The sequence below is a fragment of the Streptomyces sp. NRRL B-24484 genome (assembly GCF_000717715.1).
Taxonomy (GTDB): Bacteria; Actinomycetota; Actinomycetes; order Streptomycetales; family Streptomycetaceae; genus Kitasatospora.
In genome coordinates, this window is the sequence record NZ_JOAI01000018.1 from 114,290 (window position 1) to 163,919 (window position 49,630).

A 49,630-nucleotide genomic window follows, 5' to 3' on the forward strand; every position below is an offset into this window, starting at 1 on the left:
GTCGACCCCCGGCGGCGGCGTCTCGCTCATGGCGCGGCTCTCCCTCGTCGCGGCAACGCTGAGCCTTCCAGGGTACGCACCGGGCCTCCCGACGCGGCGCCCCCGGTGGCACGCCCGCACCGACGGCCCGGCCGCGCGCCCCGCGGCTACGGATCGAGCCGGGCCACCGCGCCCTCGGAGACCGCGTAGCGCGCACCCGTGAGGGCCTTCGGAACGTCCTCGGGCACCGCCGCGGTCACCAGCACCTGCTCGCCGTCGGCCACCAGCTCCGCCAGCCGGTCGCGCCGCCGCGCGTCCAGCTCGGCGAACACGTCGTCCAGGATCAGCACCGGCTCGCCGCCGTCCGCCTTCAACAGCTCGTACGAGGCCAGCCGCAGGGCCAGCGCGAAGGACCAGGACTCCCCGTGGCTGGCGTACCCCTTCGCCGGCAGCGGGCCGAGCCGCAGCACCAGTTCGTCCCGGTGCGGGCCGACCAGGGTCAGCCCGCGGTCGACCTCCTGCTTGCGCACCTCCTGCAGCGCGGCCAGCAACTGCTCCTCGGCCTGCTCGCGGCTGGTGGGCAGCTCCCCCTCGAAGGAGCTCCGGTACTCCAGCACCGTCTCGCCGCCGCCCGACGCGAGCTGCTGGTACGCCCGGGCCACCAGCGGCTGCAGGGCGCCGACCAGCTGCAGCCGGAAGGCGGTCAGCTCGGCGCCGGCCCGCGCCAGGTGGCCGTCCCAGATCTCCAGGGTCGAGAGGTCGGCCCCCTTGCCGCCGCCGGCCCGGCGGGCCATCGCCGCCGTCTTCAGCAGGGCGTTGCGCTGCTTCAGCACCCGCTCGTAGTCCTGCCGGACACCGGCGAGCCGAGGCGCCCTGGCGGTCAGCAGCTCGTCCAGGAAGCGCCGGCGCTCGCCCGGGTCGCCCTTCACCAGGGCGAGGTCCTCGGGGGCGAACAGCACCGTCCGCAGCAGCCCAAGGACGTCGCGCGGCCGGACGTTGTCCGAGCGGTTGATCCGCGCCCGGTTGGCCTTGCCCGGGGTGATCTCCAGTTCGACGAGGGTGGGCCGCTGGTCCCGCACGATCGAGCAGCGGACCACCGCCCGCTCGGCCCCGAGCCGGATCAGCGGGGCGTCGGTGGCCACCCGGTGGCTGCCCAGCGTCGCCACGTAGCCGACCGCCTCGACCAGGTTGGTCTTGCCCTGGCCGTTGGGCCCCACGAACGCGGTGACGCCCGGATCGAGGGGCACCTCGACCCGGGCGTAGGAACGGAAGTCGGCGAGCGACAGATGCGCGACATGCATGGTGGTGGACTGCGCCCGCCTTCCGGGGACTACTTCGACTCGACCGCGTGGCCGCCGAACTGGTTGCGCAGGGCGGCGATCATCTTCATCTGCGGCGAGTCCTCCTGCCGCGAGGCGAAGCGGGCGAACAGCGAGGCGGTGATCGCCGGCAGCGGCACCGCGTGGTCGATCGCGGCCTCGACCGTCCAGCGGCCCTCGCCGGAGTCCGCCGCCCAGCCCTTGAGCTTGGCCAGGTGCTCGTCGTCGTCCAGCGCACGGACGGCGAGGTCGAGCAGCCAGGAGCGGATGACCGTGCCCTCCTGCCAGGAGCGGAAGACCTCGCGCACGTCGGTGACCTCGGGGGCCGCCTCCAGCAGCTCCCAGCCCTCGGCGAAGGCCTGCATCATCGCGTACTCGATGCCGTTGTGGACCATCTTCGCGAAGTGGCCGGCGCCGACCTTGCCCGCGTGGACCGAGCCGAAGTCGCCCTCGGGCTTCAGCGCGTCGAAGATCGGCTTGACCTTCTCGACGTGCTCGGCGTCGCCGCCGTACATCAGCGCGTAGCCGTTCTCCAGGCCCCAGACACCGCCGGAGACACCGCAGTCGACGAAGCCGATGCCCTTGGCGGCCAGCACCTCGGCGTGCGCGATGTCGTCCGTCCAGCGGGAGTTGCCGCCGTCGACCACGACGTCGCCGGGCGACAGCAGCTCGGCGAGCTGCTCGACGGTCTCCTGGGTCGGGCCGCCGGCCGGCACCATCACCCACACCACGCGCGGGCCGTGCAGCTTCTCGATGAGCTCCTGGAGGCTGTCGACGTCCGCGAGGTCCGGGTTCCGGTCGAAGCCGATGACGGTGTGGCCGGCGCGGCGGATGCGCTCGCGCATGTTGCCGCCCATCTTGCCGAGACCGATGAGGCCGAGCTCCATGACAAGTCCTTCACTGTGGTTTCGTGCCGAGACGGCGGCGCCGTTGCCGCGCTGCCCTGAGCCTACGCCGCCCAGGAGCGAGGCCCCGCCGGTCGCAGCCGACCGGGCGAGGCCTCGTCGCCCACAGGATGTGGACCGGGTGCGCCCGCCTGTGGACGGCGGGCGGCCCGGTCAGCCGGAGAGCCGGACCGGCATGATCAGGTACTGGTACGCCTCGTCCGCCTCGGCGTCCACCGCGGGCTTGCCGCTGAGCAGTGCCGGCTTGGTCGGCGTGGTGAAGCTCAGCTGGGCGAAGGCGGAGTCGATGGCCTTGAGGCCCTCCTCCAGGTAGCCCGGGTTGAACGCGATCGAGATGTCGTCGCCCTCGAGGTCGGCGTCGATCCGCTCGGTGGCCTGCGCGTCGTCGCCGGAGCCGGCCTCCAGGGTCAGCACGCCCTGCTCGAAGCTGAGCCGGACGGGGGTGTTGCGCTCGGCCACCAGGGAGACGCGCTTGAGGGCCTCCAGGAACGGCTGGGTCTGGATCGCGGCGACGGCCGAGAACTCCGTCGGGAAGAGGCTGCGGAACTTCGGGAACTCGCCCTCCAGCAGCCGGGTGGTGGTCCGGCGGCCGGCGCCCTCGAAGCCGATCAGACCCTCGCCCGCGCCGCCCGAGGCCAGCGCGATGGAGACCGTGTCGCCGCTGCCCAGGGACTTCGCGATGTCCTGCAGGGTCTTGGCGGGCACCAGGGCGACCGCGCTGATGTCCGGCTGCTCGGGCTTCCAGAGCAGCTCGCGGACGGCGAAGCGGTAGCGGTCGGTGGCGGCCAGGGTGATCCGGTCGCCCTCGATCTCGACCCGGACGCCGGTGAGCACCGGCAGGGTGTCGTCCCGCCCGGCGGCGACCGCGGCCTGGCTGACGGCGGACGCGAAGACGTCGCCGGAGACCGTGCCGGTGGCGGTCGGCATCGCCGGCAGGGCCGGGTACTCGTCGACCGGGAGGGTCGGCAGGGTGAACCGCGAGCTGCCGCAGACCACGCTGACCCGCATGCCGTCGGTGGAGATCTCCACCGGCCGGTTCGGCAGGTTGCGGGAGATGTCGTTGAGCAGGCGGCCGGAGACCAGGACGGTGCCGGCCTCCTCGACGTCCGCCTCCAGCTCGACCCTGGCCGAGACCTCGTAGTCGAAGCCGGAGAGCGCCAGGGAGCCCTCCTGTGCCGTCAGCAGCAGGCCGGCCAGCACCGGCACCGGCGGCCGCGCCGGGAGGCTGCGAGCCGCCCAGGCCACCGCCTCCGCGAGGACATCACGCTCCACCCGGAACTTCACCGGTAACCGCCTCCTGGCTCACTGCTCTGCGCTGCGCGCTCGATCGTCTCGGTGCACTGGGCCGCCCGGCGCAACCGCCCGGCTTCCAGTTGCCGAGAACAGTCTGACGTACTCCACCGACAGACGGAGCAGATGGGCGGAAGCAACCCGAACAGGTGTCGGGACCCGGTTGTCCACAGATTTCGGCCCGCCCCCCTGTTGATCAAGCTCAGGGGTCTCTATGTGTAGTGGTAGTAGTAGGGCCTGTGGAAACCGTGGATAACCCCGTTCCCGCAGGTCAGGCCCACTATTTTGTCCACAGTCGCTGTGGACGGCCGGTGTGGACAACCGGGCCCGGCTGTGGACGACCGAGAGTTACCCACAGGGCACGCTGAGTATCCACAGGTTATCCCCAGGACTGTCCCCAGATGATGCCCCGGTTATCCACGGGCGTCGAGCAACATCACGTGACGCCTTTCACACCTGGGGGTGAACATCTGTGCCGAGTTGTCGAACTGTGGATACGGCTGTGGAGAACCTGGGGAAAACTCTCGGTTCCCTGGGGACAACCGGTGGACAACTCGATCGGCCGGCTGGCGGAACGTCAACTTTCCACACCCTGTGGATAACTGTTGTGCACAAGTCCACAGCCACCTGACCTGCGGGGAAGAGCGTAACCCGGCCGGCCCTGTGGACGGATTCTGGATAACTCCGCCCCGGCGCACCTGTGGACGAAGGAAACCCCCGTCGTCCTGTGGATCGAGCCGCCCCGCGACAGGCTCGTTCGAATTGCTGAACGCCCGTCCCATTCGGCGCATTTCCCGCCCCTCGCGCCCTCGACCGGATGCTGCCCCGGCGCGGCGGCGTCCACACCTGCCGCACGGGCCGGCCCGGCGCCCGCGCCGGCCCGTGCCGAGGGCCTCCCGGGGCGGGTGGACGGCCCCGGTGCGGCGGGCGGCGAGGCCCCGGGAGGGAGACGGCGAGGGCCCCGCCGACGGTGCGTCGGCGGGGCCCGGAACGTCCGATCGCCGCCCCCGCGGGGCGACGTGACGGGTCAGCTCTTGATGCGGTTGGTCAGCTCGGTGACCTGGTTGTAGATGGACCGGCGCTCGGCCATCAGCGAGCGGATCTTCCGGTCGGCGTGCATCACCGTGGTGTGGTCGCGCCCGCCGAACTGCGCACCGATCTTCGGCAGCGAAAGGTCCGTCAGCTCGCGGCAGAGGTACATGGCGATCTGACGTGCCGTCACCAGGACGCGGCTGCGGGAGGATCCGCAGAGGTCGTCGACGCCGAGGCCGAAGTAGGCGGCCGTCTGCTGCATGATCACCTGCGCGGTGATCTCCGGCCCGGCGTCCTCGTCCCCGCCCGGGATCAGGTCCTTGAGGACGATCCCGGCCAGCTCCAGGTCGACCGGCGCCCGGTTGAGGTTGGCGAAGGCCGTGACCCGGATCAGCGCGCCCTCCAGCTCGCGGATGTTCCGGGTGATCCGGGAGGCGATGAACTCCAGCACGTCGGCCGGCGCGTTCAGCTGCTCCTGGATCGCCTTCTTGCGCAGGATCGCGATCCGGGTCTCCAGCTCCGGCGGGGTGACGTCGGTGATCAGACCCCACTCGAAGCGGTTGCGCAGCCGGTCCTCCAGCGTGATCAGCTGCTTGGGCGGCCGGTCCGAGGACAGCACGATCTGCTTGTTGGCGTTGTGCAGGGTGTTGAAGGTGTGGAAGAACTCCTCCTGCGTGGACTCCTTGCTCGCCAGGAACTGGACGTCGTCCACCAGCAGGATGTCCATGTCCCGGTACCGCTTGCGGAACGCGTCCGCCTTGCCGTCGCGGATCGAGTTGATGAACTCGTTGGTGAACTCCTCGGAGCTCACGTACCGGACCCGGGTACCGGGGAAGAGGCTGCGCGAGTAGTGGCCGATGGCGTGCAGCAGGTGCGTCTTGCCGAGGCCGGACTCGCCGTAGATGAAGAGCGGGTTGTACGCCTTCGCCGGGGCCTCGGCCACGGCGACCGCCGCCGCGTGCGCGAAGCGGTTGCTCGCGCCGATGACGAAGGTGTCGAAGAGGTACTTGGGGTTCAGCCGGGCCGGCTCGTCCTTGCGGGCGCCGCCCGCCGGGGGAGCGCCGGGCGGCGCGGGCACCCCGGGTGCCGGGGTGCGCTCGGGCAGCGCCGGGGGAGCCGCGGCCGCCGGCGGGCCGACGGGCGGCCGGGTGGCACCGCGGCGCGAGCCGCCGCCCGCCCGCGGCCGGGCCTCGGACGGATCGGGACCGAGCACACCGCCGAACAGGTCGCCCTGCGCCGGGGTCGCCGTCGGCAGCCCCTTCGGCCGCGGCGGCTCCGGCTGACGCTCGGCGGCGGACGGCGAGGGCCGGTCGTACTCGGGACGGTCCCACTCGGCCGGCCCGGCGGGGTGCTCGCCCCAGGGCCGCTGCTCCTCGGCGTACGGAGCCGGGGCCTGCTCGTAGCGCGGCGCGTCGTACCGTTCCTGGCGCTCGGGCCGGCGCTCCGGCTGCTGCTCGTACGGCTGCGGGTGCTCGTAGGACGGGGGTGCGTAGCGGTCCGGCTCGCCGTGGTACGGCCGCTCCGACCAGTCCTGGCCGGCCTGCGGGCGCGGCGGCTCGGCCGGCTGCGGCTCGGCGGCCGGGGTGGGCAGCGCGTTGGCGTCCACCATCACGGCGATCCGGACGGGCCGGGCGAACTCGTAGGTGAGCGCCTCGGTGAGCTGGGGGAGGAGACGCCCCTCCAGCACCTGCTTGGCCCGCTCGTTGGGGGCCGCCAGCAGGGCGGTGTCGTGCATCATCCACATCGGCTGCGTGCGCCGCAGCCACATCTTGTCGCTGTCCCCGACCCCGGCGTCGTTGACCAGCCGCTCGACGACCTTCGCCCAGAGCGGGACGAGATCGCTGTTGACATCAGCCACTGGTGCACGCTTTCTCGTTCCCCGCGGTGGGGGGCTCAGGGGGACTCGGGGCGCCGGTCCGATCGATGAACAAACCCGACAAGTCCTGCAACGGTAGTCAGCGGGCAGAGCTGATTCAAGTTGTTGTCCACAGGCTGTGGGCGACGGGCCGCGGGGCTGCCGGTTTGACCCTCCGGGGCCGTCGCGCGTACCGTAACCAGGTCGAGTTGTCGATGGCCGCTGCCGCATGCCCGCGGGTCCACCCGCTTCCACAAGGCGCGCAGCACGGGCGCCGTGGATGGCCCCAACCCCAGCAGACCTGGGCCGTTGGGGTGGATTTCCCGTCGAAGGGGAGATCGCGCGGACGCACGGTGACGGCCAAGCGACGTCCCGTCATCCTACGATTCACCTCAGGAGCCCCCGAGTGAGCAAGCGCACCTTCCAGCCGAACAACCGCCGTCGTGCCAAGACCCACGGCTTCCGGCTCCGGATGCGTACCCGCGCCGGCCGCGCCATCCTGGCCGCCCGCCGTGGCAAGGGCCGCGCCAGCCTGTCCGCCTGATCCGGCGCACGGGTTCTGATCGTGCTGCCCTCCGAGAATCGGCTGCGGCGGCGCCAGGACTTCTCGACCGCGGTGAAACGCGGTCGCCGGGCCGGCAAGCCCCTGCTGGTCGTCCACCTCGACAGAGAGGGCGGCCGGCCGGGGCCGACGGACCGGGAAAGCGACAGCGGCCCGCACGCCGCCGAGGGGCTCCCTTCGGCGCGTGCGGGTTTCGTCGTGAGCAAGGCCGTGGGATCCGCGGTCGTGCGGAATCTCGTGAAGCGTCGCCTTCGTCACCTTGTCCGTGAGCGTCTGCCCCGGCTGCCCGCAGGTAGCCTGATAGTGGTACGCGCGCTGCCCCAGGCCGGGTCGGCTTCGTACCTCGATCTCGAACACGACCTGGATGCGGCGCTGCGGCGGTTGCTCCGGGCGGAGCCGACCGGCAGTGCGCCGACGGGAGCAGGGCGATGAAGTACCTGCTGATGGGGCTGATCAGGCTCTACCAGTGGACGATCAGTCCGCTGCTCGGGCCGGTGTGCCGCTACTACCCCTCGTGCTCGCACTACGGGTACGAGGCGGTGCGCACGCACGGCGCGGTCAAGGGGAGCGGTCTGACCGCATGGCGCATCCTGCGCTGCAACCCCTGGTCGCCGGGTGGGGTCGACCATGTGCCACCGCGCACGCACCCGGTGTGGCACCGCCGGCTGCGCAATCTGCTGAGCCCGAAGAGTGGGACCGCCGGGCCGTCGCCGGTGGCCAGCTCTATCTCCAAGGAGTCTGACCGGTGACCTTCGGTTTTCTGAGTCCCCTCTACACAGCGGTGTCCTGGATCATCGTCCAGTTCCACTCGCTGTACAGCCACGTCTTCGATCCCGATGGCGGCTGGGCCTGGGGCCTGTCGATCGTGTCGATGGTGATCGTCATCCGGATCTGCCTGATTCCGCTCTTCGTGAAGCAGATCAAGGCGACCCGGGCCATGCAGGCGATCCAGCCGAAGATGAAGGCCATCCAGGAGCGCTACAAGAACGACCGGCAGCGCCAGTCCGAAGAGATGATGAAGCTCTACAAGGAGGCGGGCACCAACCCCTTCTCGAGCTGTCTCCCGATCCTGGTCCAGGCCCCGTTCTTCACCGCCCTCTACGGCGTGCTGGCCTCGGTGGCCAACGACAAGACGATCGGCGTGATCAACGCCGACCTGCTGGACAGTGCCAAGCAGGCGCACATCTTCGGTGCCCCGCTCTCGGCGACCTTCCTGGGCAGCACCGAGCTGAGCGTCAAGATCGTCGTCGCGGTGATGATCGTCCTGATGTCGCTGTCGCAGTTCATCACCCAGCGCCAGCTGATGACCAAGAACGTCGACCTGACGATCAAGACGCCGTTCATGCAGCAGCAGAAGATGCTCATGTACGTCTTCCCGATCATCTTCGCCGTGATGGGCATCAACTTCCCCGTCGGTGTCCTGGTCTACTGGCTGACCACCAACGTGTGGTCGATGGGCCAGCAGCTGATCGTCATCCGCAACAACCCGACGCCGGGCTCCAAGGCCTTCGCCGAGCGCCAGGACCGCCTGAAGAAGGCCGGCCGGCTGAACCCGGACGGTTCCGTCCGCAAGGCCCCGTGGCTGGCCGCGCTCACCGGTGGCGACAAGCAGTCCGCGGCGACCGCCGAGGCCGTGGTGGCGGAGACCGTCCAGGTCCGTCGCCAGCAGCCCCGCAAGCAGAGCAAGGCCCAGCGCCAGCACACCGCCGGCCACCAGGCGCAGACGACGAGCGGCGAGCACGCCGAGGAGCACGTCGCCGACGAGCCGGTGGCCCTGTCCAAGCAGGACGCCGCGGTCCCGGCCGGCCGCTCCGCGGACAAGCAGCCCGCGGGCAAGACCGGTCAGCGCCAGCAGCCGAAGCGCGGCGGCCAGGGCGGCGGCCAGCGGCCGAAGAAGAAGTCCTGACCGGCTGCGGCCGGTCGACGCGGACCCAGATCTTCCCTCTCGGCCCCACCCGAGGGCCCATCCCCGAAGGAGTCCATCAGTGACGGAAGGCACCACCTCCGCCGTCGAGGTCGAGGCAGGCGCGGAGTCCGGCGAGAGCGTCGTCGCGCGGCTGGAGCGCGAGGGCGACATCGCCGCCGACTACCTGGAGGGTCTGCTGGACATCGCGGACCTGGACGGCGACATCGACATGGACGTCGAGGGCGACCGGGCGCTGGTCTCGATCGTCAGCGACGGCAGCGACCGGACGCTGCAGCGGCTGGTCGGCCAGGACGGCGAGGTGCTGGAGGCGCTGCAGGAGCTGACCCGCCTGGCGGTCCACCGGGAGACCGGCGAGCGCAGCCGCCTGATGCTGGACATCGCCGGCTTCCGGGCGCGCAAGCGGTCCGAGCTGGCCGCGCTCGGCGCCGAGGCGGCCGAGAAGGCGAAGTCCACCGGCGAGCAGGTCAAGCTCCGCCCGATGACCCCCTTCGAGCGCAAGGTGGTGCACGACGCGGTGGCGGCCGCGGGCCTGCGCAGCGAGTCGGAGGGCGAGGAGCCCCAGCGGTGCGTGGTCGTGCTTCCGAGCTGACCCCGTGCTTCGTCGAGCGACCCCGTCCGCCGCGTGCGGGCGGGGTCGTCGTTCCTTCGAGGGCGGTTCGTGCGGCCCGGATTGCGCGCGGGGCGGGTGTCCGCGTGAGGATGGTGCCTGATGTGGGGTGGATACGGTGAGCGGAGAGGCTGACATGGAGACGGACGGCGTGGCGACCGAGGGCGGGCCGTCGGAGGGCGGACCCGACCGGGGCACCCCGGCGGAGGGCGCTCCCACGAGTGCCCGGACCCCGGCCGAGGGGCCCGGTGAGCCGCCGGCGGCCGCGGCCGGCATCTTCGGCGAGCGGCTCCCGGTCGCGGTGCGGTACACCGAGCTGCTGGCGACGGCCGGGGTGCAGCGCGGGCTGATCGGCCCGCGCGAGGTGCCGCGGCTCTGGGACCGCCACGTGCTGAACTGCGCCGTGCTGGCGGAGCTGCTGCCGGCCAACGCCTCGCTGTGCGACGTCGGCTCCGGTGCCGGCCTGCCGGGCATCCCGGTGGCCATGGCCCGGCCGGACGTCTCGGTCACGCTGCTGGAGCCGCTGCTGCGGCGCACCACCTTCCTGGAGGAGGTGGTCCGGGAGCTCGGCCTGGACAACGTGACGGTGCTGAGGGGCCGGGCCGAGGAGATGGTCGGCAAGGTCGCGGTGGACATCGTCACGGCCCGCGCGGTGGCCCCGCTGGACCGGCTGGCCGGCTGGGGGATGCCGCTGCTTCGGCCGTACGGCCAGATGCTGGCGCTGAAGGGCGACACCGCGGAGCAGGAGATCGAGGAGTCGCGGTCCGCGCTCACCAAGCTGGGAGCGGAGCGCTGGTCGGTGATCTCGGTCGGCGAGGGGACGCTGGAGACCTCGACCCGGGTGGTCCGGGTGGAGGCGGGGGAGAGCCCCGGCGGTGTGAGGGCCGCCACGCGCCGGGCGAAGGCGGCCCGGGCGGGGCGCGGTGCCAAGGACGCCGGCCGCGGGGGTCCGCGCCGGCGGCGCTGACCGGAGACGGTCCGGAGGTGTCGGGAGCGGGTGGCCGTCGGGCCGCCCGCTCCCGGCGTTTCCGCAGGCCGGGGCCCATCCGGTGGGTGGCGGTGTCGCCGGGAGGGTGGTGTTGGATCGCGGTCGGAGTGTCGCACCGTCAGATTTGTGACATTCCGGTCATGGTGTTTCACGTGAAACGACGCTCACTGCTCCCCGGAATCCTCGACCGCGCCCTGGCGGTGACTGTTGACGCTCCGGTTTCACGTGAAACACTGACCCCCATGCAGGACTCGGAGACCATCCACCAGATCGACGACACGCCGATCGCGCGCGCCGCCCAGGCCGCGGTTCAGGCCATCGGGCGGACCGGGGAGGGGCTGCCCAGGCCCGCGAGCACCCGGGTGATCGTGGTGGCCAACCAGAAGGGCGGGGTGGGCAAGACCACCACGACCGTCAACCTGGCCGCCGGCCTCGCGATGCACGGGCTGCGGGTGCTGGTCGTCGACCTCGACCCGCAGGGCAACGCCTCCACCGCGCTGGGCATCGACCACCACGCCGAGGTGCCGTCGATCTACGACGTCCTGGTCGAGGGCAAGCCGCTCGCCGACGTCGTCCAGCCCGTGGTGGACGTGGAGGGGCTGTTCTGCTGCCCGGCCACCATCGACCTGGCCGGTGCCGAGATCGAGCTCGTCTCGCTGGTGGCCCGCGAGAGCCGCCTGCAGCGGGCCATCGCCGCGTACGAGCAGCCGCTGGACTACGTCCTGATCGACTGCCCGCCCTCGCTCGGCCTGCTGACCGTCAACGCCCTGGTCGCCGGCCAGGAGGTGCTGATCCCGATCCAGTGCGAGTACTACGCGCTGGAGGGTCTCGGTCAGCTGCTGCGCAACGTCGAGCTGGTGCGCGCCCACCTCAACCCGGCGCTGCACGTCTCCACGATCCTGCTCACCATGTACGACGCCCGCACCCGGCTGGCGGCCCAGGTCGCGGAGGAGGTCCGCACGCACTTCGAGCGCGAGGTGCTGCGGACGGCCATCCCGCGCTCGGTCCGGATCTCCGAGGCGCCCAGCTACGGGCAGACCGTGCTCACCTATGACCCCGGTTCCACCGGCGCGCTCTCCTACCTGGAGGCCGCCCGGGAGATCGCGCTGCGGTCGGCGGAGCCCGGTTTCGCGGCCGGCGCCCCGGCCGGTTACGGTGCGGTCGGGCAGCAGCGGACCGCGGCCGCGGCGGCGACCGCCGCGACGGCACAGCACGGCACGATGGAGGGCAACCGGTGAGTGGTGGGCGCAGAGGACTGGGACGGGGTCTGGGGGCGCTGATCCCGGCCGCCACCCCGGCGGCAGGGGCGCCGGCGGCCGTCCCGGCCGCGACCGCGGGGTCGGCGACCCCGGTGGCCGTGCCGGTCCTGCCGACCGGCCGCGGCACGGTGGCGGCGAAGGCCGCCGCGGAGAGCCTGCGGGAGCTGGCGGGCGAGGCCCATGCGCGGAGCGTCGCGGACTCGGCGCTCGTCCCGGTGGACGGTGCCCGCTTCGCCGAGGTCCCGCTGGACGCGATCACGCCCAACCCCCGGCAGCCGCGCGAGGTCTTCGACGAGGAGAAGCTCGCCGAGCTCGTCACCTCCATCAAGGAGGTGGGCCTGCTGCAGCCGGTGGTCGTCCGCCAGGTCGGTCACGAGCGCTACGAGCTCATCATGGGCGAGCGCCGTTGGCGGGCCTCCCGGGAGGCCGGTCTGGAGGTGATCCCGGCCATCGTCCGGGCCACGGAGGACGACAAGCTGCTGCTGGACGCGCTGCTGGAGAACCTCCACCGGGCGGAGCTCAACCCGCTGGAGGAGGCTGCCGCCTACGACCAGCTGATGCGGGACTTCTCCTGCACCCACGAGGCGCTGGCCGACCGGATCGGCCGTTCCCGCCCGCACGTCTCCAACACCCTGCGGCTGCTGAAGCTGTCGCCGGCACTGCAGCGGCGGGTTGCCGCCGGGGTGGTGAGCGCCGGCCACGCCCGGGCGCTGCTGCGGGTGCCGGACGCCGAGCGGCAGGACGCCCTGGCGCAGCGGATCGTCGCGGAGGGTCTCTCGGTGCGGACCACCGAGGAGATCGTGTCGCTGATGGAGCGCGACGAGAAGCCGAAGAAGGCGGCCGCGCCCAAGGCTGGCCGGATCCTCTCGCCGGCCTTCGACGACCTCGCCGGGCGGCTCTCCGACCGGTTCGAGACCCGGGTGAAGGTCGAGGTCTCGCAGCGGGGCGGCAAGCTCGGCAAGGGCAAGGTGGTGCTGGAGTTCGGTTCGGTCGAGGACCTGAACCGGATCCTCGACAGCCTCGCCCCGGGCGAGGAGGGGCTGCGGCTCTCCCAGGGCTGACCGGAGTCTCACCGAGAAGCGGACGAGCGGGTGCATGTTTCACGTGAAACGTGCACCCCTCGCGTTTTTCGGAGCAAGCTCGTGGTGTGGGACCGAGCCGGAGGAGGTGTGGGGCGTGGGTCGCAGGCTCGCTCCGCTGACGCTGGACAACCTGGCCGACCTGCCGGACGGCTGCCGCTCGTGCGTGTTCTGGGAACTCGACCCGGTCAGCGGACGGGCAGCGGTGGACGGGGGCAAGGGGGAGTTGGAGAAGGAGGGGTGGATCTCGGCGGTGCTGCTGGAGTGGGGCTCCTGCGGGCGCATCGTCTACGTGGACGACGTCCCGGCGGGTTTCGTGCTCTACGCGCCGTCGGCGTACGTGCCGCGCTCGCAGTCGTTCCCGACCAGCCCGGTGTCCTCGGACGCCGTGCAGCTGATGGTGAGCCGGGTGGTGCCCGGCTACCAGCGCCAGGGGCTGGGCCGGGTGCTCGTCCAGGCCGTCGCCAAGGACGTGCTCCGGCGGGGCTTCCGGGCGATCGAGGCGTTCGGTGCGGTGGGCCGTCCGACGCCGAGCTGCGTGCTGCCGGCCGACCACCTGCTGGCGGTGGGCTTCAAGACGGTGCGGCCGCACCCCCGCTACCCGCGGCTGCGGCTGGAGGCCAGGAGCACGCTGTCCTGGCGCAGCGACGTCGAGGGGGCGCTGGAGCGGCTGCTGGGCGGGGCGCGGAAGGAGCCGGCGCTGCGGCCGTTCTGAGCCGCTCCGGCGGGTGCCGAGCGGGCCCGGGAACGCCGGAGGGCCCCCGGATCGTCCGGGGGCCCTCCACGGCCGGCGGGCGGCGACTAGATGAAGTCGGCCAGCTCGCGCAGCAGTGCGGCCTTCGGGCGGGCGCCGGTGATGGTCTTCACCAGCTCGCCGTTCTGGTACACGTTGAGCGTCGGGATCGAGATGACGTTGTAGGTGGCAGCGGTCTGCTGGTTGTTGTCGACGTCGAGCTTGGCGATGGTCAGCTTGTCGCTGTGCTCGGCGGCGATCTCTTCCAGGATCGGGGCGACCTGGCGGCACGGGCCGCACCAGGTGGCCCAGAAGTCGACCAGGACGGGCTTGTCGCTCTTGAGCACCTCGGCGTCGAAGGTCGCGTCGGTCACGGTGATGGTGGCGCCGGCCACGGAACTCTCCTTGGGGTCACGGACGAGGCGGTGCCTCGCCGCCTGCACGGCGGCTCGGCACCTTCGGAGGGGATAACAACCGCGGGGGCTGTTCTGTTTCTGGGGGTGGGGATCAGACCGCGACGGTGGCGGCCTGGGCCTCCAGGTCGGCGAGCGAGGCCAGGTAGCGCTCGGCGTCCAGGGCGGAGGAGCAGCCGGTGCCGGCCGCGGTGATCGCCTGGCGGTAGGTGTGGTCGACCACGTCGCCGGCGGCGAAGACGCCCGGGATGTTGGTCCGGGTGGAGGGGGACTCCACCTTGAGGTAGCCCTCGGCGTCCAGGTCCAGCTGGCCGGTGAAGAGCTCGGTGCGCGGGTCGTGGCCGATCGCGATGAACAGGCCGGTGACCGGGAGCTCGCGGGTCTCGCCGGTGGTGGTGTCGCGCAGGGTGAGGCCGGTCAGCTTCGGGTCGCCGTGGATCTCCTGGACGGCGCTGTCCCAGGCGAAGGTGATCTTCGGGTCGGCGAAGGCCCGCTCCTGCATCGCCTTGGAGGCGCGCAGGCTGTCGCGGCGGTGCACGACGGTGACGCTGCGGGCGAAGCGCGAGAGGAAGGTGGCCTCCTCCAGGGCGGTGTCGCCGCCGCCGACCACGGCGATGTCCTGGTCGCGGAAGAAGAAGCCGTCGCAGGTGGCGCACCAGGAGACACCGCGGCCGGACAGGACGTCCTCGCGGGGGAGGCCGAGCTTGCGGTGCTGGGAGCCGGTGGCGACGATCACGGCGCGGGCGCGGTGGACGGTGCCCTCGGAGTCGGTGACGGTCTTGACGTCGCCGGTGAGGTCGACGGCGACGATGTCGTCCGGGACGAGCTCGGCGCCGAACTTCTCGGCCTGCGCGCGCATGTTGTCCATGAGCTCGGGGCCCATGATGCCGTCGCGGTGGCCGGGGAAGTTCTCGACCTCGGTGGTGTTCATCAGCGCGCCGCCCGCGGTGACCGCGCCCTCGAAGACCAGCGGCTTCAGGGAGGCGCGCGCGGTGTACAGCGCAGCGGTGTATCCGGCGGGGCCGGAACCGATGATGATCACGTTACGGACGTCGCTCACTGCATCTCCTGGTTCGCTTCGCGACCCGCGCTGGGGCGGGGAGGGCGGTCCTGCTCCGCCGCCCGGGACAACGACTGACCAGTCTCCCGCATTCCCGGGCGTTGCTGTGTCACGTGCCCGCACTGTGGGAGCGGATGTTCCGATGGATGGGCGTTCTCCGCGGGGTCGCCGGGCGGTCCGCGCGCCCGGTTCAGCCCGTCGGGACGGTGCGGTGGAGCACGATGCCGGGGGCCGAGCAGTCCGGGGTGATCAGGTAGACGTCCAGCCGGTCCGAGCCGTCCGGGTACACCAGGGCGGTGACGGCCGCGGAGTGGTACCGGCCGGGGGCTGCGGCGAGCGGTGCCCGGTCGCCCCGTCCGGTGAGGGCGGCGGCGCAGGCCGGTGCGGCGTTGCCCGCGGTGGTGCCGGGGGACTCGCTGCGGTCCGGCTGGGCGAGCCCCTCCGGGGCCCTGGAGGTGGGGGCGGCCGCGGCGGCGCGGACCAGTTGCCGGGCCTGGGCGGCCAGGGTGTCGTCCTCGAAGGCGGTGCCGCCTGTGAGGGCGGGCTTCTGGGCGGCGCCGGCTGCGGGCCGGGCGGCGCTGTCGGCCGGGGCCTGCGCGGAGCTGCCGCCGCCGGTGCCGGACAGGGGGAGCAGCAGGGCGCCGAAGCCGACGGCCGCCGCGGCCGTGACGGTGGCCAGCAGGAGGCGGACGCGGCGGCGGCGCGCACGGCCCGGCCCGGTGCCGCCGGGGGCGCTCCCGCCGGGCCTGCCGGCGGTCGGGGCGGAGGGCGGGGCGGAGGCGCCGCGCGGTGCACCGGTGCGGTCGGGGGCCTGCCCGGCGGGCGGGGCGGCGGCGGTGCGGGGCGTGCTGCCGGCGGCCGCCAGGGCGGAGTCGATCCGCTCGGCGACGTCCGCCGGCATCGGCGGCACCTCGGCCTCGCCCAGCAGCGCGCGCACCTCGGCGAGGGCCGCGAAGGTGTCGGCGCACTCGGCGCAGTCGTCGAGGTGGCGGCGCAGGGCGGGTTCGTCGGCCGGGTCGGTCAGCTGCTCGGCGAGGTCGGCCAGCGCCTCGATGTCCGGGTGCTCGGGCTCGGGTGCGGACGGCGTGGAAGGCGGGTGCGGCGTCATCGCTTGGTCGCATCTCCTTCCACCATGGTGCGGCGCCCGGCGGCGTCCGTACCTGGGACGGTGCGGGTGCCGGACGGGTTCCCACGGAGCGGCGTTTCACGTGAAACATCCGTGCGGGTGCCGCGGGCCGGTCCGTCCTCCGCCGCCGTTTCACGGGAAACGCCGCTGCCGTGCAGATGGCGGACGAGCGGCAGCAGGCGGGCCCGGCCGCGGGCGCAGCGGCTCTTCACGGTGCCCACCGGTACCCCGAGCACCTCGGCCGCCTCGGCGACCGAGTACCCCTGCATGTCGACCAGGACGAGGGCGGCGCGCTGCTCGACCGGCAGCGCGGTCAGCGCCTCGGTGACCTCGCGGCGCAGTTCGGCGCGGACCACCACGCTGTCGGTGGCCTCGGCACTGCCCAGGGCGGCGTCGAGGCGCTGAGGGTCCTCGTCAAGCGAGCCGGCCCGGCGGGAGGCGGCCCGGCGGGCCCGGTCGAGGCAGGCGTTGACCACGATCCGGTGCAGCCAGGTGGTGACCTGGGAGCGGCCCTGGAAGGTGTGGGCGGCGCGCAGCGCGGAGACCAGGGCGTCCTGGAGGGCGTCGGCGGCCTCCTCGCGGTCGCCGAGGGTGCGCAGCGCGACCGCCCAGAGGCGGTCCCGGTGGCGCCGGACGAGGAGGCCGAAGGCGTCCGGGTCCCCGGCGACGTGCCGGGCCAGGAGATCGGCGTCGGACGGCTCGTCCGCCATGTCCGTCACCCCCTGCCCGTCCTCGTTCAGCCGTTGACCGTGATCTCGGCCACCTGGCCCTTGTACCCGCCCCCATCGTTGGGGATGGCGGTCAGCCAGATCAAGAGGAAGCGGGTGGTGATCGGCTTCTTGGGCTTCAGCTGGAGTTCGGTGCTGCTGGTGCCGGAGGCGATCGCGTCGCCGAAGCTCTCGAAGCCGGACTTGCTGTTCTCCGGGGCGGAGGCGGCGCCGGGCAGGGCCTTCAGCTCGACGGTGTGCGCGCCGCCGGCGAGCTTGACGTCGACCGAGCCGACGGCGCGGGCCGAGCCGAGGTCGAGCAGCACGCCGGTACCGGGCCGGTAGCCGCCGCCGAAGGGGTCGTTGTAGCTCTGGGTCGTCCAGGCGGTGTCGGCCTTGCCGTCCTTGAGGAGGGAGAGCGCCGAGGCGTGCTCGTCCTTGCGGTCGCCGAACGCGTTGAACGAGGAGGGCGTGTAGTCGAGGGCGGCGCCGGACAGCGGCGCGTCGGACTGCGCGGTGGTCGGAGCGCTGGGCTGCTCGGCGGGCGGGGCGCTCGACTGCCCGTCCTTCGACTTGTTGAGGTACTCGACGCCCTGCCAGGAGCCGACCACGATCGCGGCCAGCGCCACCAGGGAGGCGGTGGTCCGCAGCGCCGTGCGCACCAGCCGGCGGCGGCGCCGGGGCCGTGGCGGGACCGGGACGGGGCCCTGGTGGGCGTTGTGCTGCGGCCGGGGGTGCGGGGCCGGCCGGGCGGCGGTGTGCGCGGACGCGGTGTGCGGGGCGGGCGGGGGCTTCGGCTTGGCGGTGAAGGCCGGTGCGGGCTGCTCGGGCTGGCGGATCTTCGGCATGAGCGCGATCGCCTTGGCGAGCTGCTCGGGCGTGGTGATCGGGTCCTGGTGGTGCGGCGGGTGCTCGCCCAGCGCCCGGGCGGCCAGCTCGGACAGGCCCTTGTGCACGCCGGCCCGGACCTGGTCCGGCGGCACGCAGCCGATGCTCTTGGGCATGCCGCGCAGGTCGTAGCGGTCCTCGGGGTACGGCCAGCGGTGGGTCAGCGCGGCGAACAGCAGGGCGCCGATCGCGCGGGTGTCGGTGCGCTCGGCCTCCTCGGTGGGCAGGCCGCGCAGGGCGGCGTCCACCGCGATGCCGTTGATCCGGTACTGCCCGGTGTCGGTGCGCAGCACGCAGCGCGGGGTGAGCCGCAGGTGGGCCTGGCCGCGGCGGTGGGCCGCGGCGACCGCGTCGGTGACCTGACGGACCATCTGGTAGGCGTCGTACGGCTCCATCGGGCCGTCGGCCAGCAGGTGGGCCAGGTCGGAGGCGTCCGGCAGCCACTCGCGGACGACGTAGACGAGCTCGCCCTCCTGGACGGCGTCGAGGACCTGGACGAAGCGCGGGTCGTTGAGCAGGGCGGCGGCCCGGGCGGCGGTCAGCACGGCCTTGGCGCGCCGGTGGCCGGCCGCCATCAGGTGCACGCCGACCGCGCGGCGGAGCTTCTCGTCGACCGCGCGCCAGCTGCTGAAGGTCTCCGACTGGGTGATGCACTCCTCCAGCCGGTAGCGGCCGCCGATCTTGTCGCCGCTGTGCCGCAGCGGGGCCGGCTTGGCGGCGGGGAGGGTGCCGGTGTCGGCGTCCAGGGTCTCGGTGCTGACGACGGGTCGGGGCTCGCTGGCGGGGGCCTCCGGGGCGGGGCGGCCGGAGCGGGAGGGGCGGCGGGCCGGGGCGGCGGCCCCCCGGGCGGTGAGTTCGGCGGCGAGCTCGGCGGCGGAGAGCTGGGCGGTGGACTCCCCGGCGTCGGCGCCCGCGGAGGGGGCGGTGCGGCCGGTGCCGGCCTCGTCGGCGGGGGCGTCGTCGGAGTCGGGCTCACGGGCCGTCACGGCCGCTGCGACGGCGGCGGAGGCGGCCTCGCCGACCTCCTCGGCGTCGTCGGGGTCGTCCTCGGAGTCGTCGGCGTCGTCGGCGTCGTCGGCGTCGCCAGGGGCCGTGGAGGGCTGCTGGGCGGCCTCGGAGGAGCCCTCGGGGTCCTTGCCGCCGGTGGTGGCTGCAGCGGGGTCGGAGGCGGCGTCAGGGGCGTCCGGGGCGATGTCGGGGGCCTCGTCCGCAGGGTCCTGCCCGGCGGCCGAGGGGCCGTCCTCGGGCCCGAGGTCCTCGATTGCCATGGCCAGCGCCGCCTCGTCCGCTACGGACGTGTCGACGACCGCCTTGGTGCCGTCAGCCACCGTGGTCCTGCCTCCCCTTAGTTCCGGCCCGGTCGTGGGAATCCGGGCCGCCCGTCCGCCCGGCCGCCGCTGCGCCGGGCCCGCCAGGACAATTGTGCCCACTGATTCTCCCCTGGTACGACCGCTGGGCCGCCCGACCGGTTGCGCAATCATCCGCGATCCGGTGGACGGCCCGTCATCGGGGTCCCCCCTCGGCGCGGCCGCTCGGGCCGCGCCGGGTTGACGTCATGTCATGCTCAGCGGCCGAGTCGACTGCGCACCATGCCGAGCAGCGCGTTCAGCTCCTCGATCCGCATCCGTCGGGCGACCAGCAGGAAGGTGCCGATCTGCACGGCCCCGGCGACCAGCAGGGTCAGCACCCCGGCCACCCAGCCGTCCAGCAGGTCCAGCATCACGAGCTCGACGGCGAGGCCGAAGGCGGCGGCCGGCAGCGAGGCGATCGCGAGGCGGACGTACGTCCGGCCGATCCGTCCGGTGTCCAGGCCGCCGACCCGGGCCTTCAGGCGGGGCACCGCGACGGCGACGCCGACCGCGTACGAGGCGCCGTAGCAGAGCGCCATGCCGGTGACCGCCCACTGGGCGGGGAGCACCAGCCAGCAGAGCACCGCGGTCGCCGCCTGGCAGGCGGCCACCCAGACGGTGTTGGAGAACGGGGTCCGGGTGTCCTCGTAGGCGTAGAAGCCGCGCAGCAGCACGTACTGCACGGAGTACGGGATCAGGCCGAGCGCGAACGCCGACAGCATGTAGCCGATCGACAGGGCGCCGTGCGCCGCCGAGCCCCCGTTGCCGAGGCCGTACACGGCGTAGCCGATCACCGGGCCGAGGGAGAGGAACAGGAAGGCCGCCGGGACGATCGCCACCGCGGAGGTGCGCAGCCCGTACGACAGGTCGTCGCGGACGGCGCCGGCGTCGTGGTCGGCGGCCGCCCGGGAGAGCCGGGGCAGCACCGCGCTCATCACCGAGACCGTCACCACCGCCATCGGCAGCTGCCAGATCAGCAGGGCGTTGGAGTACGCGGCGAGGCCGACGCCCAGGTGGCCGTCCTCCTCGGCCGCGGCGCCGGCGGCGGTGGCGAGCTGGGTGACGACCAGGAAGCCGGCCTGGTTGGCCAGGACGAACAGGAAGGTCCACTTGGCCAGCCGGGCGGCCTTGCCCAGGCCGTGTCCGCGCCAGTCGAAGCGCGGCCGGAAGGAGAACCCGGCGGCCCGCAGGTACGGGATCATCGACAGCGCCTGGACGGCCAGGCCCAGCAGGGTCCCGATGCCGAGCAGCCGGACGCCCTCGGGGGCGATCGTCTGCGGGGTCACCTGGCTGTGCTGGAAGGTGCCGTAGACCCAGATGTAGGCACCGAAGGTGAAGATCACCACCAGGTTGTTGAGCACCGGCGTCCACATCATCGCCCCGAACCGGCCCCGGGCGTTGAGGATCTGGCCCATCACCACGTGCACACCCATGAAGAACATGGTCGGCAGGCAGTACCTGGCCAGCGCGACCGTGGTCTCCGCACTGGCGGGGTCGCGCATCAGCGAGTGCGAGATCAGCTGGACGAGCAGCGGCGCGGCGACGACGGCCACCGCCGCCACGCCCGCCAGGCCGCAGACCACCAGGGTGAGCAGCCGGTTGGCGTACGCGGTGCCGCCGTCCTCGTCGTTCTTCATGCTGCGGACGAGCTGCGGCACGAAGACGGCGTTCAGCGCGCCGCCGCCGATCAGGATGTAGAGCAGCGTCGGCAGGGTGTTGGCGGCGTTGTACGAGTCGCCCATGGTGCCGACGCCGATCGCGGCGGCGATCACCATCGTCCGCAGGAAGCCGGTGCCGCGGGAGACGAGCGTGCCGGCGGCCATCACCGCACTGGAGTTGACCAGTCCGGCGACCCGGCCGGCGGCCTGACCGGCGGACGGTGCGGGGGGTGCCGCGGGCGGGGGAGCGGTCGGCGGGCCCGGGGCGCGCGGGGGGCCTGCGGCGGGCGGCGCCTGCGGGCCGGTGCCCTCGGCGAGCGCCTCGTGCAGGCTCGCCTCCTCCGCCGTGAGCGGCGGGTCGAACTCGATCGTCGGGACGAAGGGCTGCGGCTCCGGGGCACTGTGGTCGCCGCTCAGCAGCGCGTCGACGCCCAGGTAGTCGGCGGCCTCCGCCTCCGCCTCTGCTTCGGCCTTCGCCTCGGCTTCTGCATCGGTGTCGGCTTCCGCCTCGGCGTCCGTCCCGGCCCCGGAGGTCTCGGGTTCTCCGGCGGGCTCGTCCTCGCCGTGCGGGGCGGGGGGCTCCGCCGCGGTCAGCACCGGGGTGCCCGCCCAGTGCGGGACGGGGGCGCCGAGGACCGCCGGCTGCGTCTCCGGGGGCTGGGGGCCGGGCTGCGGCGGCAGGGCCGCGGCCTCGGCGGCGGCCAGCCCGTACGGATCGTGCTCCGCGGCGCTGCCGAAGGCGTCGCCCGTGTGCGGATCACGGGCGTAGGTGTCGTCCACGTACCAGTCGGTGGCAGGTTCGGCGGCTTTCGGTCCGCCCGTGCCGCCGGGGCTTCCCCGGCCCTGTGCTCGCTCCTCGCGCGGACCGCTGCTCATGCCACCTCTTCGCTGGTCGGTGGAGCCCGGACGGGGTTCCCTCAGTGACCAACCTTCTCATCACCGGTGGCCCGATCCCGGGCATCTGAGGCGCTCTCCGGCGTGGAGTCGGACGGCTCCGCGGAGCCCTTCCGGCCCGCCTCCGCGGGGCCCTCGCCGGCCGTGCCCCCGGCGGCCGCGCCGTCCTCCGCGTCCTCCGCGTCCTCCGCGGTCGCGGGCTCCTCGGGCTCCAGCAGCCGCTCCGGGTCGAGGTCGACCTCGCCGGCCGCGGAGCGCTTCTTGCGCTGCAGGTAGAACCGGACGCCGGCCAGTGCCATCAGCACCACGCCGCCGCCGATGACGTACATGACGCCGCTCGCCACCGAGGTGACCTCGACGGTGAAGGACACCGCCTTGCCGTACGGCTGCGCGTTCGGCCCGGTCGTCCAGAGCTGGGCGGTCATCTGCACCGGGCCGTTGACCTGCGCCTCGGCGGGGAACCGGAAGGTGCGGCTGGTGGTGCCGTCCAGCACCACGGTCGCCGGCTGGCCCACGTTGAGCCGGTTCACCTGCGAGGAGGTGACCCGCAGTTCGAGGTTGCCGACCGCCTGGTTGAGGTCGTTCTTGACGCTGATGAGCAGGATGGCGTTGTCGCCCGGCAGCGTGATCGCGCTCTTGGCGGGCACCTTCACCGCGGTGGTGAGGTTGGCCAGGTAGCTCTGCACGCCGTCCCGGTAGGCCGCGGACGTCTCGGCGTGGTCGCGCCACTGGGTGGACATCGAGCGGACCATGGCGGCGTTGAACGGGCCGCGCACCCGCTGCGGCTGGGTGAGGATCTGCAGCAGCAGGTCCAGCCCGGTCTGCACGCCCATCACCGAGTTCAGCGCGGCGGAGGAGAGCTCCGAGCCGCGCAGCTCGCCCGGGTAGTCGCCCGGCACGGAACCGTTGGCGTCCGGGTCGGCCGGGGCCGTGGACACCGCGTCGAGGCGGGCGGGCGCCACCCAGCCGTTCGGCTGCGCGGCCGCGTGCAGGGCGTCGGCCAGGGCCTGCGCGGTGCCCACCGTCAGCGTCCGGGACGGCATCACCAGCAGGTTGCGCTGGTCGTCCGGCCGCTGCTGGGTGATCGTCATCGTCTCGGCCAGGAAGCGCTGCTCGGCGAGGCTCTGCGCCTGGTCGGAGTCGAGGTCGCCGGAGAACAGCGAGGAGAGCACCGGGTCGGCGACCACGCCGGTCTGCCCGTTGCCGATCGGCCGCGCCGCGTTCGGCGTGTAGGAGAGCGAGCGGGACTCCGGCATGCCCGCCCCGTTCACCAGCACAAGGTCGGCACCGGTGGTGCGGGCCACCGCGGCGGTCGGCTGGTCGAGACGGCCCTGGTACGGCCAGGCGACGCCGCCGGTCACGTCCACCGACAGCCGGCCCTCGGCGGTCACCTTGCCCGCGGTGGCGGCCTTGCGCAGCGCGGTGTCCATGCCTGGCAGCCCGTTGCCGTTGTGCGCGATCGAGGCCAGGTCCGGGTCGGCGTACGGCAGCGCCACGACCTGCGAGCCGTTGGCGGCCACCGCGGTGCGCAGCTGGGCCAGCCAGGCGGTGGCGACGTTCTGGCCGGCGCCGGCGACGGTGTTGTCGTCCTTGGCGGACTCACCCCCCGTGCCGGGCTTCTGCACCCGGTACGGCTTGGTCATCGCGTAGACGGTGTCCAGCAGGTCCGGGTCGATCACCCAGGTCAGGTTGGGCAGCGTCTGCCCGATGGTCACCAGCTTGCCGAGCCGGCCGTTCGGCGCGAGCTCGGTCGTCAGGCTGTCGTCCCGCAGCACCGGCATCTGGTCGTTGTCCGGCATGGTCTGGGCGACCAGCTCGGGGGCGTGGGTGAGGGGCCACAGCGTGGCGATCCGGGTCTGCTTGCCGTTCGGCGACGCGTTGTACGGCAGGAAGCTGCGCGCGACGCCCAGCGGGCGGTCCTCGTCGGCGTCGCGGACGTCCACCGCCAGCTCGTACACGCCGGCCGTCTTCAGCCCGAGGTCCGCGGTCGACACCTGCAGGGTGTACGGGCGGGACTGGCCGGGGGCGAGGTCGCCGAGGTCCGCCTTGTGGCCCGGCAGCACCGCCCCGTCCTTGCTGCTCGGACCGGTGCGCCCGGCGACCAGGTTGATCGCGCTGCGGGTGTCCAGCTCCTCCTTCGGGGAGCGCAGCACCACGTGCGCCGCCTTCACCGTGGAGGAGCCCGCGTTGGTGACCCGGCCGGTGACGGTCACCGTGGCGTTCTCGCCGGCCACCGGGGCGGAGACCGAGTCGATCTGCACGGTCGCCGGGTAGTCCGGGGAGGCGGCCGGGAAGCCCGTGCGTGCGGGGGCCGCGGCGGTGGCGTACGGCGCCGCGGACAGCAGGACGGTGCCGCCGGCCAGCACCGCCGCCAGGCGGCGGGCCGCCCGTCCCACACGTCCGTACGCTGTCAGGCCGTGCCGCGCCTCGCCCACGTGCTGTGCCCTCGCCGTTTCTCGATCGAATGAGTGGATGACCATGACCACCGCGGACCCGGCCGGAGGCCCCGTCCGGCGCCGGGCAGCCCCGACCGACCGGAGCACCCGCGGGCGCCGCCCGTACCGGGCTCTCCCGGCATGGTAACGACGTGTCCGAGCCACCGGTGGTGCGGGCCGCCGGCTGCCCGGCGGGGGCACCCGGCGCACCCCGGCGACGAGCGCCGCACACGGGGGAGGACGAGCGCCGCACGCGGGGGAAACGGACAGGCGGCGGGGCCTGCCGGGCACGTACCCTAGGGAGCCGTGTCCACTGCCAATGACTCCAGCGTCCATCATTCCAGTTCCACCGAGCCGGGCGTCCTGCCCGGGCTGAGCGAGGCGCAGACCCTCGGTCTGCAGGAACTGCTCCGGGTCTCGCCGGTCGCCGACGAGATCGCCCGCCGCTTCCAGGCGGCCGGCTTCCGGTTGGCGCTGGTCGGCGGATCCGTCCGGGACGCGCTGCTCGGCCGGCTGGGCAACGACCTGGACTTCACCACCGACGCCCGCCCGCACCAGGTGCTCAAGCTGGTCAAGGGCTGGGCCGACGCGGTCTGGGACGTCGGCATCGCCTTCGGCACGGTGGGCGCCCGCAAGGACACCGCCGACGGCTCCTTCCTGATCGAGATCACCACCTACCGCTCCGAGGCGTACGACCGCACCTCGCGCAAGCCCGAGGTCACCTACGGCGACACCATCGAGCAGGACCTCGTCCGCCGGGACTTCACCGTCAACGCGATGGCCGTCGACCTGCCCGGCCGGGGCTTCGTCGACCCGCACCGCGGCCTGGAGGACCTGGAGGCCCGGGTGCTGCGCACCCCGGCGACCCCGGAGGAGTCCTTCTCCGACGACCCGCTGCGGATGATGCGCGCGGCCCGGTTCGCCGCCCAGCTGGACTTCGCGCCCGCGCCCGAGGTCGTGGCGGCGATGACCGCGATGGCCGAGCGGATCACCATCGTCTCCGCCGAGCGCGTCCAGGCCGAACTCAACAAGCTGCTGCTCGCCGCCCACCCGGTCAAGGGCCTGCGGCTGCTGGTCGACACCGGCCTCGCCGAGCACGTGCTGCCGGAGCTGCCCGCGCTGCGGCTGGAGAGCGACGAGCACCACCGCCACAAGGACGTCTACGAGCACTCGCTCACCGTCCTGGAGCAGGCGATCGCGCTGGAGCAGGACGGTCCGGACCTCACCCTGCGGCTGGCCGCGCTGCTGCACGACATCGGCAAGCCGCGCACCCGCCGCTTCGAGTCGGACGGCCGGGTCTCCTTCCACCACCACGAGGTGGTCGGCGCGAAGATGACCCGCAAGCGGATGCGCGCCCTCAAGTACTCCAACGAGCTGGTGGACGAGGTCTCCCGGCTGGTCGAGCTGCACCTGCGCTTCCACGGCTACGGCGGCGGCGAGTGGACGGACTCGGCGGTGCGCCGCTACGTCACCGACGCCGGCCCGCTGCTGGAACGCCTGCACAAGCTCACCCGCTCCGACTGCACCACCCGCAACCGCAAGAAGGCCACCGCCCTCGCCCGCACCTACGACTCGCTGGAGGAGCGGATCACCCAGCTCAAGGAGCAGGAGGAGCTCGACGCGATCCGGCCGGCGCTGGACGGCAACCAGATCATGGAGCTGCTCGGCCTCAGGCCCGGCCCGGAGGTCGGCAAGGCCTACAAGTTCCTGATGGAACTCCGTCTGGAGCACGGCCCGATGGAGCACGAGGACGCCGTCGCCGCGCTGCGGGAGTGGTGGGCCGGCCAGCAGTGAGCACCCCGGCCGCGGCCGGGGATCCCGCATTCGAGCATCGCCGAGCGTAACCATCCCTTCGGCGAAGCGTTGCTCCGTCCGAGGGAGGGGAACCGCCCCTCCCCGGACGGAAGGACACGGCCATGGCTGTGGATGCAGTCCTCCTGGAGTCGCCGACCATGCGGGCGACCGTCGCGGGCCGGGTCGAGGCGCTCGACCGGGTGCGGGCGCTGGAACTGCTGCCGGACGGCGTGCACGTCACCACCGAGGGAGTGGCGGCGTACTTCGGGGTGGGGCTCAAGGCGATCTACTCCCTGGTGACCGACCACCGGTCCGAACTCGCCTCCAACGGGTACGTCGTGGTGGCCGGTGCGCGACTGACCTCCTTCAAGGAGGTCTGTGGAATTCAGTCACGAGCCCGCTCCCTCGCCCTGTTCACCAGGCGCGCCGTCCTCAACGTCGCCATGCTGCTGCGGGACAGCGAGACCGCCCGGCAGGTGCGCTGCCACCTGCTGGACGCCGAGCGGGCGGCACGGACCTCGGCCGTGGAGAGCACCGAACCGCCTGTGGACAACGCTCCGCGGTGGCCGGAGGGCTCACTGCAGGCGGCGGTCGCGGGCGTGGCCGAGCAGGTGGTCCGGGAGGTCGTCGGGACGGCGGTGGTGCCGCTGCTCAACGCACTGGCGGTCGAGGTCGGCCGGAACAGCAGCAAGATCGACGCGATGGCCGACCGGGTCGACCGGCTGGAGCGGGTCGTCCTCGACGACGGCGAGCGGGCGGTCGCCCGGCGCCGGCGCGTGCTGCTGCAGGCGGTCGAGGAGGGTGCGGAGGGTGACGAACTGGCCGCCCTGCTGAGCTGACGGCGCAGGGCCCGGGAGCGGGGACGTCCGCCGCCGGGCCCTGCGGTGCGCCGGGACTCAGAACTTCTTCGGCGAGGCGGTCGAGCCCGGGGTCTTCACCGAGCCGGAGGTCAGCGGGCCCAGGCAGAGCACGTAGTGCTTCTTCCGCCAGCGGCGGCCGGTGCTGCCGCTGAAGGTGGCCGTCGTCCCGGGGGTGCCGTCGCAGGCGGCCGCGCTGCCGCCGCTGATGTTGTTCAGCACCTTGTAGGTGGCCTTCGGGTCGGTGCACGCCACCTTGGAGACGCTCTTGTAGCCGGTCTTCTCCACGCAGTCGCCCGCCTTGGCGGCCGAGGGCGAGGAGTCGGCGACGAAGAAGCCGATGACGATCACGACCAGGCCGGCCGCGGCCACGGCGCCCCGCAGCCAGAACTTCAGCGGGCGCTTCGGCTTCGGCGGAGCGGGCACGGCCGCGGGGCCGGGCGGCGGCGGGTACGCGGGAGCCTGGTGGCCGGGGCCCGCGCCGTACGGGGGCTGCGGGCCGCCCGGCGGTGCGGGCGGCGGCTGCCCGGGGCCGGGGTAGCCGTACGCCGGCGGCTGCTGCCCGTACGCGGGAGGCGCACCGTAGGCGGGCGGTTGGCCGTAGGCCGGCGGCTGCCCGTACGCCGGTTGCTGGCCGTACGGCGGAGGCGGCGGCGGTGCGCCGTAGGGCGGCTGACTCTGGTGCGGTGCGCCGTACTGCGGCTGGCCGTACGGATTCTGCGGTGTGCTCATCGATCCCCCCGTGGGCTGCTGAGGCTGCGCCGGTACGCGGACGTACCTTAGCGACTCCCGGCGGGCCGACGGGACGTCAGTCCTCGGCGGCGGCGGTCGGAACGGGCCGCCCTGGCGTAGTACAGCGCGCCCAGCGCGTAGGTCAGGGAGACCCCGACGACGACCGCGACGGACCGTCCGTCGAGCGGCAGCACGACCGCGGTGACACCGGCCGCGGCGACGAAGGAGACGTTGAAGAGGACGTCGTAGACGGCGAACACGCGGCCCCGGTAGTCGTCCTCGACGGACTCCTGGACGAGCGTGTCGGCGCAGATCTTGGTGCCCTGGGTGACGACGCCGAGCAGCAGGGCGGCGATCAGGCTCGGCCACTCGCGGAATGACAGGCCGAGCGCGGGGACGAAGACCGCCGCGGCGGCGAGGCAGGTCACCATCCATCCGGTGAGGCCGAGCCGGCGGGTGCACCACGGGCTGATCAGCGCCGCCAGGAAGAAGCCGACCGCGGAGAAGCCGACCGCCCGGCCCAGGCTGGTCAGGCCGCCGGCGGCGTTGTCAGGGGAGTTGAAGGTGTAGCGGGAGAGCATGAGCACCACGACGATCAGCACGCCGTAGCAGAACCGGGCCAGGGTGACCGCGGCCAGCGCGTGGGTGGCCGGACGGCAGTCGTGGACCAGGTGCCGCAGCGCGCTGCCGAGGTCGCGGGCGGCGGTGGTGAGCGCCCGGCTCAGCGGGGGCCGGCCGGGGTGGTGCTCCGGGCCGAGCAGGTCGCGGTCGATCCGCAGCGCGGCGAGGGCGGCGGCGAGGTAGAGCAGGGCGGCGACGCCCACCAGGGTCGCGTCGGCCCGCGGGCTGGGCGGCAGCACCTGGTGGACGAGGAAGCCGAGCCCGCCGCCGAGGGTGGCGGCCACCGTGCCCAGGGTGGGGGAGACGGCGTTCGCGGTGACCAGCTGCCCTGGCCCGACCACCCGGGGCAGCGCGGCGGACAGGCCCGCCAGGATGAACCGGTTGAGCGCGGTGACCAGCAGCGCGGAGGCGAAGAACATCCACTCCGGGGCACGGCCGAGCAGCAGGCCCGCGGTGACCAGGCCCAGCCCGAACCGGGCGAGGTTGCCGTGGTGGAGGACCTGCCGGCGGCGCCAGCGGTCGAGCAGCACGCCGGCGAACGGCCCGACCACCGAGAACGGCAGCAGCATGACGGCCAGCACCGCGGCGATGTCGGCGGGGGAGGACTGCCGCTCGGGGGAGAAGATCACGTACGCGGCGAGCGCGACCTGGAAGGTGCCGTCGGAGAGCTGGCTGAGCATCCGGACCACGAGCAGCCGGCGGAAGTCGCGCCCGCGCATCAGCCCGCGGAGGGTGGCGCGGTGGGGTGCCTGCCGGTCGTCGTTCTGGATGATCGCCACTCCGACAGGTTGCCATGCCGGGCGGCGGGGTTTCACGTGAAACATCCCTCGGACCCGGGAACGGCCGAGGGGCCCCGGTCGTCGACCGGGGCCCCTCGGGGAGGCGTGCTCAGCGGATCTGCGCCCGTCGCCGGGTGCGGCGCCGCTGGTTCAGCGCTCGACCTCGCCACGGATGAACTTCTCGACGTTCTCCTTGGCCTCGTCGTCGAAGTACTGCACCGGCGGCGACTTCATGAAGTAGGAGGACGCGGAGAGGATCGGGCCGCCGATGCCGCGGTCCTTGGCGATCTTCGCGGCGCGCACGGCGTCGATGATGACACCGGCCGAGTTCGGGGAGTCCCAGACCTCGAGCTTGTACTCCAGGTTCAGCGGGACGTCGCCGAACGCGCGGCCCTCGAGGCGGACGTACGCCCACTTGCGGTCGTCGAGCCACGCGACGTAGTCGGACGGGCCGATGTGGACGTTCTTCGAGCCCAGCTCGCGGTCGCGGATCTGCGAGGTGACGGCCTGGGTCTTGGAGATCTTCTTGGACTCCAGGCGCTCGCGCTCGAGCATGTTCTTGAAGTCCATGTTGCCGCCGACGTTGAGCTGCATGGTGCGCTCGAGGATGACACCGCGGTCCTCGAAGAGCTTCGCCATCACGCGGTGCGTGATGGTGGCGCCGACCTGGGACTTGATGTCGTCACCGACGATCGGCACGCCGGCCTCGGTGAACTTGTCCGCCCACTCCTTGGTGCCGGCGATGAACACCGGGAGGGCGTTCACGAAGGCGACCTTGGCGTCGATGGCGCACTGGGCGTAGAACTTGGCGGCCGCCTCGGAACCGACGGGCAGGTAGCAGACCAGGACGTCGACCTGCTTGTCCTTGAGGATCTGGACGACGTCGACCGGGGTCTCGTCCGACTCCTCGATGGTCTCGCGGTAGTACTTGCCCAGGCCGTCCAGGGTGTGGCCGCGCTGCACGGTGACGCCGGACGGCGGCACGTCGCAGATCTTGATGGTGTTGTTCTCGCTGTTGCCGATGGCGTCGGCCAGGTCGAAGCCGACCTTCTTGGCGTCGACGTCGAACGCGGCGACGAACTCCACGTCACGGACGTGGTAGTCGCCGAACTGCACGTGCATCAGCCCGGGGACCTTGCCGGCCGGGTCGGCGTCCTTGTAGTACTCGACACCCTGCACCAGCGACGCGGCGCAGTTGCCCACGCCCACGATGGCTACGCGAACCGAACCCATTCCGGTTGCTCCCTGTGTTCTCATGAGGCCCGCCGGGAAGGCGGTTCTCGTCCCTACTGGTATGACTGTCTGACGGGCGCGCGGCGCCCACTCCTCCCGTGGATCCGGTGCCGCGAAGGCACCGGGCCGCGGGTCTCAGCGCTCCTGTGCGGAGCGCCCCGGGCGGTCGTGCGGTGGCCCCGGCGGGTCCGAGGACCCGGCCTCCTGGCCACGGCCGTCCGAAGTCTGTGATGCACCGGTCGACGCGCCGTTGCGCCCGGTGCGGTTGGCCCGCTCGGTCTCGATGAGCTCGTTGAGCCAGCGGACCTCGCGCTCCACCGATTCGAGTCCGTGCCGCTGGAGTTCGAGCGTGTAGTCGTCGAACCGCTCGCGGGTGCGGGCGATCGAGGTGCGCATCCGCTCCAGCCGCTCCTCCAGCCGGCTGCGGCGGCCCTCCAGGACGCGCATCCGCACGGCCTTGTCGGTCCGGGCGAAGAACGCGAAGTGGACGCCGAAGTGCTCGTCCTCCCAGGCGTCCGGGCCGGAGTCGGCGAGCAGCTCCTCGAAGCGCTGCTTGCCCTCGGCCGAGAGCCGGTAGACGATCTTCGACCGCTTGCCGTTGAGCGCCGTGGCGGGAACGTACTCGACGTCCGGGTTGTCCTCGACCAGGAAGCCCTGGGCGACCAGGTTCTTCAGGCAGGGGTACAGCGTGCCGTACGAGAACGCGCGGAACGAGCCGAGCAGGACGTTGAGGCGCTTGCGCAGCTCGTAGCCGTGCATCGGGGCGTCGTGCAGCAGGCCGAGAACGGCGAACTCCAGCACTCCGGAACGCCTGCTCATCCCCTGCCGCCTCCTCTCCCCGTGGCCGTCCGGTCCGGTGCATGGCGCGGCTATGCCGCTCCGATGTATCGGCTCGATATATCGAGAACAGTAAACCGGGGTCACGATGCGAGCAAGGGGGGCACGCGTGAACGTGATCACAAGGCGGCCGCGGGGTGTGCCGCGGGGGTGCGGACGGCTCCGCGTCAAGCCCGACGCGGTCTGCTAGGCAACGGCACTGTAATGATCTGCCGAAGATATGCGGCTTTTGTCCTTCGATGTCCGAATGTTGACGTTTGAAGGATGCGTACGCTGTCGCGTGTGCACGAGGACCACCTCCGGGGATCAGGCGGTTGCGGGCATCGGATGTGAACCCTGCCTTCGGGCCCGGACAGCCCGACCGAGGAGCTGCTGAGAGATGAGCGAACACCGGCGAAGGTCGCCCAACGGAGGAGGCCAGCCCCCGGGCGGCCACGGCGACGGTCGTCGCCCGTACCCGCCGGGCAACCCCCCGCAGGGTGCGCCCTCCCGCGGCCGGCCCGGGCAGGACGAGCTCCGCGCCGACGGGATCCGCCGTTCCCGTGCGACCGCTCGCGAGACCGCCCAGCAACCGCGGCTCACCCGTGCCGAGATGCGCCGCCAGGCCCAGAAGGGCGGCGGCGGCGGAGGAGCGGGCGGCCGTCGCGGCGGCCCGCCGGTCGGCGGGCCGGGCAAGAAGCGCTTCGTCGACTACCCGCGCTGGGGCAAGAGCGGCTTCCGCCGCTGGATCCCCTCGTGGAAGCAGGTCCTCACGCTCTTCCTGGTCTTCTTCGGCGGCACCGTCGCGGCCGTCGGCGTGGCCTTCGCGCTGACCCCCGTCCCGGACGCGAACAAGCAGTTCGACGAGCAGAACAACATCTACTTCTGGGCCGACGGCAGTGAGATGACCCGCAAGGGCACCACCAACCGCCAGGTCGTCCCGCTGTCCGACATCAGCCGGGCGGCACAGGACACCACGATCGCGGCCGAGAACGAGACCTTCCGCACCGACAAGGGCATCGACCCCAAGGGCATCGCCCGCGCCGTCTACAAGATGGCCACCGGCGGCGAGACCCAGGGCGGTTCGACGATCACCCAGCAGTACGTCAAGAACTACTACCTGAGCAAGGACCAGACCGTGACCCGCAAGGTCAAGGAGCTGTTCATCACGCTCAAGATCGCCGACCAGAAGGACGAGGTCCTCAAGGGGTACCTCAACACCAGCTGGTACGGCCGCAACTCCATCGGGGTCCAGGCCGCGGCCCAGGCCTACTACGGCAAGGACGCCTCGCAGATCGACATCTGCCAGGGCGCCATGCTGGCTGGCCTGCTCAAGGGCGCCGGCCTCTACGACCCGTCGCTGACCCCCGAGAACCACAAGCGCATGCAGGAGCGCTGGGAGTACGTCCTCAACCGCATGGTCGTCGCCAACCTGGCCTCCCAGGCGGACGTCGACAAGTGCGGGAAGGCCTTCCCGGAGCCGATCAAGCCCAAGGCCCAGTCGAACATGACGGGTGAGATCAGCTACCTGGTGGAGACGGCCAACAAGTACCTGATGGCCAAGGACCCGACCATCAGCGACAACGACCTCCAGCGCGGCGGCTACAAGATCTACACCACCTTCGAGAAGACCAAGGTGGACGCGCTGAAGAACGCCGTGGACGGCTTCCAGAAGGACAACCTCCACCCGGACAAGCGCGACAAGGACAAGTTCGTGCAGATGGGTGCGGCCTCGGTGGTGCCCAACGACGGCGCCATCGTCGCCATCTACGGCGGCGAGGGCATCGAGAACGGCCACTACACCAACAACGCCGACGCCCCGGGCATCCCGGTCGGCTCGACCTTCAAGCCCTTCGTCCTGGCCACCGCCATGCAGACCGGCGTGCTGACCAAGATGGACGACGACGGCAAGCCGACCAGGATCAGCACCGACAGCCGGTACATGGCCAACAACCTGACCGAGATCTTCAAGCCGGACGGCAGCCCCGCCATCGGCGACAACGGCCAGCCCTACCGCCAGCGCAACGACAGCACCTCCGCCCCGGGGTACGTGACGCTGAAGGAGGCCATGAAGAACTCCTACAACGTGCCCTTCGTGCAGCTCAACCAGGACGTCGGCGGCAAGAACGTCGAGGCCATGGTGCTGCGGATGGGCCTGCGCCCGACCAGCCTGGCGCCGTCCAGCACCATCACCTTCCCGCTGGGCACCTCGACCCCGAGCGCGATCCGGATGGCCTCGGCCTACTCGGTGTTCGCGGCCCACGGCCAGCAGACCGACCCGTACTCGGTGAAGCGGGTGACCAAGGACGGCGTCGAGCAGCCGCTGTTCACCAAGCCGACCGCGAAGAAGGTGCTCGACCCGGCCGTCGCCGACAACATCACCGACGTGCTGGAGAACGTGGCCAAGAACGGCACCGGCAAGAAGACCAACGAGCTGGGCTTCCCGGTGGCGGGCAAGACCGGTACCACCGACGCCGGCACCTCGGCCTGGTGGGTCGGCTACACCAACAGCCTGGTGACCTCGGTCGGCATGTGGCGCGAGGAGCCGGGCAAGCCCGGTCTGCTCTCGCTCGACGGCACCGCCGGCAAGACCGAGATCCACGGTGGTGACTTCCCGACCGACGTCTTCACCCGCTACATGAAGGTCATCGGCCCGGGCAACCCGCGCAACTTCCCGGACCCGGAGGACGCCGGTGTGAAGGTGGACGCCTCGGGCGCCCCGTCCACCGCGTCGCCCTCGGCCTCCGCCTCGGCCTCGACCAGCGCCTCGCCGACCGAGAGCCCGTCGACCACGCCGAGCCCGACCAGCGGCCCGACCGGCAGCCCGTCGCCGTCCGCCTCGGCGAGCTGCTTCCTCCTCTGCCCGACCCGGACGCCCCCGACCAGGCCCGGCAAGCCGTCGCCGACCGCGACCGACACCTCCACCCAGGGCGGCGGCCCCGGCGGCGGAGGACTGCCAGGACAGTGACCGAGCACCGGCGCCGGTCCACCCCCGAGGGGGCGGACCGGCGCCGGTGTCTTTGCCGGGGTCTCCTCGTCGTGCGGGCAGTGGTGCGGCAGTATGTCCGCCATGACGTCCAGCACCCACGAGACCGCCGGGCCCGGGCCCGCCCCGGCGGCCGGTCCGCTGCCCAACACCGTCGTCGTGCCGGCCGACGAGGACCCGGTCGCGGCGGCCGGCAGCGAGGTGTTCGGCGGCCCGCCCGGACGTCGCGCGCTGCTCGGCGTCTCCTGGTGGACCCCGGCCCGCTTCCTCGCCCTGGTCGTCATCGTCACCTACGTGCTCGGCCTGGTGCAGAAGATCCCGTGCTACGACGGCGGCTGGTTCCAGGGCGCGACCACCCAGTACACGCACGCCTGTTACAGCGACATCCCGCACCTGTTCTCCGGCCGCGGCTTCGACACCGGGCGCCACCCGTACCTGGACCCGCTGCCCTTCCCCACCCAGGACATGCAGTACCTGGAGTACCCCGTCCTGACCGGTCTGTTCATGCAGGTCGCGGCCTGGCTGACGCCCACCGGCGGCGAGCTGCAGGGGCGCGAGCAGTGGTTCTGGATGGTCAACGCGGGCATGCTGATGGTCTGCGCGGTGGTGGTCGTGGTGGCGCTCACCCGCACCCACCGGCGTCGCCCCTGGGACGCGCTGCTGTTCGCCGCGGCCCCCTGCCTGGCCCTGGACTCCACCATCAACTGGGACATGCTCGCGGTGGCGCTGGCCGCCGTGGCGATGGCGTACTGGGCGGGCTCCCGGCCGGTCGCGGCGGGCGTGTTCATCGGCCTGGCCACCGCGGCCAAGCTGTACCCCGTGCTGCTGCTCGGGCCGCTGCTGGTGCTGTGCTGGCGGGCCGGGAAGTGGCGCGACTTCGGCCGGGCACTCGCCGGCGCGGTGGTGGCCTGGCTGGTCGTCAACCTGCCCGTCATGATCGCCAACTTCAAGGGCTGGGCGACCTTCTACACCTTCAGCCAGGTCCGCAAGGAGGACTTCGGCTCCTTCTGGCTGATCCTCATGCAGGACCGCAACGAGCAGCTCCCCACCCTCAACACCTGGATCTCGGGTCTGCTGGTGCTGTGCTGCCTGGCGATCGGCTGGCTCGCGCTCTCCGCCCCGCGACGCCCCCGCTTCGCCCAGCTCGCCCTGCTGGTGGTCGCCGCCTTCGTGCTCACCAACAAGGTCTACTCGCCGCAGTACGTGCTGTGGCTGATCCCGCTCGCCGCCCTCGCCCGGCCGCGCTGGCGGGACTTCCTGATCTGGCAGACCTGTGAGGTGCTGTACTTCCTCGGCGTCTGGTCGTACCTCGCCTACACCGGCGACTCCAAGCAGCACGGCATCGGCCAGGACTGGTACCACCTGGCGATCGCCCTGCACCTGCTCGGCACGCTCTACCTGTGCGTGATGGTCGTCCGGGACATGCTGCACCCCGAGCACGACCCCGTCCGCTGGGACGGCAGTGACGACCCGTCCGGCGGTGTGCTGGACGGCGCCCCGGACGTCTTCGTGCTCGGCAGCGCCCGCCGGCTGCGCGAGGAGGCGACCTACGCCGAATACGCGCCGCAGCAGGACTGGGCCTGGAACGCTCCCGACGAGGGCGTCCCGGTGCCCGCGGACGGCACCGCCCCCGACCGGGACGCGCCCGGGGCCTAGGCGGCGCCGAGCAGGGTCTCCCGGTGGTCGACCACCCGGTCGAAGTGGGTGGTGGTGTGGCGGACGGTGAGGGGGAGTTCGTCGCCGATCGCCGGGGGTTTGGTGGTGCCGGGCAGGAAGAGGATGGAGACCTGCATGTGCGGGGGTTCGGCGAACCAGAGTTGGCGGCCGGCCCAGGCGTAGGGGGAGAGGGTGCGGTTGACGGCGGCGAGGCCGGCGCGGGCGAGGCCCTTGGCGCGGGGCAGCATGCCGTGCAGGTGTTTGGGGGCTTCCATGCCGATGCCGTGGGCGGTGCCGCCGGTGACGACCAGGAGGTGGCCGTCGGAGGGTGCCTTGTGCTGGCGGTAGCCGTAGCGGTCGCCCCTGGTGACGGGGGTGACGTCGAGGACGGTGGCGGCGGCGTGCAGGGCGGTGACGTCGCCGAGCCACAGCCGGGTGCCGATCCGGGACCGGAAGGCGGTGTCCGGGAAGTGTTCGGACAGCCTTGCGATGTCCCCGGCCGCCAGGTGGCTCAGGTACACGGTGGAGGTCGGCAGTCCGGCTGCCGAGATCGCCTCCATCCAGTCGGCGACCTCGTCGACGGGGTCGGAGCCGTCGGGGCGGTCCAGCGGCAGGTGCAGGGCGAAGCCTTCCACGGTCGGGCCGCCGGCGGGCAGTTTCGGCAGGTCGGTGCGGGCGATGCCGTGGCGTCTCATGCTGGTCATGCACTCCACCACGACCCGGGTGCCGGCGGGCAGGGCCCGCAGTGCGTCGAGGTGGGCGACGGTGCGGATCGTCGCGGGCGGCACCGCGGGGGTGTCCTCGCCGGGCCGGTAGGGGGTGAGGACCAGCAGGTCGCCGGGGAAGGACACGTCGGCGGCCTCCTGGGCGGTGCCGACCGCCAGGACGCCGGTGCCCAGCAGCGCGGCCTCCTCGGCGAGCCGGGCGTTGCCCAGTCCGTAGCCGTTGCCCTTGGCCACCGGCACCAGACCGGGGAACTGCGCCAGCACCGCCTGCTGGTGCGCCCGCCAGCGGGTGGTGTCCACGTACAGCGACAGGGTCATCGTCACTCCCCGGGGGTGTGGTGAGGGCGTCTCAGCGGCGGGACATGTAGAGGTCGAGGGCCTTGTGGAGGAGTTTGTTGAGGGGGAAGTCCCATTCGCCGAGGTATTCGGCGGCCTGGCCGCCGGTGCCGAGCTTGAACTGGATCAGGCCGAAGAGGTGGTCGTCCTCCTGCAGGGTGTCGCTGATCCCGCGCAGGTCGTAGAGGGTGGCGCCGAGCGCGTAGGCGTCGCGCATCATCCGCCACTGGATCGCGTTGGAGGGTTTGACCTCGCGCTTGTGGTCGGCGGAGGCGCCGTAGGAGTACCAGACGTGCTCGCCGACGGTGAGCATGGTGGTCGCGGCGAGCGGTTCGCCCTCGTGGTGGGCGATGTAGAGCCGCATCCGGTTGGGGTCCTCGGCGTTCAGGGCCTTCCACATCCGCTGGAAGTAGCCGAGCGGGCGGGGGGTGAAGCGGTCCCGTTCGGCGGTGGTCACGTAGAGGCGGTGGAAGACCTCCAGGTCCTCGAAGCCGCCCTGGACGACCTCGACGCCGCTCTTCTCGGCCTTCTTGATGTTGCGTCGCCACAGCTGGTTGAAGCCGCGCTGGACGTCGTCGAGGGAGCGGTCGGCCAGCGGAACCTGGAAGACGTAGCGGGGCTGGACGTCGCCGAAGCCGGCGCCGCCGTCCTCGCCCTGCAGCCAGCCGGCGCGTCGCAGCCGGTCGGCGACCTCGAAGGCGCGCGGCTCGTACCAGTCCGGTTCGACGTCGCGCAGCCGCTTGGCCTGCCCGCTCGCGACGGCGGCCTTGAGGGTGGCGGCGTCCCAGCGGCGGACGACGACCGGCGGGCCCATCTTCACCGAGAACGCGCCGCGGTCCTTGAGGTGGGCCAGCATCGGCTGCAGCCAGCCGTCGAGGTCCGTGGCGAACCAGTCGATCACCGGGCCCTCGGGCAGGTAGGCCAGGTAGCGCTTGACCTTCGGCAGCTGCCGGTACAGCACCAGGCCCGCACCGACGACCGCCCCCGAGCTGTCGAACCAGCCCAGGCTCTCCGAACGCCACTCCGCCTTCACGTCCGCCCACGCGGGCACCTGCATGTGACTGGCGGAGGGACGGGACTGGATGAAGGCGAGGTGCTCCTCGCGACTGATCGTCCTCAGGCGCAGGCTCATGCTGGGGTGCTCCTCCTCGGTCGGGCCGTCCAGGGTGAGGTCACGGCGACCCTATCGCCCGAATGGTCCGTTTCCGCTGGGACTGGCCGGACGTGCCGGTGCCCTCTCCGCATACCCGAGTACTAACGGGTACGCGGGGAGGGCACCGGAGGTCACGCGGCGCCGGGGCGCGCGGGTGTCACCACAAGCCCCCGAAGAAGCCGCCGTGCGCGAGACCGAGGTAGAGGCCCACTCCGGCCAGGCCGGTGGAGATCACCAGGGCGAAGCGCTCGGCCGTGGTGACCGAGATGAACTGGCCCCACATGCCGGCCACGATGCCGACCAGGCCGGTCCAGGAGCTCATGATGTGCAGGTTGTGGAAGAACGCGCTGACGAAGGCCAACAGGCCGAAGACGGCGGCCACCGCGACGAACGCGTTCTCGCGCGGGTGCGTGTGGCCGTCTGTGTTGAGGGTGAGGGCCGGAAACCGGCGGACGGTCTGAGCCATGGGACCCACCTCCCGGGTGGACTACGGGCGGGACGGGCGGGCGCCCGTCGGCGGCACGGACCGGACAGCGTGCCGTTCCGTCCAGATTGCGGCCGCTATGCCCAGGATCACAACCCCTATGCGTTTTGGGTCGGACCCTCCGGCCCGGTAGGCTGTGCGGTCTGCACTGGTGTAGGTGTGCCCCCGTGTGCCCTTCGCCGGGCCCGGTTGTCAGACCCCGCCACTACGGTGGCCGGAGTCGACACCACATCGGTGCGACGCTGCACAACCCTCCTGCCACGGAGAGACCGTGGCCGTTGAGTCCAAAGGAGGTGGGTTACCCATGCGTCACTACGAGGTGATGGTGATCCTCGACCCGTCGGTCGAGGAGCGCGCTGTCTCCCCCCTGATCGAGAACTTCCTCAACGTTGTCCGCACCGGTGGCGGCAAGGTCGAGAAGATCGACACCTGGGGCCGTCGTCGTCTGGCCTACGAGATCAACAAGCAGTCCGAGGGCATCTACTCGGTCATCGACCTGAAGGCCACGCCTGAGGTCGTCAAGGAGCTCGACCGCCAGCTCAGCCTGAGCGAGTCGGTTCTGCGGACCAAGGTCCTGCGCCCGGACACCCACTGAGCCACTTCTGACGCCTCCGGCGTCAGGTGACTCACGCCCGGTGTTTCACGTGAAACACCGAGCGAGCACCGCAGAACTCCTTTTCCGAGAGGTCATCACCACCATGGCAGGCGAGACCGTCATCACCCTCGTCGGCAATCTCGTCGACGACCCCGAGCTGCGCTTCACCCCGTCGGGTGCGGCGGTCGCGAAGTTCCGTATCGCGTCCACCCCGCGCACCTTCGACCGCCAGACCAACGAGTGGAAGGACGGCGAGAGCCTCTTCCTCACGTGCAACGTCTGGCGGCAGCCGGCGGAGAACGTCGCCGAGTCGCTGCAGAAGGGCATGCGCGTCATCGTGCAGGGCCGACTGCGCCAGCGGTCTTACGACACCAAGGAAGGCGAGAAGCGGACGGTCTTCGAGGTGGAGGTCGACGAGGTCGGCCCGAGCCTCCGGTCGGCTACCGCCAAGGTCACCCGGGCCAACCGGTCCGGCGGCCCGGGCGGTGGAGGCGGCTTCGGCGGCCAGCAGGGCGGGGCTCCGTCCGGCGGCGGCTGGGGCGGCCAGCAGGGCGGTGGCGGCGGCGGCTGGGGTGGAAACTCCGGCGGTCAGTCCGGCCCGTCCGACGACCCGTGGGCGTCCTCCGCTCCCTCCGGTGGTAACCAGGGCGGCGGCGGCTGGGGTGGAAACTCCGGCGGCGGCTACTCGGAAGAGCCCCCGTTCTAACGGTGCACGCCGGGCACGGCCCCTGGGCCGGGCCCCGGCATGCTGAGAGATTTCGTGCGGTTCGCGTCGCCCCGTGCGTCCGGACCGTCCATTCCCAATGGAGCACATGATGGCGAAGCCGCCTGCTCGCAAGCCGAAGAAGAAGGTTTGCGTCTTCTGCAAGGACAAGGTCAACTACGTTGACTACAAGGACACGAACCTGCTGCGGAAGTTCATTTCCGACCGCGGCAAGATCCGTGCCCGCCGGGTCACCGGCAACTGCACCCAGCACCAGCGTGACGTCGCCACGGCCGTGAAGAACAGCCGTGAGATGGCGCTGCTGCCCTACACCTCCACCACGCGCTAAGAGAGGGTGACCGAAGAATGAAGATCATCCTCACTCACGAGGTCCCCGGCCTCGGCAGCGCCGGCGAGGTCGTCGAGGTCAAGGACGGCTACGCCCGCAACTTCCTGGTCCCGCGCGGCTTCGCCATCCGCTGGACCAAGGGCGGCCAGAAGGACGTCGACGCGATCCGTCGCGCTCGCAAGATCCACGAGATCCAGACCCTCGAGGCGGCCAACGAGGTCAAGGCCAAGCTCGAGGGCCTGCAGGTCAAGCTCGCCGTCCGCTCGGGCGACGCCGGCCGTCTGTTCGGCTCGGTGACCCAGGCCGACGTCGTCGACGCCATCAAGGCTGCCGACGGTCCGTCGGTGGACAAGCGCGCCGTCGCGATCGCCTCCCCGATCAAGACCCTTGGCACCCACAAGGTCTCGGTCAAGCTGCACTCGGACGTGCAGGCCAACCTCGACGTCTCCGTCGTGTCTGCCTGAACGCTCCCGTAGCGGCCCGAGGGCCGGTCTCCCCGCAGGGGGAGGCCGGCCCTCGGGCGTTCCCGGCCCCGCCGCACCCGGACGGGTCCGGGCAGGGCCCGGGGCGGGGCTCAGGCGCGGACCGCTCCGGTCACCAGCCAGCGCCCGGTCCGCACCCGGAGCACCAGGAAGGCGGCGCGGGTCAGCATGAAGAGGTTCATCGCCCACCAGAGCGCGGTCAGTCCGCCGCCGAGGCCGGGCACCGCGAGCGCGGCCGGGGCGAAGACCACCAGGGTGGCGAGCATCGCCGCGGCCAGGTAGCCGCCGTCGCCCGCGCCCATCAGCACCCCGTCCAGGACGAACACCACCCCGCCCACCGGCTGGGTCAGCGCGGCCAGCAGCAGCACCGTGCCGAGCCGGGCCTGCACCGTCGGGTCGGCGGTGAAGAGCGGGACGTACAGCGGCCGGGCCAGCACGATCAGCAGGCCGAGCAGCAGGCCCGCCCTGATGCCCCACTCGACCATCCGGCGGGTGGCCGCGCGGGTGCCCGCCACGTCGCCGGCGCCCAGGTGGCGGCCGATGATCGCCTGACCGGCGATCGCCACGGCGTCCAGGGCGAACGCCACGAAGGACCAGATGGCCATGGTGATCTGGTGGGCGGCGATCTCGGCGTCGCCCAGGGTGGCGGCCACCGCGGTGGCGATCAGCAGCACTGCGCGCAGGCTGAGGGTGCGGACCAGCAGCGGGCCGCCGGCCCGCGCGCAGGCCCGGATCCCGGCGGCGTCCGGGCGCAGGCCCGCGCCCTCCCGCCGGGCGCCGCGGACCACCACGACCAGGTAGGCGGCGGCCATCGCGTTCTGGGCCAGCACGGTGCCCCAGGCGGAGCCGGCGACGCCCAGGCCGGCCCCGTACACCAGGCCGAGGTTGAGCGCGGTGTTCGCCGCGAAGCCGGCCACCGCGACCAGCAGCGGGGTGCGGGTGTCCTGCAGGCCGCGCAGCACGCCGGTGGCCGCGAGCACGACCAGCATCGCCGGGATGCCGAGGGCGCTGATCCGCAGGTAGGTGACGGCGTACGGGGCGGCGGTGGGGGAGGCGCCCAGCAGGTCGGCCGCCTGCGGGGCCAGCGCCGCGGTGAGCAGGACCAGCCCGGCCGACAGCAGCAGGGCCAGCCAGATGCCGTCCACGCCCTGCTGGACGGCGGCCCGCCGGTCGCCTGCGCCGATCCTGCGGGCGACCGCGGCGGTGGTGGCGTAGGCGAGGAAGACGAAGACGCCGATGACGGTGGTGAGCACGGCGGAGGCGATGCCGAGCCCGGCCAGCTGGGCGGTTCCCAGGTGGCCGACGATCGCCGAGTCGGCCATCAGGAAGAGCGGCTCGGCGACCAGGGCGCCGAAGGCCGGCACGGCGAGCGCGAGGATCTCGCGGTCGTGGCTGCGGCGGGCGGTCGGGGAGGTCATGTGAGCCAGACTACTCATCCACAGGTAAGTGGTGCATAGGATCTGCATCACTTACTCGAAATCTTGATCGAGGAGTGCCGGGACGGGATGTCCACGGCCTGTCGGGTGAACGGGCGGCCGTGTGAACTTTTTCTCATGCACAGCCGATCGAGGAAGTATTCGCAGGTCAACCGGTTGACGGTGGATGATGGTGTGGTTATCCACAGAGCTGTCCACAGGGTTGTGCACAGGTTTCGGGCACTTCTCCACAGGTGCCGACCCGTCGTCCACACCCCCTGTGGATAACCGTCTTGGCCGAAGGGCCCCCGGCGCCGTAGCGTGGGGCGCCGACCCTCCCCCTGCCCCGTGCCCGTTCCGGGCCGGCCGGGGCCCGCCCCGCGCGACACCCGTGGCCCGGTGGCGGAGATGTCGGGCGGGTGGCGTATGAAGGAGGATTGCGTCATCGGCAAGGCCCGCTCCACTCGCACGATTCGCTGATCGGGGAACACGCGTGACCGGCCCCCAGTACGACGACCACGACGTTCCCCCGCCCCCGGAGGACGACTGGCAGCCGTCCGACGACGCCTTCGGTCCCGGCTCTTTCCCCAGCACCCCGAGCGACCGCCTGCCGGTCTCCCGCGGCCGTGACGGCGGCGGCCGCGGCAACTCCCAGCGCGGCGGCGACGGCTTCCGGCGCGGTGACGGCAAGCGGCGGGACGGCGGGGCCGACGAGGACCGGTCGTCCGCCTCCGACGGCTTCGAGCGCGTCCCCCCGCAGGACCTCGCGGCCGAGCAGTCCGTCCTCGGCGGCATGCTGCTCTCCAAGGACGCCATCGCCGACGTGGTCGAGGTGCTCAAGCCGGCCGACTACTACCGGCCCGCCCACGAGATGATCCACGGCGCGATCCTCGACCTGTACGCGCGCGGCGAGCCCGCCGACCCGATCACCGTCGCGGGCGAGCTGACCAAGCGCGGCGAGCTCGCCCGGGTGGGTGGCCCCGGCTACCTGCACACCCTGGTCAACTCCGTTCCGACCGCGGCCAACGCCGAGTACTACGCCGAGATCGTCCACGAGCGGGCCGTCCTGAGACGCCTGGTGGAGGCCGGCACCCGGATCGCCGGCATGGGCTACGCGGCCGAGGGCGACGTGGACGAGATCGTCAACGCCGCGCAGGCCGAGATCTACGCCGTCACCGAGCAGCGCACCAACGAGGACTACGCCCCGCTCGCCGACATCATGGAGGGCGCCCTCGACGAGATCGAGGCGATCGGCTCGCGGGCCGGCCAGATGAACGGCGTGCCCACCGGGTTCGCCGACTTCGACCAGCTGACCAACGGACTGCACCCGGGTCAGATGATCGTCATCGCGGCCCGTCCCGCGATGGGCAAGTCGACCCTGGCGCTGGACTTCGCCCGGGCCGCCTCCATCCACAACAACCTGCCCAGCGTCGTCTTCTCGCTCGAAATGGGGCGCAACGAGATCGCGATGCGCCTGCTGTCCGCCGAGGCACGGGTGGCGCTGCACCACATGCGCTCGGGCAACATGACGGACGACGACTGGACGCGGGTCGCCCGCCGGATGCCCGACGTCACCAACGCGCCGCTCTACATCGACGATTCGCCGAACCTGTCGATGATGGAGATCCGGGCCAAGTGCCGCCGGCTCAAGCAGCGCAACGACCTCCGACTGGTCGTCATCGACTACCTCCAGCTGATGCAGTCCGGCGGCTCCCGCCGGGCCGAGAGCCGTCAGCAGGAGGTCTCCGACATGTCCCGTAACCTCAAGCTGCTCGCCAAGGAGCTGGAGCTCCCGGTCATCGCGCTCAGCCAGCTGAACCGTGGACCCGAACAGCGCACCGACAAGAAGCCGATGGTCTCGGACCTGCGAGAGTCCGGCTCCATCGAGCAGGACGCCGACATGGTCATCCTGCTGCACCGCGAGGACGCCTACGAGAAGGAGTCCCCGCGTGCGGGCGAGGCCGACCTCATCGTCGCCAAGCACCGGAACGGCCCCACCGCGACCATCACCGTCGCCTTCCAGGGCCACTACTCGCGCTTCGTCGACATGACCCGTGACATGGGCTGAGGGGTAGCAGGGGGCTCGGGGGCCGCAGCGGGAGCGGCTCAGCGCCCCGTCCCGTACCTGGTCAGGACCACGCCGCCGGGGAACGTCCGGGTCTCCAGCAGGTCCAGGTTCACCCAGCCGTCCAGTGCGGTGAAGAACGGCGTACCGCCGCCCACCAGCACCGGATGGACGACGATCACGTACTCGTCGATCAGGCCGGCGCGCATGGCCGCCCCGGCGAGCGTTGCGCCGCCGATGTGCATGGGTCCGCCGTCCCCGGCCTTCAGCCGGGTGATCTCGGCGACCGCGTCGCCGGTGACCAGGCGGGTGTTCCAGTCGACCTCGTCGATCGTCGAGGAGAACACCACCTTCGGCGTGTCCCGCCAGTTCCGCGCGAACGCGATCTCCGCCGGGGTGGCGCCGGGCAGCTGGTCGCCGGTCGGCCAGTGGGAGCTCATCGTCTCCCACAGCTTGCGCCCGTACAGCGACAGGCCGCCCGCCCGCTCGTGGTCGAGCCACCACTGGAACAGCTCCGGGTTCGGCGGTCCGCTCCAGCCGATGTCGTCGCCGGCCGCCGCGATGTAGCCGTCCAGGGTCAGGTTCATGGCGTAGATCAGCTTTCGCATGGCCCAGCCTTCCGTCCGTGGGTGTCCGGCGTACGGACCGGCGCGGGTGTCCCGCCGGTGCGCGGTGCGGTCCCGCCGGTGATCCTCGTGCTCGGGGCTCAGCGTGCTGCACCCGGCCGGCACCGGCAAGCCGCCCGGCCCCGGAGTCGCCCTCGCGGAGGGGTGCCACGGATTTGAGATCATGGGTGCCGGGGCCGTGGGACGGCCGGGAATGCCCGTGTCACGCGCGGTCAACTGTCGCGAGGCGGCTGGACTTTGCACGAGAGGAAGATCGTGGACGTGCTCACCGTCGCGCTGGACGACTGCCGGGCACCGCGGTTGCGGCCGCTGCCGCAGGAGGTCGCGGAGCTCCTGCAGGACCTCGGCGCGCCGCCCCGCCTGGTCGCGCACCTGCGTGCCGTCCACGAGGTCGCCGCGCAGCTCCTCGACTGGGTCGCCGGGCACTGTCCGGAGCTCCGGCTGGACCGGGAGGCCGTGCTGTTCGGGGCGGCCACCCACGACATCGGGAAGGTCCGGCACCCCGCCGAGCTGTCCGGCCCGGGATCGGCGCACGAGCCGGCCGGACGGGACCTCCTGCTGGAGCACGGGGTGCCCGAGGGCCTGGCCCGGTTCGCCGCGGGGCACGCCACCTGGGACGCCCCCGGTACCCGGGCCGAGGACCTGCTGGTGAGCCTCGCCGACAAGGTCTGGAAGGACAAGCGCGTTCCCGACCTGGAGGACCGCGTCGTGGCCGAGCTGTGCCGGGCCGGCGGCCGTCCCGCGTGGGAGGAGTTCCTCGCCCTGGATGAGTTCCTGAGCCGTGTCGGCGACGGTGCCGAGGAGCGGCTGGCATACCAGGCCGCCCACCCCGTCCTGGGCTGATCCGCCCTCGTCCCGCGCGCAGCGGGCGGGCCGGGGGCAGGTGCGGTGGCGGACACCGGCCGTCAGACCGTCAGTACCACGGCGCCGCGGGTGCCGCCCGCCTCCAGCCGGGCGTGCGCGGTGGCCACCTGCTCCAGCGGGAGGACGGAGTCCACGCGGACGACGAGCCGGCCGTCCGCGACCAGCTTCGCCAGCCCGGCGAGGGCGACGCCGTCCGGGCGGACGTTGTGGACGGCGACCTCGATGCCGCGTTCGGCCGCGGGCGCGGCCGGCGGGCGGACGGCGACGAACAGACCGCCGTCGCGCACCACCGCCAGCAGCGGCGCCGAGAGGCCGGCGGTGTCCACGACCGCGTCGGCGCCGCCGGGGACGAGTCGGCGCACCGCCTCCACGGCCGTGTCGCCGCGGGTGACGAACTCGGCTCCCATGAGGGTGAGTTCGGCCTCGTCGCGCGGGCCGGCGACGGCGATCACCCGCAGGCCGCGGGCGAGTGCCAGCTGGGTGGTGAGGTGGCCCAGGTTGCCGCCGGCACCGGTGACCACCAGGGTGGCGCCGGGTGCGAGGCCGGTGCGCTCGACGGCCTGAAGGGCGGTCAGCCCGTTGAGCGGGAGCGCCGCGGCCGTCGCTGCGGGGATGTCGGCCGGGGCCGGGGCGAGCTGGTCGGCGGGCAGCACCGCGTAGTCGGCGTGGGTGCCGTTGCGGGTGGCGAACCAGTGCGAGAGGCCGATGACGTCCTCGCCGACCGCGACGGCGGTGACGCCCTCGCCCACCGCGTCCACGGTGCCGGCGACGTCCCAGCCCAGCCGGAACGGGGGAGCGCCGAGCAGTCCGGCCATCAGGCCGGAGCGCACCGCGGTGTCGGCGGGGTGCACTGCCACGGCCCGGTTGCGGACCCGGACTTCGCCCGGGCCGGGGACGGGGACGGGCGCCTCGGTGATCTCGGCCTGCCGGGCGTCGCCGTAGCTGCGGACGGTGACAGCGCGCATGGTGTTCTCCTCGGTTCTCGACGGTCGGGCGGTGGCCCGGCCGTTCGGCGTGCTTCGAGGCTGTCACCGTGCGATCGGCCGCGGGAGAGGAGAGTCGACCCTGGGACTGCCGATCCCTGGATGCGCGGCGGGGGCGGTCCTGCCCCCGCCACGCGGGTGTCCGACCCGGCGTCAGAGGGTGACGGTGGCGCGGAAGACCGTGGCACCCGGCCCGGTGACGGTGGTGTCGGTGCCGTCGGCGGGCAGGAAGGCGGACCGGCCGCGGGTGAGCTCCAGCGTTCCGCCGTCGGCGGCGGTGAGCCGGACCGCGCCCTCGGTGCAGAGCAGGATCTGCGGGGCCCGGCCGGGCAGGACCGCGGGCCGGTCGCCGAGGGTGTAGCGGGAGAGCCGGAACTCGTCGATCGGCACCGGGTAGTGGTGCTCGCCGTCCGCGGACGCCGCGGGCCGCAGCACGTCGGGGGCGCCCGGCTCGAAGACGACCACGCGCAGCAGCTCGGGGACGTCGATGTGCTTGGGCGTCAGCCCGCAGCGCAGCACGTTGTCCGAGTTGGCCATGATCTCGACACCGGTGCCGCGGAGGTAGGCGTGCGGGATCCCGGCGCCCAGGTAGAGCGCCTCGCCGGGCTGCAGCCGGACGTGGTTGAGCAGCAGGGCCGCGATCAGACCGGTGTCGCCGGGGAACTCGCGGGCGGCGAAGGCGTATCCGGCCATGGCGCCGGTGGGGTCGCCCGCGGCGGCAGCCTCGACGGCCCGGGCCACCTCTGCCACGGTGCGCTCCGCCTCCTCGCCGGTGAGCGAGAGGACGGCCGCGAGCGCGTCGGCGAGTGCCTCCGGGGCGGGCTTGCTGCGCAGGGTGTCGATCAGCGGGTCGAGTGCGGGCACCGCGAGCGAGGCCATCAGCGCGGCCGCGTCCGCGGGCTCGCGGAAGCCGCAGAGACCCTCGAACTCGTCCAGGGCGCAGATGAGTTCGGGCTTGTGGTTGGCGTCCTTGTAGTTGCGGTGCGGGGCCTCGACCGGGATGCCGGCGGCCTCCTCGGCGGCGAAGCCGGCGCGGGCCTGCTCCAGCGTGGGGTGGGCCTGGATGGAGAGCGGCCTGCCGGCGGCGAGGACCTTGAGCAGGAAGGGCAGCGCGGGGCCGAACCGGGTGACGGCGGCGGCGCCGAGTTCGCGCTCGGGGTCGGCGGCGATCACCGAGTCCAGGGTGGTCGGGCCGTGGCCGCGTTCCAGGCGGGAGGCGTCGCCGGGGTGCGCCCCGAGCCACATCTCGGCCTGCGGTTCCCCGGTGGGCTGCTCGCCGAGGAGGGCGGGGATGGCGGTGGTCGATCCCCAGGCGTAGGGGCGGACGGTGTTCTGCAGCCTGTCCATCGGCTCGGTTCCTCGCTGTTCCCTGCGGGGTTGCTCTGTCGGAACGCCAGACTCTAGCCGAGCGGTGTGTACGGACGGTGCGGTGCGGCGGCCCGGGCCCGGGCCGCCGCACCGCACCGTCCGCCGGTCAGGCGCGGACGATCGCCAGGACGGCGTCGCGCAGTTCGGCCATCCGGGCCGGGTCCTCGGCCTCGACGTTCAGGCGCAGCAGCGGCTCGGTGTTGGACGCCCGGAGGTTGAACCACCAGTCGTCGCCGGCCACCGTCAGGCCGTCCAGCTCGTCGACGGACACGCCCTCCAGCGCGCCGTAGACCGCGCGCACCTCGGCCGTCCGGCCGGCCTGGTCCGCCACGGTGGAGTTGATCTCGCCGGAGGCCGCGTAGCGGTCGTACCGGGCGCACAGCTGCGAGAGCGGCTGCTCCTGGCCGCCGAGCGCGGCGAGCACGTGCAGCGCGGCCAGCATGCCGGTGTCGGCGCGCCAGAAGTCGCGGAAGTAGTAGTGCGCGGAGTGCTCGCCGCCGAACACGGCGTCGGTGCGGGCCATCTCCTCCTTGATGAAGGAGTGGCCGACGCGGGTCCGGACCGGCCGGGCGCCGAGGTCGGTGACGACCTGCGGCACCGTCCAGGAGGTGATCAGGTTGTGGATCACGGTCGGCTTCTCCTCGCCGGCCGCGCGGGCGCGGGTGATCTCCCGCTCGGCGACCAGGGCGGTGATCGCCGAGGGCGAGACGGGCTCGCCGCGCTCGTCCACCACGAAGCAGCGGTCGGCGTCGCCGTCGAAGGCGAGGCCGAGGTCGGCGCCGACCTCGCGGACCTTGGCCTGCAGGTCGACCAGGTTCTTCGGGTCCAGCGGGTTGGCCTCGTGGTTGGGGAAGGTGCCGTCCAGCTCGAAGTACATCGGGACGACCTCGACCGGCAGCCCGGCGAGCACGGCCGGCACGGTGTGGCCGCCCATGCCGTTGCCGGCGTCCACGGCGACCTTGAGCGGGCGCATCCCGGACAGGTCGACCAGCGAGAGCAGGTGGGCGGCGTAGCCGTCCAGGGTCTCCCGGGAGGAGAGCGTGCCCCGGGCGGTGCCGTCGGCGGCGGCCGGGACGGTGACGGTGCCGTCCTCGTCGAGCCAGGACTCCACCAGTTCGCGGATCTCGGTCAGGCCGGTGTCCTGGCCGACCGGGGCGGCGCCGGCCTTGCACAGCTTGATGCCGTTGTACTGCGCCGGGTTGTGCGAGGCGGTGAACATGGCACCGGGCAGGTCGAGGCTGCCGGAGGCGTAGTAGAGCTGGTCGGTGGAGCAGAGGCCGATCTCCACCACGTCGGCGCCGCGGGCGGCGGCACCCTCGGCGAAGGCCCGGGACAGCTCGGGCGAGGAGGGGCGCATGTCGTGGCCGACGACGACCGCGGAGGCGCCCAGCACCTGCACGAAGGCCGCGCCGAAGGCGCGGGCGTAGGAGGCGTCCCACTGGTCCGGCACCACGCCCCGGACGTCGTACGCCTTCACCAGCTGACTGAGGTCCCGCATCGCGGCTCCCACCCTGTTTCGGTGCGGGACGGCCCGCACGGTCTGTTCGTCGACACCCGGTGCGGGGCTCCGGGCGCGGGCGCCGCCGATGCCCGGGGAGGGGCGCCGGCCGGCCGGGGAGCCGGTCACGAGCGACCGGTTGCTGCGCGACCTTCGGGTGTTCACGTGGTGCTGAGACTACCTGTTGCCCGGGGAGGGCCGTCCCGGCGGCCGGTCGGGTGGACACGACGTTGTACGATCCGCATTCCGGGCCGTGTGCTCGGATGCCGTCCGGGCCCTGTCGCGACGACATGCGCTGTCGATCCCCCTCCGGCCGCGGGCTCGCCGCCTCGTTCCCCGAAGTTTCGAAAGGCTGTGCCGTGACTGCCCCTGAGGAGACCACCTTCGCCGATCTCGGCGGGGTGCTGGTGATCATCCCGACCTACAACGAGGCCGAGAACATCGA

43 protein-coding genes (1 of these 43 only partly in view) are annotated in these 49,630 nt (G+C 72.6%); 19 read left to right on the plus strand and 24 right to left on the minus strand.

Annotated features, from left to right (window positions below; all coding sequences use genetic code 11):
• From IE98_RS0118035 to dnaA, 5 genes are all read right to left on the minus strand, one after another.
• Positions 1–30, minus strand: partial view of a DUF721 domain-containing protein gene (locus IE98_RS0118035; protein ID WP_030270111.1) — the 5' end (the start) only. Its footprint begins 504 nt before the window's first position; the window shows 30 of its 534 coding nt (coding positions 1–30); it begins with the start codon at positions 28–30; its stop codon lies off the left edge, out of view.
• 116 nt (positions 31–146) lie between these two features.
• Positions 147–1,280, minus strand: coding sequence for a DNA replication/repair protein RecF (gene recF, locus IE98_RS0118040; RefSeq protein WP_030270112.1), 1,134 nt, complete (start codon positions 1,278–1,280; stop codon positions 147–149).
• A 29-nt stretch (positions 1,281–1,309) separates the two neighbouring features.
• Positions 1,310–2,185 carry a phosphogluconate dehydrogenase (NAD(+)-dependent, decarboxylating) gene (gene gnd, locus IE98_RS0118045; RefSeq protein ID WP_030270113.1) on the minus strand — a complete coding sequence of 292 codons (876 nt, stop codon included), beginning with the start codon at positions 2,183–2,185 and terminating at the stop codon, positions 1,310–1,312.
• Between the two features lie 171 nt (positions 2,186–2,356).
• Complete coding sequence (dnaN, locus tag IE98_RS0118050) at positions 2,357–3,487, minus strand: DNA polymerase III subunit beta (protein ID WP_030270114.1); 1,131 nt, start codon at positions 3,485–3,487, stop codon at positions 2,357–2,359.
• Between the two features lie 1,033 nt (positions 3,488–4,520).
• Positions 4,521–6,383 carry a chromosomal replication initiator protein DnaA gene (gene dnaA / locus IE98_RS0118055; RefSeq protein WP_030270115.1) on the minus strand — a complete coding sequence of 621 codons (1,863 nt, stop codon included), beginning with the start codon at positions 6,381–6,383 and terminating at the stop codon, positions 4,521–4,523.
• A 403-nt stretch (positions 6,384–6,786) separates the two neighbouring features.
• On the opposite strand from dnaA, the gene rpmH reads away from it, so the two are divergent.
• The 9 genes from rpmH (at position 6,787) to IE98_RS0118095 (ending at position 13,517) form a co-directional block, all read left to right on the plus strand.
• Positions 6,787–6,924, plus strand: a complete 138-nt coding sequence (gene rpmH, locus IE98_RS0118060) for a 50S ribosomal protein L34 (protein WP_030059672.1) — start codon at positions 6,787–6,789, stop codon at positions 6,922–6,924.
• Positions 6,925–6,945: 21 nt separating this feature from the next.
• Entirely contained in the window at positions 6,946–7,374 is a 429-nt protein-coding gene (rnpA, locus tag IE98_RS46380; RefSeq protein ID WP_078661101.1) for a ribonuclease P protein component, read from the plus strand.
• Positions 7,371–7,691 (plus strand): membrane protein insertion efficiency factor YidD, encoded by a 321-nt coding sequence (gene yidD / locus IE98_RS0118065; RefSeq protein WP_030270117.1) that lies wholly within the window; start codon positions 7,371–7,373, stop codon positions 7,689–7,691. Before rnpA ends, yidD begins: the two co-directional genes overlap by 4 nt.
• Positions 7,688–8,848 (plus strand): membrane protein insertase YidC, encoded by a 1,161-nt coding sequence (gene yidC / locus IE98_RS0118070; RefSeq protein WP_030270118.1) that lies wholly within the window; start codon positions 7,688–7,690, stop codon positions 8,846–8,848. The genes yidD and yidC overlap by 4 nt, the downstream gene beginning before the upstream one ends.
• Positions 8,849–8,927: 79 nt before the next feature.
• Entirely contained in the window at positions 8,928–9,458 is a 531-nt protein-coding gene (locus IE98_RS0118075) for a R3H domain-containing nucleic acid-binding protein (protein WP_030270119.1), read from the plus strand.
• Positions 9,459–9,594: 136 nt separating this feature from the next.
• Entirely contained in the window at positions 9,595–10,443 is an 849-nt protein-coding gene (gene rsmG / locus IE98_RS0118080; protein WP_234443582.1) for a 16S rRNA (guanine(527)-N(7))-methyltransferase RsmG, read from the plus strand.
• 290 nt (positions 10,444–10,733) lie between these two features.
• A complete protein-coding gene (locus IE98_RS0118085; protein ID WP_324605782.1) occupies positions 10,734–11,702 on the plus strand; it encodes a ParA family protein in 969 nt (322 codons plus the stop codon).
• Positions 11,699–12,784 (plus strand): ParB/RepB/Spo0J family partition protein, encoded by a 1,086-nt coding sequence (locus IE98_RS0118090; protein ID WP_030270123.1) that lies wholly within the window; start codon positions 11,699–11,701, stop codon positions 12,782–12,784. The genes IE98_RS0118085 and IE98_RS0118090 overlap by 4 nt, the downstream gene beginning before the upstream one ends.
• 115 nt (positions 12,785–12,899) lie before the next feature.
• Positions 12,900–13,517 (plus strand): GNAT family N-acetyltransferase, encoded by a 618-nt coding sequence (locus IE98_RS0118095; RefSeq protein ID WP_030270125.1) that lies wholly within the window; start codon positions 12,900–12,902, stop codon positions 13,515–13,517.
• 86 nt (positions 13,518–13,603) lie between these two features.
• Here IE98_RS0118095 and trxA read toward each other — a convergent pair whose 3' ends face one another.
• The 7 genes from trxA to IE98_RS0118130 form a co-directional block, all read right to left on the minus strand.
• Complete coding sequence (trxA, locus tag IE98_RS0118100; protein WP_030270128.1) at positions 13,604–13,930, minus strand: thioredoxin; 327 nt, start codon at positions 13,928–13,930, stop codon at positions 13,604–13,606.
• Between the two features lie 112 nt (positions 13,931–14,042).
• Complete coding sequence (trxB, locus tag IE98_RS0118105; RefSeq protein WP_030270129.1) at positions 14,043–15,008, minus strand: thioredoxin-disulfide reductase; 966 nt, start codon at positions 15,006–15,008, stop codon at positions 14,043–14,045.
• A gap of 190 nt (positions 15,009–15,198) precedes the next feature.
• Positions 15,199–16,116 carry an anti-sigma factor family protein gene (locus IE98_RS44715; RefSeq protein ID WP_052390649.1) on the minus strand — a complete coding sequence of 306 codons (918 nt, stop codon included), beginning with the start codon at positions 16,114–16,116 and terminating at the stop codon, positions 15,199–15,201.
• Entirely contained in the window at positions 16,113–16,844 is a 732-nt protein-coding gene (sigM, locus tag IE98_RS0118115; protein ID WP_078661109.1) for an RNA polymerase sigma factor SigM, read from the minus strand. Before sigM ends, IE98_RS44715 begins: the two co-directional genes overlap by 4 nt.
• Positions 16,845–16,870: 26 nt before the next feature.
• The gene (locus IE98_RS42595; RefSeq protein ID WP_052390650.1) at positions 16,871–19,057 is read right to left on the minus strand and encodes a protein kinase family protein; all 2,187 of its coding nucleotides are present in this window, start codon (positions 19,055–19,057) and stop codon (positions 16,871–16,873) included.
• Between the two features lie 236 nt (positions 19,058–19,293).
• The gene (gene murJ / locus IE98_RS0118125) at positions 19,294–21,612 is read right to left on the minus strand and encodes a murein biosynthesis integral membrane protein MurJ (protein WP_030270139.1); all 2,319 of its coding nucleotides are present in this window, start codon (positions 21,610–21,612) and stop codon (positions 19,294–19,296) included.
• A gap of 41 nt (positions 21,613–21,653) precedes the next feature.
• Positions 21,654–24,026 (minus strand): DUF6049 family protein, encoded by a 2,373-nt coding sequence (locus tag IE98_RS0118130; RefSeq protein ID WP_052390651.1) that lies wholly within the window; start codon positions 24,024–24,026, stop codon positions 21,654–21,656.
• Positions 24,027–24,428: 402 nt separating this feature from the next.
• On the opposite strand from IE98_RS0118130, the gene IE98_RS0118135 reads away from it, so the two are divergent.
• Together IE98_RS0118135 and IE98_RS0118140 are read left to right on the plus strand one after the other, a co-directional pair.
• Positions 24,429–25,859: a CCA tRNA nucleotidyltransferase gene (locus tag IE98_RS0118135; protein ID WP_030270143.1), complete on the plus strand. Its 1,431-nt coding sequence runs from the start codon at positions 24,429–24,431 to the stop codon at positions 25,857–25,859.
• Between the two features lie 122 nt (positions 25,860–25,981).
• Positions 25,982–26,698 carry a hypothetical protein gene (locus IE98_RS0118140; protein ID WP_063748954.1) on the plus strand — a complete coding sequence of 239 codons (717 nt, stop codon included), beginning with the start codon at positions 25,982–25,984 and terminating at the stop codon, positions 26,696–26,698.
• Between the two features lie 57 nt (positions 26,699–26,755).
• On the opposite strand, the gene IE98_RS44720 is transcribed toward IE98_RS0118140, so the two are convergent.
• The 4 genes from IE98_RS44720 to IE98_RS0118160 all read right to left on the minus strand — a co-directional run bounded on the left by IE98_RS44720 (position 26,756) and on the right by IE98_RS0118160 (position 30,900).
• A complete protein-coding gene (locus IE98_RS44720; RefSeq protein WP_052390653.1) occupies positions 26,756–27,448 on the minus strand; it encodes an LppU/SCO3897 family protein in 693 nt (230 codons plus the stop codon).
• Between the two features lie 47 nt (positions 27,449–27,495).
• Entirely contained in the window at positions 27,496–28,788 is a 1,293-nt protein-coding gene (locus IE98_RS0118150) for an MFS transporter (protein ID WP_030270149.1), read from the minus strand.
• Between the two features lie 210 nt (positions 28,789–28,998).
• Entirely contained in the window at positions 28,999–30,081 is a 1,083-nt protein-coding gene (locus tag IE98_RS0118155) for an inositol-3-phosphate synthase (RefSeq protein ID WP_030270151.1), read from the minus strand.
• Between the two features lie 135 nt (positions 30,082–30,216).
• Entirely contained in the window at positions 30,217–30,900 is a 684-nt protein-coding gene (locus tag IE98_RS0118160) for a PadR family transcriptional regulator (protein ID WP_030270153.1), read from the minus strand.
• A 397-nt stretch (positions 30,901–31,297) separates the two neighbouring features.
• Between IE98_RS0118160 and IE98_RS0118165 the strand changes: the two genes are divergently transcribed.
• Positions 31,298–33,865: a transglycosylase domain-containing protein gene (locus IE98_RS0118165; protein WP_030270155.1), complete on the plus strand. Its 2,568-nt coding sequence runs from the start codon at positions 31,298–31,300 to the stop codon at positions 33,863–33,865.
• 102 nt (positions 33,866–33,967) lie between these two features.
• Complete coding sequence (locus tag IE98_RS0118170; protein WP_078661110.1) at positions 33,968–35,539, plus strand: glycosyltransferase family 87 protein; 1,572 nt, start codon at positions 33,968–33,970, stop codon at positions 35,537–35,539.
• On the opposite strand, the gene IE98_RS0118175 is transcribed toward IE98_RS0118170, so the two are convergent.
• The 3 genes from IE98_RS0118175 to IE98_RS0118185 all read right to left on the minus strand — a co-directional run bounded on the left by IE98_RS0118175 (position 35,536) and on the right by IE98_RS0118185 (position 38,219).
• Entirely contained in the window at positions 35,536–36,582 is a 1,047-nt protein-coding gene (locus tag IE98_RS0118175) for an alanine racemase (protein ID WP_030270159.1), read from the minus strand. The two genes, IE98_RS0118170 and IE98_RS0118175, sit on opposite strands and share 4 nt — an antisense overlap.
• A gap of 31 nt (positions 36,583–36,613) precedes the next feature.
• Positions 36,614–37,732, minus strand: coding sequence for a lipid II:glycine glycyltransferase FemX (locus IE98_RS0118180; protein WP_030270162.1), 1,119 nt, complete (start codon positions 37,730–37,732; stop codon positions 36,614–36,616).
• Between the two features lie 178 nt (positions 37,733–37,910).
• Positions 37,911–38,219, minus strand: a complete 309-nt coding sequence (locus IE98_RS0118185; RefSeq protein ID WP_030270164.1) for a hypothetical protein — start codon at positions 38,217–38,219, stop codon at positions 37,911–37,913.
• A gap of 322 nt (positions 38,220–38,541) precedes the next feature.
• Between IE98_RS0118185 and rpsF the strand changes: the two genes are divergently transcribed.
• The 4 genes from rpsF (at position 38,542) to rplI (ending at position 40,348) form a co-directional block, all read left to right on the plus strand.
• Positions 38,542–38,832 (plus strand): 30S ribosomal protein S6, encoded by a 291-nt coding sequence (gene rpsF / locus IE98_RS0118190; RefSeq protein WP_030270167.1) that lies wholly within the window; start codon positions 38,542–38,544, stop codon positions 38,830–38,832.
• A 103-nt stretch (positions 38,833–38,935) separates the two neighbouring features.
• A complete protein-coding gene (locus IE98_RS0118195; RefSeq protein ID WP_030270168.1) occupies positions 38,936–39,538 on the plus strand; it encodes a single-stranded DNA-binding protein in 603 nt (200 codons plus the stop codon).
• A gap of 109 nt (positions 39,539–39,647) precedes the next feature.
• Positions 39,648–39,884: a 30S ribosomal protein S18 gene (gene rpsR / locus IE98_RS0118200; protein WP_030270170.1), complete on the plus strand. Its 237-nt coding sequence runs from the start codon at positions 39,648–39,650 to the stop codon at positions 39,882–39,884.
• A gap of 17 nt (positions 39,885–39,901) precedes the next feature.
• Positions 39,902–40,348, plus strand: a complete 447-nt coding sequence (gene rplI, locus IE98_RS0118205) for a 50S ribosomal protein L9 (RefSeq protein WP_030270172.1) — start codon at positions 39,902–39,904, stop codon at positions 40,346–40,348.
• 110 nt (positions 40,349–40,458) lie between these two features.
• Here rplI and IE98_RS0118210 read toward each other — a convergent pair whose 3' ends face one another.
• Positions 40,459–41,784: an MATE family efflux transporter gene (locus IE98_RS0118210; protein WP_030270174.1), complete on the minus strand. Its 1,326-nt coding sequence runs from the start codon at positions 41,782–41,784 to the stop codon at positions 40,459–40,461.
• 604 nt (positions 41,785–42,388) lie between these two features.
• On the opposite strand from IE98_RS0118210, the gene dnaB reads away from it, so the two are divergent.
• Positions 42,389–43,849: a replicative DNA helicase gene (gene dnaB / locus IE98_RS0118215; RefSeq protein WP_106976616.1), complete on the plus strand. Its 1,461-nt coding sequence runs from the start codon at positions 42,389–42,391 to the stop codon at positions 43,847–43,849.
• 38 nt (positions 43,850–43,887) lie between these two features.
• On the opposite strand, the gene IE98_RS0118220 is transcribed toward dnaB, so the two are convergent.
• The gene (locus tag IE98_RS0118220) at positions 43,888–44,454 is read right to left on the minus strand and encodes a dihydrofolate reductase family protein (RefSeq protein WP_030270177.1); all 567 of its coding nucleotides are present in this window, start codon (positions 44,452–44,454) and stop codon (positions 43,888–43,890) included.
• A gap of 255 nt (positions 44,455–44,709) precedes the next feature.
• Between IE98_RS0118220 and IE98_RS0118225 the strand changes: the two genes are divergently transcribed.
• On the plus strand, positions 44,710–45,315 hold the full coding sequence (locus tag IE98_RS0118225) for an HD domain-containing protein (RefSeq protein ID WP_420706196.1): 606 nt from the start codon (positions 44,710–44,712) through the stop codon (positions 45,313–45,315).
• A gap of 62 nt (positions 45,316–45,377) precedes the next feature.
• Here IE98_RS0118225 and IE98_RS0118230 read toward each other — a convergent pair whose 3' ends face one another.
• The 3 genes from IE98_RS0118230 to IE98_RS0118240 all read right to left on the minus strand — a co-directional run bounded on the left by IE98_RS0118230 (position 45,378) and on the right by IE98_RS0118240 (position 49,185).
• On the minus strand, positions 45,378–46,301 hold the full coding sequence (locus IE98_RS0118230) for an NADP-dependent oxidoreductase (protein ID WP_030270181.1): 924 nt from the start codon (positions 46,299–46,301) through the stop codon (positions 45,378–45,380).
• A 171-nt stretch (positions 46,302–46,472) separates the two neighbouring features.
• Positions 46,473–47,666, minus strand: coding sequence for a mannose-6-phosphate isomerase, class I (gene manA, locus IE98_RS0118235; RefSeq protein ID WP_030270183.1), 1,194 nt, complete (start codon positions 47,664–47,666; stop codon positions 46,473–46,475).
• Positions 47,667–47,793: 127 nt separating this feature from the next.
• Complete coding sequence (locus IE98_RS0118240) at positions 47,794–49,185, minus strand: phosphomannomutase/phosphoglucomutase (protein ID WP_030270185.1); 1,392 nt, start codon at positions 49,183–49,185, stop codon at positions 47,794–47,796.
• Between the last annotated feature and the right edge of the window lie 445 nt (positions 49,186–49,630).

What these genes read in the sequence shown, in the direction of transcription:
- recF (WP_030270112.1), bottom strand. Translation starts at nt 1,280, where the DNA reads ATGCATGTCGCGCATCTGTCGCTCGCCGACTTCCGTTCCTACGCCCGG.
- gnd (WP_030270113.1), bottom strand. Translation starts at nt 2,185, where the DNA reads ATGGAGCTCGGCCTCATCGGTCTCGGCAAGATGGGCGGCAACATGCGC.
- yidD (WP_030270117.1), top strand. Translation starts at nt 7,371, where the DNA reads ATGAAGTACCTGCTGATGGGGCTGATCAGGCTCTACCAGTGGACGATC.
- IE98_RS44715 (WP_052390649.1), bottom strand. Translation starts at nt 16,116, where the DNA reads ATGACGCCGCACCCGCCTTCCACGCCGTCCGCACCCGAGCCCGAGCAC.
- sigM (WP_078661109.1), bottom strand. Translation starts at nt 16,844, where the DNA reads ATGGCGGACGAGCCGTCCGACGCCGATCTCCTGGCCCGGCACGTCGCC.
- murJ (WP_030270139.1), bottom strand. Translation starts at nt 21,612, where the DNA reads ATGAGCAGCGGTCCGCGCGAGGAGCGAGCACAGGGCCGGGGAAGCCCC.
- IE98_RS0118140 (WP_063748954.1), top strand. Translation starts at nt 25,982, where the DNA reads ATGGCTGTGGATGCAGTCCTCCTGGAGTCGCCGACCATGCGGGCGACC.
- IE98_RS44720 (WP_052390653.1), bottom strand. Translation starts at nt 27,448, where the DNA reads ATGAGCACACCGCAGAATCCGTACGGCCAGCCGCAGTACGGCGCACCG.
- IE98_RS0118150 (WP_030270149.1), bottom strand. Translation starts at nt 28,788, where the DNA reads ATGCGCGGGCGCGACTTCCGCCGGCTGCTCGTGGTCCGGATGCTCAGC.
- IE98_RS0118155 (WP_030270151.1), bottom strand. Translation starts at nt 30,081, where the DNA reads ATGGGTTCGGTTCGCGTAGCCATCGTGGGCGTGGGCAACTGCGCCGCG.
- IE98_RS0118160 (WP_030270153.1), bottom strand. Translation starts at nt 30,900, where the DNA reads ATGAGCAGGCGTTCCGGAGTGCTGGAGTTCGCCGTTCTCGGCCTGCTG.
- IE98_RS0118165 (WP_030270155.1), top strand. Translation starts at nt 31,298, where the DNA reads ATGAGCGAACACCGGCGAAGGTCGCCCAACGGAGGAGGCCAGCCCCCG.
- IE98_RS0118170 (WP_078661110.1), top strand. Translation starts at nt 33,968, where the DNA reads ATGACGTCCAGCACCCACGAGACCGCCGGGCCCGGGCCCGCCCCGGCG.
- IE98_RS0118175 (WP_030270159.1), bottom strand. Translation starts at nt 36,582, where the DNA reads ATGACCCTGTCGCTGTACGTGGACACCACCCGCTGGCGGGCGCACCAG.
- IE98_RS0118180 (WP_030270162.1), bottom strand. Translation starts at nt 37,732, where the DNA reads ATGAGCCTGCGCCTGAGGACGATCAGTCGCGAGGAGCACCTCGCCTTC.
- IE98_RS0118185 (WP_030270164.1), bottom strand. Translation starts at nt 38,219, where the DNA reads ATGGCTCAGACCGTCCGCCGGTTTCCGGCCCTCACCCTCAACACAGAC.
- rpsF (WP_030270167.1), top strand. Translation starts at nt 38,542, where the DNA reads ATGCGTCACTACGAGGTGATGGTGATCCTCGACCCGTCGGTCGAGGAG.
- IE98_RS0118195 (WP_030270168.1), top strand. Translation starts at nt 38,936, where the DNA reads ATGGCAGGCGAGACCGTCATCACCCTCGTCGGCAATCTCGTCGACGAC.
- rpsR (WP_030270170.1), top strand. Translation starts at nt 39,648, where the DNA reads ATGGCGAAGCCGCCTGCTCGCAAGCCGAAGAAGAAGGTTTGCGTCTTC.
- rplI (WP_030270172.1), top strand. Translation starts at nt 39,902, where the DNA reads ATGAAGATCATCCTCACTCACGAGGTCCCCGGCCTCGGCAGCGCCGGC.
- IE98_RS0118210 (WP_030270174.1), bottom strand. Translation starts at nt 41,784, where the DNA reads ATGACCTCCCCGACCGCCCGCCGCAGCCACGACCGCGAGATCCTCGCG.
- IE98_RS0118220 (WP_030270177.1), bottom strand. Translation starts at nt 44,454, where the DNA reads ATGCGAAAGCTGATCTACGCCATGAACCTGACCCTGGACGGCTACATC.
- IE98_RS0118230 (WP_030270181.1), bottom strand. Translation starts at nt 46,301, where the DNA reads ATGCGCGCTGTCACCGTCCGCAGCTACGGCGACGCCCGGCAGGCCGAG.
- manA (WP_030270183.1), bottom strand. Translation starts at nt 47,666, where the DNA reads ATGGACAGGCTGCAGAACACCGTCCGCCCCTACGCCTGGGGATCGACC.
- IE98_RS0118240 (WP_030270185.1), bottom strand. Translation starts at nt 49,185, where the DNA reads ATGCGGGACCTCAGTCAGCTGGTGAAGGCGTACGACGTCCGGGGCGTG.